This is a genomic window from Gordonia sp. CPCC 206044 (assembly GCF_048537895.1).
GTDB lineage: Bacteria > Actinomycetota > Actinomycetes > Mycobacteriales > Mycobacteriaceae > Gordonia.
This window is the reverse complement of sequence record NZ_JBCLVL010000007.1, coordinates 57,161-113,314: the sequence shown is the minus strand read 5'-3', so window position 1 is coordinate 113,314 and position 56,154 is coordinate 57,161. Positions and strand designations below refer to the sequence as shown.

Annotated in this window: 54 protein-coding genes and 1 pseudogene (2 of these 55 only partly in view); 28 read left to right on the top strand and 27 right to left on the bottom strand. The window is 66.3% G+C overall.

Annotated features, from left to right (window positions below; genetic code table 11):
* The 4 genes in view from AAFP35_RS12985 to AAFP35_RS12970 are tightly spaced (at most 34 nt apart) and all read right to left on the bottom strand, a layout consistent with a single transcriptional unit that may run on beyond the window.
* Positions 1-1,073: the 5' portion of an acyl-CoA dehydrogenase family protein gene (locus tag AAFP35_RS12985; protein ID WP_419222045.1), read on the bottom strand. It extends 133 nt beyond the left edge of the window; only the first 1,073 of its 1,206 coding nucleotides appear in the window; the start codon lies at positions 1,071-1,073; the stop codon falls past the left edge of the window.
* Complete coding sequence (locus AAFP35_RS12980; RefSeq protein ID WP_419222044.1) at positions 1,070-2,755, bottom strand: class I adenylate-forming enzyme family protein; 1,686 nt, start codon at positions 2,753-2,755, stop codon at positions 1,070-1,072. The genes AAFP35_RS12985 and AAFP35_RS12980 overlap by 4 nt, the downstream gene beginning before the upstream one ends.
* A 30-nt stretch (positions 2,756-2,785) precedes the next feature.
* Complete coding sequence (locus AAFP35_RS12975) at positions 2,786-3,535, bottom strand: SDR family NAD(P)-dependent oxidoreductase (protein WP_419222043.1); 750 nt, start codon at positions 3,533-3,535, stop codon at positions 2,786-2,788.
* A 34-nt stretch (positions 3,536-3,569) separates the two neighbouring features.
* Positions 3,570-4,364 carry an enoyl-CoA hydratase-related protein gene (locus AAFP35_RS12970; protein ID WP_419222042.1) on the bottom strand — a complete coding sequence of 265 codons (795 nt, stop codon included), beginning with the start codon at positions 4,362-4,364 and terminating at the stop codon, positions 3,570-3,572.
* A gap of 1,961 nt (positions 4,365-6,325) precedes the next feature.
* Here AAFP35_RS12970 and AAFP35_RS12965 point away from each other — a divergent pair.
* Positions 6,326-6,859 carry a hypothetical protein gene (locus AAFP35_RS12965; protein ID WP_419222041.1) on the top strand — a complete coding sequence of 178 codons (534 nt, stop codon included), beginning with the start codon at positions 6,326-6,328 and terminating at the stop codon, positions 6,857-6,859.
* Positions 6,860-7,042: 183 nt separating this feature from the next.
* On the opposite strand, the gene AAFP35_RS12960 is transcribed toward AAFP35_RS12965, so the two are convergent.
* Entirely contained in the window at positions 7,043-8,044 is a 1,002-nt protein-coding gene (locus tag AAFP35_RS12960; RefSeq protein WP_419222040.1) for a YeiH family protein, read from the bottom strand.
* A 101-nt stretch (positions 8,045-8,145) separates the two neighbouring features.
* Between AAFP35_RS12960 and AAFP35_RS12955 the strand changes: the two genes are divergently transcribed.
* Positions 8,146-9,048 carry a LysR family transcriptional regulator gene (locus AAFP35_RS12955; protein WP_419222039.1) on the top strand — a complete coding sequence of 301 codons (903 nt, stop codon included), beginning with the start codon at positions 8,146-8,148 and terminating at the stop codon, positions 9,046-9,048.
* Positions 9,049-9,050: 2 nt separating this feature from the next.
* Here AAFP35_RS12955 and AAFP35_RS12950 read toward each other — a convergent pair whose 3' ends face one another.
* A complete protein-coding gene (locus AAFP35_RS12950; protein WP_419222038.1) occupies positions 9,051-9,299 on the bottom strand; it encodes a DUF2530 domain-containing protein in 249 nt (82 codons plus the stop codon).
* Between the two features lie 157 nt (positions 9,300-9,456).
* Here AAFP35_RS12950 and AAFP35_RS12945 point away from each other — a divergent pair, with 157 nt between their 5' ends.
* Entirely contained in the window at positions 9,457-10,908 is a 1,452-nt protein-coding gene (locus AAFP35_RS12945; RefSeq protein WP_419222037.1) for an NCS2 family permease, read from the top strand.
* Between the two features lie 116 nt (positions 10,909-11,024).
* Positions 11,025-11,450 (top strand): MarR family transcriptional regulator, encoded by a 426-nt coding sequence (locus tag AAFP35_RS12940; RefSeq protein WP_419222250.1) that lies wholly within the window; start codon positions 11,025-11,027, stop codon positions 11,448-11,450.
* Here the strand turns inward: AAFP35_RS12940 and AAFP35_RS12935 are convergent.
* The gene (locus tag AAFP35_RS12935) at positions 11,447-12,691 is read right to left on the bottom strand and encodes a GNAT family N-acetyltransferase (RefSeq protein ID WP_419222036.1); all 1,245 of its coding nucleotides are present in this window, start codon (positions 12,689-12,691) and stop codon (positions 11,447-11,449) included. The two genes, AAFP35_RS12940 and AAFP35_RS12935, sit on opposite strands and share 4 nt — an antisense overlap.
* Positions 12,692-12,773: 82 nt before the next feature.
* On the opposite strand from AAFP35_RS12935, the gene AAFP35_RS12930 reads away from it, so the two are divergent.
* Together AAFP35_RS12930 and AAFP35_RS12925 are read left to right on the top strand one after the other, a co-directional pair.
* Positions 12,774-13,709 carry a TrmH family RNA methyltransferase gene (locus AAFP35_RS12930; RefSeq protein WP_419222035.1) on the top strand — a complete coding sequence of 312 codons (936 nt, stop codon included), beginning with the start codon at positions 12,774-12,776 and terminating at the stop codon, positions 13,707-13,709.
* Positions 13,706-14,002, top strand: a complete 297-nt coding sequence (locus tag AAFP35_RS12925; RefSeq protein WP_419222034.1) for a DUF2537 domain-containing protein — start codon at positions 13,706-13,708, stop codon at positions 14,000-14,002. Before AAFP35_RS12930 ends, AAFP35_RS12925 begins: the two co-directional genes overlap by 4 nt.
* A 21-nt stretch (positions 14,003-14,023) precedes the next feature.
* Here the strand turns inward: AAFP35_RS12925 and AAFP35_RS12920 are convergent, their stop codons facing one another.
* The 3 genes from AAFP35_RS12920 to serC all read right to left on the bottom strand — a co-directional run bounded on the left by AAFP35_RS12920 (position 14,024) and on the right by serC (position 17,211).
* The gene (locus AAFP35_RS12920) at positions 14,024-14,806 is read right to left on the bottom strand and encodes a DUF6928 family protein (RefSeq protein WP_419222033.1); all 783 of its coding nucleotides are present in this window, start codon (positions 14,804-14,806) and stop codon (positions 14,024-14,026) included.
* Positions 14,807-14,812: 6 nt separating this feature from the next.
* Positions 14,813-15,805, bottom strand: a complete 993-nt coding sequence (gene sepH, locus AAFP35_RS12915) for a septation protein SepH (protein WP_419222032.1) — start codon at positions 15,803-15,805, stop codon at positions 14,813-14,815.
* Between the two features lie 260 nt (positions 15,806-16,065).
* Complete coding sequence (gene serC, locus AAFP35_RS12910; RefSeq protein WP_419222031.1) at positions 16,066-17,211, bottom strand: phosphoserine transaminase; 1,146 nt, start codon at positions 17,209-17,211, stop codon at positions 16,066-16,068.
* A 183-nt stretch (positions 17,212-17,394) separates the two neighbouring features.
* Here serC and AAFP35_RS12905 point away from each other — a divergent pair, with 183 nt between their 5' ends.
* The 3 genes from AAFP35_RS12905 to AAFP35_RS12895 are packed head-to-tail and all read left to right on the top strand — an operon-like array spanning position 17,395 to position 20,589.
* Positions 17,395-18,057, top strand: a complete 663-nt coding sequence (locus AAFP35_RS12905) for a TetR family transcriptional regulator (protein WP_419222030.1) — start codon at positions 17,395-17,397, stop codon at positions 18,055-18,057.
* A complete protein-coding gene (locus tag AAFP35_RS12900; protein WP_419222029.1) occupies positions 18,041-18,961 on the top strand; it encodes an ATP-binding cassette domain-containing protein in 921 nt (306 codons plus the stop codon). The genes AAFP35_RS12905 and AAFP35_RS12900 overlap by 17 nt, the downstream gene beginning before the upstream one ends.
* Positions 18,958-20,589 (top strand): ABC transporter permease, encoded by a 1,632-nt coding sequence (locus AAFP35_RS12895; protein ID WP_419222028.1) that lies wholly within the window; start codon positions 18,958-18,960, stop codon positions 20,587-20,589. Before AAFP35_RS12900 ends, AAFP35_RS12895 begins: the two co-directional genes overlap by 4 nt.
* Here AAFP35_RS12895 and AAFP35_RS12890 read toward each other — a convergent pair.
* Both AAFP35_RS12890 and AAFP35_RS12885 read right to left on the bottom strand, forming a co-directional pair.
* Positions 20,582-20,833, bottom strand: coding sequence for a hypothetical protein (locus AAFP35_RS12890; protein ID WP_419222027.1), 252 nt, complete (start codon positions 20,831-20,833; stop codon positions 20,582-20,584). The two genes, AAFP35_RS12895 and AAFP35_RS12890, sit on opposite strands and share 8 nt — an antisense overlap.
* A gap of 77 nt (positions 20,834-20,910) precedes the next feature.
* The gene (locus tag AAFP35_RS12885; protein WP_419222026.1) at positions 20,911-22,041 is read right to left on the bottom strand and encodes a citrate synthase 2; all 1,131 of its coding nucleotides are present in this window, start codon (positions 22,039-22,041) and stop codon (positions 20,911-20,913) included.
* A gap of 152 nt (positions 22,042-22,193) precedes the next feature.
* On the opposite strand from AAFP35_RS12885, the gene pdxH reads away from it, so the two are divergent.
* The 3 genes from pdxH to AAFP35_RS12870 all read left to right on the top strand — a co-directional run bounded on the left by pdxH (position 22,194) and on the right by AAFP35_RS12870 (position 25,584).
* Positions 22,194-22,889: a pyridoxamine 5'-phosphate oxidase gene (gene pdxH, locus AAFP35_RS12880; protein ID WP_419222249.1), complete on the top strand. Its 696-nt coding sequence runs from the start codon at positions 22,194-22,196 to the stop codon at positions 22,887-22,889.
* A 283-nt stretch (positions 22,890-23,172) separates the two neighbouring features.
* Entirely contained in the window at positions 23,173-24,441 is a 1,269-nt protein-coding gene (locus tag AAFP35_RS12875; protein ID WP_419222025.1) for an MFS transporter, read from the top strand.
* Positions 24,442-24,498: 57 nt separating this feature from the next.
* On the top strand, positions 24,499-25,584 hold the full coding sequence (locus tag AAFP35_RS12870; protein ID WP_419222024.1) for an isopenicillin N synthase family dioxygenase: 1,086 nt from the start codon (positions 24,499-24,501) through the stop codon (positions 25,582-25,584).
* A gap of 13 nt (positions 25,585-25,597) precedes the next feature.
* Here AAFP35_RS12870 and AAFP35_RS12865 read toward each other — a convergent pair whose 3' ends face one another.
* From AAFP35_RS12865 to AAFP35_RS12855, 3 genes are all read right to left on the bottom strand, one after another.
* On the bottom strand, positions 25,598-26,635 hold the full coding sequence (locus AAFP35_RS12865; protein ID WP_419222023.1) for an oxygenase MpaB family protein: 1,038 nt from the start codon (positions 26,633-26,635) through the stop codon (positions 25,598-25,600).
* 73 nt (positions 26,636-26,708) lie between these two features.
* Positions 26,709-27,581, bottom strand: coding sequence for a biotin-dependent carboxyltransferase family protein (locus AAFP35_RS12860; protein ID WP_419222022.1), 873 nt, complete (start codon positions 27,579-27,581; stop codon positions 26,709-26,711).
* Positions 27,578-28,243, bottom strand: a complete 666-nt coding sequence (locus AAFP35_RS12855) for a 5-oxoprolinase subunit B family protein (protein ID WP_419222021.1) — start codon at positions 28,241-28,243, stop codon at positions 27,578-27,580. Before AAFP35_RS12855 ends, AAFP35_RS12860 begins: the two co-directional genes overlap by 4 nt.
* 61 nt (positions 28,244-28,304) lie before the next feature.
* Between AAFP35_RS12855 and AAFP35_RS12850 the strand changes: the two genes are divergently transcribed.
* The 4 genes from AAFP35_RS12850 (at position 28,305) to AAFP35_RS12835 (ending at position 32,415) form a co-directional block, all read left to right on the top strand.
* Positions 28,305-29,249, top strand: coding sequence for a carbohydrate kinase family protein (locus AAFP35_RS12850; protein ID WP_419222020.1), 945 nt, complete (start codon positions 28,305-28,307; stop codon positions 29,247-29,249).
* Positions 29,250-29,318: 69 nt separating this feature from the next.
* Positions 29,319-30,641 (top strand): citrate synthase, encoded by a 1,323-nt coding sequence (locus AAFP35_RS12845; RefSeq protein ID WP_419222019.1) that lies wholly within the window; start codon positions 29,319-29,321, stop codon positions 30,639-30,641.
* Between the two features lie 49 nt (positions 30,642-30,690).
* Positions 30,691-31,059 (top strand): FKBP-type peptidyl-prolyl cis-trans isomerase, encoded by a 369-nt coding sequence (locus AAFP35_RS12840; protein ID WP_419222018.1) that lies wholly within the window; start codon positions 30,691-30,693, stop codon positions 31,057-31,059.
* A 21-nt stretch (positions 31,060-31,080) separates the two neighbouring features.
* Positions 31,081-32,415: a cryptochrome/photolyase family protein gene (locus tag AAFP35_RS12835; protein ID WP_419222017.1), complete on the top strand. Its 1,335-nt coding sequence runs from the start codon at positions 31,081-31,083 to the stop codon at positions 32,413-32,415.
* Between the two features lie 60 nt (positions 32,416-32,475).
* On the opposite strand, the gene AAFP35_RS12830 is transcribed toward AAFP35_RS12835, so the two are convergent.
* The 5 genes from AAFP35_RS12830 to AAFP35_RS12810 all read right to left on the bottom strand — a co-directional run bounded on the left by AAFP35_RS12830 (position 32,476) and on the right by AAFP35_RS12810 (position 36,865).
* Positions 32,476-33,681 carry an ABC transporter permease gene (locus AAFP35_RS12830; RefSeq protein ID WP_419222016.1) on the bottom strand — a complete coding sequence of 402 codons (1,206 nt, stop codon included), beginning with the start codon at positions 33,679-33,681 and terminating at the stop codon, positions 32,476-32,478.
* On the bottom strand, positions 33,678-34,580 hold the full coding sequence (locus AAFP35_RS12825) for an ABC transporter ATP-binding protein (protein WP_419222015.1): 903 nt from the start codon (positions 34,578-34,580) through the stop codon (positions 33,678-33,680). The genes AAFP35_RS12830 and AAFP35_RS12825 overlap by 4 nt, the downstream gene beginning before the upstream one ends.
* Positions 34,580-35,167, bottom strand: a complete 588-nt coding sequence (locus tag AAFP35_RS12820; protein ID WP_419222014.1) for a hypothetical protein — start codon at positions 35,165-35,167, stop codon at positions 34,580-34,582. Before AAFP35_RS12820 ends, AAFP35_RS12825 begins: the two co-directional genes overlap by 1 nt.
* Positions 35,164-35,478: a helix-turn-helix transcriptional regulator gene (locus tag AAFP35_RS12815; protein WP_419222013.1), complete on the bottom strand. Its 315-nt coding sequence runs from the start codon at positions 35,476-35,478 to the stop codon at positions 35,164-35,166. Before AAFP35_RS12815 ends, AAFP35_RS12820 begins: the two co-directional genes overlap by 4 nt.
* 229 nt (positions 35,479-35,707) lie before the next feature.
* Positions 35,708-36,865 (bottom strand): NAD(P)-binding domain-containing protein, encoded by a 1,158-nt coding sequence (locus AAFP35_RS12810; RefSeq protein ID WP_419222012.1) that lies wholly within the window; start codon positions 36,863-36,865, stop codon positions 35,708-35,710.
* Positions 36,866-36,920: 55 nt separating this feature from the next.
* Here AAFP35_RS12810 and AAFP35_RS12805 point away from each other — a divergent pair, with 55 nt between their 5' ends.
* Complete coding sequence (locus AAFP35_RS12805; protein ID WP_419222011.1) at positions 36,921-37,652, top strand: enoyl-CoA hydratase; 732 nt, start codon at positions 36,921-36,923, stop codon at positions 37,650-37,652.
* 157 nt (positions 37,653-37,809) lie between these two features.
* On the top strand, positions 37,810-39,543 hold the full coding sequence (locus tag AAFP35_RS12800; protein ID WP_419222010.1) for a purine-cytosine permease family protein: 1,734 nt from the start codon (positions 37,810-37,812) through the stop codon (positions 39,541-39,543).
* 55 nt (positions 39,544-39,598) lie between these two features.
* Here AAFP35_RS12800 and AAFP35_RS12795 read toward each other — a convergent pair whose 3' ends face one another.
* Positions 39,599-40,213 carry a TetR/AcrR family transcriptional regulator gene (locus AAFP35_RS12795; RefSeq protein WP_419222009.1) on the bottom strand — a complete coding sequence of 205 codons (615 nt, stop codon included), beginning with the start codon at positions 40,211-40,213 and terminating at the stop codon, positions 39,599-39,601.
* A gap of 207 nt (positions 40,214-40,420) precedes the next feature.
* Between AAFP35_RS12795 and AAFP35_RS12790 the strand changes: the two genes are divergently transcribed.
* From AAFP35_RS12790 to AAFP35_RS12780, 3 genes are read left to right on the top strand one after another with little or no spacing between them, the layout of a single operon-like run.
* Entirely contained in the window at positions 40,421-41,599 is a 1,179-nt protein-coding gene (locus AAFP35_RS12790) for an MBL fold metallo-hydrolase (RefSeq protein ID WP_419222008.1), read from the top strand.
* Positions 41,596-44,607, top strand: coding sequence for an HAD-IC family P-type ATPase (locus AAFP35_RS12785; protein WP_419222007.1), 3,012 nt, complete (start codon positions 41,596-41,598; stop codon positions 44,605-44,607). Before AAFP35_RS12790 ends, AAFP35_RS12785 begins: the two co-directional genes overlap by 4 nt.
* A gap of 10 nt (positions 44,608-44,617) precedes the next feature.
* A complete protein-coding gene (locus AAFP35_RS12780; RefSeq protein WP_419222006.1) occupies positions 44,618-44,878 on the top strand; it encodes an antitoxin in 261 nt (86 codons plus the stop codon).
* A gap of 4 nt (positions 44,879-44,882) precedes the next feature.
* On the opposite strand, the pseudogene AAFP35_RS12775 reads toward AAFP35_RS12780, so the two are convergent.
* Positions 44,883-45,476 (bottom strand): annotated as a pseudogene (locus AAFP35_RS12775) (DNA-3-methyladenine glycosylase); the annotation flags it as partial.
* Here AAFP35_RS12775 and AAFP35_RS12770 point away from each other — a divergent pair.
* Both AAFP35_RS12770 and AAFP35_RS12765 read left to right on the top strand, forming a co-directional pair.
* Positions 45,454-45,891, top strand: coding sequence for an SRPBCC family protein (locus AAFP35_RS12770; protein ID WP_419222005.1), 438 nt, complete (start codon positions 45,454-45,456; stop codon positions 45,889-45,891). The pseudogene AAFP35_RS12775 and the gene AAFP35_RS12770 sit on opposite strands and share 23 nt — an antisense overlap.
* A 24-nt stretch (positions 45,892-45,915) precedes the next feature.
* Entirely contained in the window at positions 45,916-47,718 is a 1,803-nt protein-coding gene (locus AAFP35_RS12765; protein WP_419222004.1) for a substrate-binding domain-containing protein, read from the top strand.
* Between the two features lie 13 nt (positions 47,719-47,731).
* On the opposite strand, the gene AAFP35_RS12760 is transcribed toward AAFP35_RS12765, so the two are convergent.
* Positions 47,732-48,625, bottom strand: coding sequence for a LysR substrate-binding domain-containing protein (locus tag AAFP35_RS12760; RefSeq protein WP_419222003.1), 894 nt, complete (start codon positions 48,623-48,625; stop codon positions 47,732-47,734).
* 76 nt (positions 48,626-48,701) lie between these two features.
* Between AAFP35_RS12760 and AAFP35_RS12755 the strand changes: the two genes are divergently transcribed.
* The 5 genes from AAFP35_RS12755 to AAFP35_RS12735 all read left to right on the top strand — a co-directional run bounded on the left by AAFP35_RS12755 (position 48,702) and on the right by AAFP35_RS12735 (position 52,665).
* A complete protein-coding gene (locus AAFP35_RS12755; RefSeq protein WP_419222002.1) occupies positions 48,702-49,925 on the top strand; it encodes an acetyl-CoA C-acetyltransferase in 1,224 nt (407 codons plus the stop codon).
* The gene (pcaD, locus tag AAFP35_RS12750) at positions 49,922-50,692 is read left to right on the top strand and encodes a 3-oxoadipate enol-lactonase (protein WP_419222001.1); all 771 of its coding nucleotides are present in this window, start codon (positions 49,922-49,924) and stop codon (positions 50,690-50,692) included. Before AAFP35_RS12755 ends, pcaD begins: the two co-directional genes overlap by 4 nt.
* Positions 50,689-51,486: a CoA transferase subunit A gene (locus AAFP35_RS12745; RefSeq protein ID WP_419222000.1), complete on the top strand. Its 798-nt coding sequence runs from the start codon at positions 50,689-50,691 to the stop codon at positions 51,484-51,486. Before pcaD ends, AAFP35_RS12745 begins: the two co-directional genes overlap by 4 nt.
* Positions 51,483-52,124: a 3-oxoacid CoA-transferase subunit B gene (locus AAFP35_RS12740; protein WP_419221999.1), complete on the top strand. Its 642-nt coding sequence runs from the start codon at positions 51,483-51,485 to the stop codon at positions 52,122-52,124. The genes AAFP35_RS12745 and AAFP35_RS12740 overlap by 4 nt, the downstream gene beginning before the upstream one ends.
* A 250-nt stretch (positions 52,125-52,374) precedes the next feature.
* Positions 52,375-52,665, top strand: a complete 291-nt coding sequence (locus tag AAFP35_RS12735) for a GIY-YIG nuclease family protein (protein WP_419221998.1) — start codon at positions 52,375-52,377, stop codon at positions 52,663-52,665.
* Between the two features lie 120 nt (positions 52,666-52,785).
* On the opposite strand, the gene AAFP35_RS12730 is transcribed toward AAFP35_RS12735, so the two are convergent.
* The 4 genes from AAFP35_RS12730 to benC form a co-directional block, all read right to left on the bottom strand.
* Positions 52,786-55,446, bottom strand: coding sequence for a LuxR C-terminal-related transcriptional regulator (locus tag AAFP35_RS12730; protein WP_419221997.1), 2,661 nt, complete (start codon positions 55,444-55,446; stop codon positions 52,786-52,788).
* Between the two features lie 98 nt (positions 55,447-55,544).
* Positions 55,545-55,751 (bottom strand): cold-shock protein, encoded by a 207-nt coding sequence (locus AAFP35_RS12725; protein WP_419221996.1) that lies wholly within the window; start codon positions 55,749-55,751, stop codon positions 55,545-55,547.
* A 101-nt stretch (positions 55,752-55,852) separates the two neighbouring features.
* Complete coding sequence (locus tag AAFP35_RS12720) at positions 55,853-55,981, bottom strand: hypothetical protein (protein WP_419221995.1); 129 nt, start codon at positions 55,979-55,981, stop codon at positions 55,853-55,855.
* 149 nt (positions 55,982-56,130) lie between these two features.
* A protein-coding gene (benC, locus tag AAFP35_RS12715; RefSeq protein WP_419221994.1) for a benzoate 1,2-dioxygenase electron transfer component BenC crosses the window boundary here: on the bottom strand, positions 56,131-56,154 show its end. The gene runs 2,754 nt beyond the window's last position; 24 of the gene's 2,778 nt are visible here — the last part of the coding sequence; the start codon falls outside the window, past its right edge; the stop codon is at positions 56,131-56,133.

Here is a 56,154-nt window from a genome sequence, read left to right as displayed (position 1 = left end):
TTGCCGCCCAGGATCGTTCGGGCAGTACGGCAGATCTCGATGGCTTCGCGTGTGTTGTTGAGCTTGCCGAAGCTGACCTGATCCGGTCGCAGTCCGACGGTGTCTTTCAGCCGGCCCAGGTGGTAAGCGAGCAGATTGGCCTTCTGCAATTCGACCGCCATGTCGGCGATCTTCTCCTGCGTGATCTGGAAACCGGCGAGTGGCCTACCGAACTGGGTGCGTTGCTTGGAGTACTCGACGGCGGATTCCCACGCGGAGCGCGCGGCACCCACGGCGCCCCACAGGATTCCGTAGCGGGCCTCGCTCAGGCTCGACAGCGGGGCCTTGATCCCGGTGCCCTTGGTGAGGTCGTCGGTGCCGGGCATCACTGCGTCGGCGGGCAGGCGGACGTTGTCCAGGACGATCTCGCCGGTCGTCGAAGCGCGAAGGGACAGTTTGTGTTTGATCTCCGGCGTGCTCACGCCCGGTGTGTCGGTGGGCACGATGAAGCCGCGCACACCATCGTCGGTCTTGGCCCAGACGACGGCGACGTGGGCGATGGGGGAGTTGGTGATCCACATCTTGCGGCCGTCGAGCACCCAATCCGTGCCGTCCCGACGGGCGCGGGTCGTCATCGACGCCGGATCGCTGCCGGCATCGGGTTCGGTGAGGCCGAAGCAGCCGATCGTGGTGCCCTGCGCCATCGACGGCAGCCAGTGCTGCTTCTGTTCCTCGCTGCCGTTGTTGTAGATGGAGAACATCGCCAGCGATCCCTGGACCGACACCATTGACCGGATCCCCGAGTCGCAGGCCTCGAGTTCGAGGCAGGCCAGACCGTAGTGCACGGCGCTCGACCCGCCACAGCCGTAGCCGTGCAGATGCATGCCGAGGACGCCGAGATCGCCGAATTGCTTCATCAGCTCGCGCGCGATGGGGATACCACCGTCCTCGAACCACTCGGCGATGTGTGGGGTCACGTTATCGGCGAGGAAACGACGGACCGTGTCGCGTACCGCGAGCTCGTCGTCGGAGTAGCCGAGATCGATGTCGAGAGGGTCGAGTGCGGAGAACTTCGGGGCCGCGTTGGTACTCATCGGGTCGCTCCAGTGGTCGGTGCGGTGGCGGGGGAGGGGGTGGCGAACTCGCCCGCGGACATCTCGACCGCCGCGGATTCGGTTGCCTTGTAATGCAATTTCTTACCCGTCGCTGAGACAGGCAACGTCTCGATGAACCGGTAGGCGCGCGGTCGCTTGAACTGCGAGAGCATCGGATGCGTCCGGCAGTACTCGTCGAGTTCCTCGGCGGTGGGCGAGGCGCCCTCGGCGGCCACGACATAGGCGACGACGAGCTGCCCCCAACGATCATCCGGGACCCCGACGACCAATGAGTCGGCGACCGCGGGATGGCCGTTGAGTGCCTCCTCGACCTGGACGGGGTGGACGTTCTCGCCGCCGGAGATCAACATGTCGTCCTTGCGGCCGACGATGGTGACGAACTCGTCGGCGTCCCAGGTGGCCAGATCACCGATGTGCAGCCAGCTCCCGTTGTACTTGGCCTTCTCCTGAAGCGGCGAATCGTAGTAGGTGGCCGCGCACTTGGGCGATCGGACGATGACCTCGCCGACTTCGCCGCCGTCTCGGGCGACGACCTCGTCGGCACTCGCGAGATGGCCGTCGTCGTGCACCTTGACGACGCGGACGTCGTCGTCGATGCACGCCCGACCTGCCGTGCCCGCGTGGTCGGGCAGATCGGTGGGACGCAGGAAGGTGTTCCAGAATCCCTCGGTGCTGCCGTAACCGTTGAAGATCCGTGGGGTGAGCACCTGTTGATACCGCAGTGCCGCTTCACGTTCGAGCGGCGCGCCCATGGTCACGATGCCGTTGAGGCTGGACAGGTCCCGCGGGCGCTGTTCCTGTGCGTTGGCGAGCATCGCGAGGTTGGTGGGTGCGCCGATCAGGAAGGTGAGACGGTAACGCTGCACCCAATCGAGGGTCTGTTCCGGATCGAAGGTTCGCATCGGTACCAGCGAGGAGCCCAGGTAGAACGTCGGATTCGGCCCGGCGCAATACAATCCACCTCGGTGGAACCACGGTGTCATGTTCAGCGTGCGGTCCTCTGGGGACAGCGGGAAATGCATGATCACGTCGTGCGCGGAGAAGATCTCGATGGCGCTGTTCATCGGCACGGCCTTCGGCATGCCGGTGGTACCGGAGGTGTAGAGCCGCGACGTCTCGTCGTAGATCGAACGATCGACGAGCGGCGGGTGCGGCTCGACCTCGGTCAGCGTCGCGAACCGCAGCGACACCGGACCGTCGATGAGTTCACCCGGCCCCACCCCGATGAGCACGTCGGGGGTGTGCTCGGCCCGGGCGATGGCGTCGGCGACCACCGAGGCCAGCTCTGTCTCGTACACGAAGACCTTCGGCCTGCTGACGTCGAGGATGACCGCGGTCTCCCCGGCGGCCAGCCGGAAGTTGACCGGCGACCCGACCGCACCGGTGGCCTGGGTCGCCAGGTACAGCTGGGCGAACTCGGGACCGTTGAGGAGTTGGTAGGCCACCACGTCCCCGGGTGCGACGCCCAGATCGGTGAGCGATGTCGCGACCCGGTCGACCGTGTCGCCCAGCTGTCCGTAGGTCCACTCGGCGTCGGAGAGCGGATCGATCATCGCCACCCGGTCGGCATACCGATGGACGTTGCGGCGGAAGCCGTTCAGGTAGGTGAACTCCTGCTCGAAGAAGTTTCGATACTGATGAGCGTCGTACACGTAGGTCATGTCCACATCTCCGGTCAGCGGGGCGGCCGGTCAGCCGGCCATGGTGAGTCCGCCGCTGACGCTGATCACCTGACCGGTGATGAACGACGCCGCGGGCGAGGCGAAGAACAGAACGGGCGCGGCCACCTCGTCGGGACGGGCCAGCCGACGGAACGGGATGGCCTTGACGAGCGCTTCCTGCAGCTTCTCGGACTGGGAACGGAACAGTGGCGTGTCGGTGGGGCCGGGGCACACCGCGTTGACCGTGATCTGGTGGCGTGCCATCTCGCGGGCCAGCGACTTCGACAAAGCGATGACCCCGCCCTTGGCTCCCGCGTAGATGCTCTCGCCCGAGCTGCCGACCCGGCCCGCGTCGGAGGCGAGGTTGATGACGCGTCCGCCCTGCCAGTCGTCGGCCTTCGATGCCTCGACCATGCCGGGCAGGAACGCGCTGGCCATGTGCACCGGACCGAGGTAGTTGATCGCCACCACCTTTTCCGCGAATTCGGTTGTCGCGTTGAGGAACTGGTCGGTTCGATCCCAGCCGGCGGCGTTGACGAGGATGTCGGGTACGCCGACCTCGGAGTTGACGGCGTCGCGCAGAGCGTCGACCTTGCCCCGATCGGCGACGTCGACGCTCATCGGGACGATCTTCGGATTGCCGTCAGCGGTCTGCTTGGCGGCGTCGAGATTCAGATCCGCGGCGACGACGGTGGTGCTCTGCGCCGCGAAGGCCTCGGCGATGGCCTTGCCGATACCCGATCCTGCGCCGGTGACGACGGCGATGCTGTTGGTGCTCATGGTGGTTCCCTCTGTGGCGTGGTGGTCGGCAGACTCAGATGGCGGCGTACTTGTTGAACTCGGGGGCGCGCTTCTCGGCGAACGCATTGGCACCCTCGAGTCCCTCCTCGGTGTGGTGGGTGAACAGGTCAAGCGCGCTCATCGCCATGTTGGACAGGCCGGCCTGGTGGTCGGTGTCGGCGTTGAAGCTCTGCTTGAGGAACCGGATGGCGGTCGGGGACTTCTCTGCGATCTCGGCGGCGACCTTCTTGGCCTCGTCGAGCAGATCTGCAGCCGGTACCACCCAGTTGACCAGGCCCCACTGTTGTGCGGTCTCGGCGTCGTACTGGCGGCAGAGGTACCAGATCTCCCGCGCCCGCTTCTCGCCGACGATGCGGGCGAGGAATGCCGAGCCGAAGCCGGCATCGAAGGAGCCGACCTTGGGGCCGGACTGACCGAAGCGGGCGGTGTCGGCGGCGATGGTCAGGTCACACATGACGTGCAACACGTGGCCGCCGCCGATGGCCAGGCCGTTGACCGCGGCGATCACCGGCTTGGGGATGTCGCGGATGGTCTTGTGCAGGTTGCCGATCTCGAACATTCCGCTCTCGGAAGGGCCGTAGTCGCCGGTCTCCGCGCGCTGCTTGACGTCGCCGCCGGTGCAGAAGGCCTTCTCCCCGGCGCCGGTGAGGATGACGGCCTGCACGCTCTTGTCGGCCCAGGCGCGGCGGAACGCGTTGATCATCTCCTCGACCGTCTTGGCCCGGAAAGCGTTGTAGCGCTGCGGACGGTTCATCGTGATGATCGCGGTCGGTCCTTCGACGGTGTAGTCGATGTCCTCGTAACCCATGTGTCCATCTCCTTTGATCGATGCGGTGTGTGACCGCGCTTTCATAGTGAATGAACGTACATTCACTCGGCGTGGCGTGTCAAGGGTCACAGCGAGCCTTGTCAGCGGCTATCGGTTCCCTGCAAAGCAGTGTCTGTCGCGGTTCACTGGTCGCGACTCGTCTCGCGTCTAGGGATAACGGACTCGCAGCTGGCCCCGAGGAGGTGGCGGAACCAGGGTGTCGACCGGACGTCATGTGAATGGAGGTGGCATCGGAGCGCGGTCGACCCGTGCTGACAGGTGTGGCAGACGTACGCAGGCCAGCCCGGCGAGATGTCAGGTAGGACCCGATGGGTGCCCTTCACCCGAAAGCTCGGCGACCCCGGCGAAATCGCGAAGCGTTCGGCTGTCGGTGCTTCAGCCTGGTGACCAGCTTGGATGTTTCTTCGGCGTCAAGGGATGTCGTCAATACCCGTCCAAGGGCTGCACCTTCGTACCGAAGTGTGCCTCTCGAGCGAAACCGAGTGGGATTTGCCGAGTGCCATTCTCCTCCGCGTCACCGACGCCCATCCGCAGACTGCCGGCGCTGGCACAGCGTTCTGTCGACTGGACAGTGCTGTTGCATCGCTGTCGTGACGATGGGTGGATGAGATGCAATTCGCTTCATTGCGTCGATGCAGTGCGACGCGCGTCGTTTTCCGTTGTGTGCGCAGACCAGGCCATCCGATCCGGCGAGTGACTCGCCATGCGGCATTGGTGATCTCATATCGATGAGCGCGGCAAGCTTTTTGAGGGTTCTCAGGTCGAGGCGCTTTGAGCGTTGCCTTTGTCCACGGTAAGTGGGCTTGTCTGGCAATGGATTCAGCCACAGGTGCCGGTGCCCGAGTCGAACGCACGATGCAAATCACTCACCGGATCTATGGGACGCGGATGGTCAATTGAGCGGCTGGTGGTCGCGACTACGGGACTTGCTAACATCCCACGGGTCGGTGGGATGTCGTGAGGCGGCAATGATTCTGGGGGGTCACGTGAAATCTTTGCGAAGTTTGTTGCTGGTGCTACTGGTGGCGATTGCTTTGGTCGTCGCGCCGAGCTTGTCGGGTGCCCACGCTGGAGCCGCCCCCAACCCCTGCGCAGCGCAGGAATCCCACGTCCACGGCGTGTGGCGTCAGATCGATCAACATAACGCTCGGAGACCGTACGTCAACGTCAGAAACTCGAGTGCAGTCAACGCGTATGACGCGGAAGCGGACCAACTCGCGGCGGCACAAACTTACGCGATCAATGCAGTCGCGCAATGCTATCGAGTTAACAACATTCAGAAGCCGCGGCCCCAAGAGCGCGCGACCCAGCCGCCGGGCCAGCATTCAGAGCCTCGACACCCTCGGGTGCCAGCACCGTCACCAACGAACCCAACGCCGACGTACCCGAAGCCCGCCCGAATCACGCCGGCGGAGAATCCCGCTATCAAAGGTGACATTCTCTACAACCGAGGTACGGCTGGATCCCGAACAACCACCTTCAAAGATGGGGGCAGCACGACGTACAGTCCGCTGAATGGCCGTGCCGCGACGGGACAGAGTTCCTTCGTCACGCGCGACATGTTCAGAGGCGGCGGAAGTCGTGTCCCTCGGGGGCTGAACCCGCCCGGATGGGACCCCCGCCGCGCCTGGGGTGCGGGAGGCCGCTATTTGCCGAATCAGCTTCAGCGGCTGCACCTCAAGCCTTTCGAAGCTGGCGGTCCCGGTACAGATGCTCGCAATATTGTAACGGGAACGAAGAGCGCCAACGACGCAATGCAGCGCGTCGAGGAAAGGGTTGGGTCGGCCGCGAGACGTGGAGAAGCGGTCTGGTACAACGTGACTCCGATCTACCGGAATGGTTATAGCCGGCCGCCCACGGAGATCGTTGTCGGGGCGCTAGGAGTCCGCGGCGGAGTCGCAGAATTCCAAGTCATCCCAAATATCCCGTAGCCTGTGGCTATGTCGATCGAGACGCTCGCATCGCTGGTGACACCCCCGAAGGCTGTCCCCACCTACGATTTTGGGTACATCGAGTCTGCACTTGGATTCCTGCTGCCCGATGACTACAAGCAGCTGATGACAGTCTATGGCGGTGGCACGTTTGGCGGTTATCTGAACATCATGGAACCTACCGTCGATAGCCTTGTCGAGAGCGGGCGACACCTGCAGGCGTCCCTGACGTACCGTCGAGACTTGTTCGGCGACGCGCAATGGACATACCCTGACGGTTCATCGGCGCCGGTCATCATCGATGATGCTGACCCAGTTCCCTTCTTCGGCTGGGGTGGGGCCATGAACGATGAGTCGGGATACTGGCACATGCGTGGCGGGGATCCGAACGAATGGGCCGTGGCCGTCATTGCGGACGGTGTCAACGACTACGATCCTCGTGGTCTGGTCGCTTACCTCACCCACGTCATCAAGGGAGAGTTCCCGACCGACGTGTTTTCGGCCGAGTATCGGCTGACGGCAACTTTCAGCGCCTACTGCTAGTGTGTGCCCCCCATCTTCACATAGGCGACGGCTGCTCCGTCGGTGGGAATTCCATCTCCAAAGACCGAGGTTGGCTGGCCAAACGATGTCGCTTCATGGCACGAGAGTCGATTCTTGGCGTCGAATCCTCGGCCGGGTCGGGCAGGGTCATGCCGACCACCGATAGATCCGTGGGGAGCACCGTCAGAGCGCCAGCACCCCGACGAAAGCGATCGTGGCGACCCAGACCGTCGAGATGAGCGCGAGAACGACGGGACGGATGCCGACCTTGCGGATCGTGGCGACGTGCACGCCGGCGCCGAGAGCGAACATCGCGGCGGTCAACAGGGCGGTCTGCACGAGTTTCGCATCCGCGAGTACGAAGTCCGGGACCGCGCCCGTGGAGCGCAACGCCACGCACGCCAGAAACGCGAGCACGAACAGCGGGATGAGTGGCGGACGCGTCACGTCGGTGCGCGTGTCGGCCCGGCGTTGACGCACGCTGAGCACAGCCATCACCGGGGCGAGCATCAACACGCGGGCGAGTTTGACGACCACCGCAACCGCCAGGGCCCCGCCCCCGATCGCACCGCCCGCTGCGACCACCTGGGCGACCTCGTGGATGGAGCCACCCGCCCACAGGCCGGCTTGCGTGTCGGAAAGGCCTGTCGCCGTTGCTAACAGAGGTATCACGGGGATCATCGCGGTGCCGAAGACGACGACCAGCGCGACCGCGGTGACGACCTCTTCCTCGTCGGCATCGACGACACCGTCGACTGCGGCGACCGCGGCCGCGCCGCAGATCGAGAACCCGCAGGCGATGAGGAGGCGCTGTGTCCAGCTCAGTCCCAACCGTGCTCCCGCGTACATGGTCCCGACGATGCCGAGTCCGACGATCGCGATCACCATCACGATCACGCCCCAACCGAGGGCGAGGATGTCACCGAGCATCAGTTGTAGGCCGAGCAGGGCGATGCCGATGCGCAACAGCCGTTTGGCGGAGAACTGCACACCCGGTCGAACCCGTGCCGGAAGCGCCACCGTGTTCGCGACGACCGCGCCGGCGACGATGGCGATCAGCAACGGGCTGACGGTCGGCATGAGTCGGTTGATCCCGATGGCGACCGCGGTGCCGACCGCACACAGGGCCAGGCCGGGAAGGAGTTCGGCCGTCCCGAGGGTCGGTGTCCGATGCCTGATGCTCATGCTCACAGCCTCGCCCGGACGGGCACGTGCCGGTAGACGCCAATTCGGCATCACTCCATATCAGACTGATATGGCAAACGAGAATCTCATATGCTTTTGCCATGAGACGGAGCCGCCTCGACCTGATGACCCTGGAACTGCTGGTGGGTGTCGACGAGCACGGTGGCGTCGGTGCGGCGAGTCGCGCGGCCGGTGTCGCACAACCCAACGCCAGCCGCGCTCTGCGGCAACTCGAGCGTGACCTGGGCATCGTCTTGCTCGAACGTCGCGCCACCGGATCCACGCTGAGCGCCAACGGCACCGTCGTCGCGCACTGGGCCCGGCGCGTGCTCGCCGATGCGGATCAGTTGCTCGACGTGGCGGAGGGGCTGCGATCCGAGCGGTCCGCGCAATTGACCGTCGGGGCGAGCATCACCGTCGCCGAGCATCTGATGCCGCGATGGTTGGGCGGTTTCCGTGCCCTTCACCCGGATGTGCAGATTCAGCTGCAGGTGCACAACTCGGCGCAGGTGTTCGACCTCGTGGTCGCACAGTCCTGTGATGTCGGTTTCGTGGAGTCACCGACGATCCCGAACACGCTGCGCAGCACCACCGTGGCGCGTGATCGTCTGGTGGTCGTCGTCTCGCCGACACACCCGTGGGCCCGGCGGCGCAGGCCATTGACGGTGGCGCAGGTCGCGGCCACCCCGCTGATTCTCCGCGAACCGGGCTCGGGTACCCGAACGACGCTCGACCTGGCGCTGGCCGAGTACGAGCGGGCGGCGCCGCTGCTCGAGTTGGGAAGTGCCGCGGCGATTCGCAGCAGTGTGCTCGACGGGGTGGGGCCCGCGGTCATGAGCACCCTCGCGGTGGCCGACCAGTTACGGACCGGGGAATTGAAGATCGTCGAGGTCGACGGGTGGGATCTACCGCGGGCGTTACGGGCGGTGTGGCGTCCGCAGGACGCGGGTGACGGTCCTGCGCGGGATCTCATCCGCATGATCCGCCGCCAGCCCGGCGACTGATCTCAATCCAGGCCTTGCTGCGCGGTCCGATCACCACGCCGGACCGCAGAGCGCTGCACCAGGACGATGGTGGTGCCCAGCACGCCGACGGCGAGGCCGACCAGACAGACGGCCAGCGTGCGGTCGCCACCCCAACCGCTGATCCACACGGTGATCGTGGCGACCAACCAGGCGACCATCCCGACGACGATCACGGGTTCCGGGAGCCGCAAAGCTCGGGGGAGTTCCGGTATGTCGGATGCGTCGACCATGCTCACAGAGTAACTTTCCACTGTGCCAACCGATCCGTCGCACGAGCATACGAACCCGTCGACGGCGCCCACAGAGTCATCGACGGCGCCCGAGACCCCGCCGACAGCAACCGATAATCCGCCGACAGCAACCGACGACGCGTCGACGGCAACCGAGATGTCATCGAGGGCGCCGTCCGGGCCACTCGATCGCTTCTTCAAGATCGGGGTGCGTGGGTCGACGGTCGGGCGTGAGATCCGCGGCGGACTGGTCACCTTCTTCACGATGGCCTACATCGTGGTGCTCAACCCGATCGTGATCGGCGGCATCCCGGGCGGTGAGAAGAACGCGGACGTGCTGGGCAACGTGCTGCCGCTGGCCCAGGTCGCGGCGGTCACCGCTCTCGTCGCGGGCGTCATGTCGATCATCTTCGGTCTGGTCGCCAACTACCCGTTCGCCATCGCCACCGGTCTCGGCATCAACAGCCTGCTGGCCGTGACGATCGTCCCGGAGGTCACCTGGCCGGAGGCCATGGGGCTCGTGGTGATCGACGGCATCATCATCGTCCTACTCGCCGTCACCGGGTTCCGGACGGCGGTCTTCAACGCCGTCCCCGCCGAGCTGAAGGCCGCGATCGCGGCGGGCATCGGTGCGTTCATCGCATTCGTGGGCATGGTCGATGCCGGATTCGTCCGCCGCGTACCCGACGCTGCCGGCACCACGGTCCCGGTTCAGCTGGGTACCGACAACTCGATCGACACCATCCCGACGCTCATCTTCGTCATCGGTGTGCTGTTGATGGGTGTGCTGGTGATCCGCAAGGTGCCCGGCGGTCTGTTGATCGGCATCATCATCACCACCGTGCTGTCGATCATTCTCGAGTCGATCTGGGATCTCGGGTCGGGGGCGAGCAACCCCGACGGGTGGAGCCTGTCGGTGCCTGACCTACCCGATGCGTTCGGTGGTCTGCCCGATCTCGGCCTCGTCGGCGACGTCGATCTCTTCGGCGCGTTCAGCCGGATCGGTGTGCTGGCCGCGTCGGCGTTCGTCTTCACCCTGGTCCTGTCGAATTTCTTCGACGCGATGGGCACGATGACCGGTCTCGGCAAGGAGGGCAATCTCGTCGACGAGAAAGGCAATCTGCCCGGCATCGGACGGGCCCTCGTGGTGGAGGGCTCCGGCGCCATCGCCGGTGGTGTCGCCTCCTCGTCGTCGAACACGGTCTTCGTCGAATCGGCATCGGGTATCGCCGAAGGGGCACGGACGGGTCTGGCCAACGTGGTCACCGGCGTGTTGTTCCTGGTCGCGATGTTCCTGACCCCGCTGTACGAGATCGTTCCGCTCGAGGCGGTCGCCCCCGCGCTGGTGGTGGTCGGGGCGATGATGATCGGCCAGGTTCGGTCGATCGACTTCACGCGATTCGACTACGCGCTCCCGGCCTTCCTCACCATCGTGGCGATGCCGTTCACCTATTCGATCGCCAACGGCATCGGCGTCGGATTCATCAGCTGGGTCGTGATGGCAACGGCCGCAGGCAAAGCGCGCACCGTACATCCGCTGCTGTGGATCGTCGCGGCGGTGTTCGTCGCCTACTTTGCGCGCGGACCGATCTCGGATCTCTTCGGCTGACCGGTTCGGGACCTTGGTCCCTACTTCGGCTGATTAGCGAGATGAAATAACGTTATCGTATTGAGAAATCGAAACTCTGAATTACGCTGACAAACGTGGACTCAGCAGTCTCAGATATGGCTCTCACCGGCGAGTTGTCACTCGCCATCGTTCGACTCGCGCGCCGACTACGCGGTCGACGAACGAGCAAGGTCGTCTCGCTCACCCAACTCTCCGCGTTGTCGACCTTGCATCACGAGGGGCCCATGACACCCGGCGCTCTGGCGCTCGCCGAGCGAGTCCAGCCGCCGTCGATGACCCGGGTGATCGCATCGTTGTCGGACCTGGGCATGGTTCGCCGCGAACCCCATCCCACCGACGGACGGCAGGCGATCGTGACGTTGGCGCCGCGCGGCAGCGAGGTCATCAACGCCGAACTCGAAGCCCGCGAGGAATGGCTGAGCGCGCGACTCGAGGAACTGTCCATCGACGATCGAGACACGCTTGCGGCGGCCGTGCCGATCATCAAGAAGATCATCATCGGCGGCCCGGACGACCGCTAGAAGAACGTCCCGGCATACGGGGCGGTCACGGTTGCGAATGCGCGGTCGACCGCTTCGAGGGTGTCGGGGCCGTCGGTCCACAGGCGTCCGGCCGCGGCAAAAGTACGAGCGGGGATGGCGCCGAGGAAGATCGAACCCAACACTGAAATATCGAGTCGCACAGTAGGTTTCTGGTCGGACTGAGTCACCGTGGCGGTGCCGTCGGCGATGCGGACACCGAAGACCCCGCCGCGCCCCCGGAAGTGGTCGGTGACCTCGATGACGGCGTCGAGCGCAGCGTCGTAACGCCGCGACTGCAGCGCGCGCGGCACGTCCAGAATCCGAAGCCACATCTTGTCGGCCACCCCGGTGACCGCCATCGCACGGTGATCGGTCAGCTTCGCGGGCAGCGGATCATCGACGGGGATCGACGCGGTGACACGTGGCAGCAGATCCAGCCCCACCAGGACCCGCCACAGGTCGGTGTGTGCTTCGTCGGTGACCGCGATGACCTCTTCGACAGCGGCGTGCGACGGATCGGTCGAGGTGTCGATGCGGTAGGACGCGTACCCGTCGGCGTGCAGCAGATAGTGCAGACCGCTGCTCTGCGAGGGCCGTTGAGTCGGACGGTCGGCCAGGATGGGGTCCCACCACGTCGCCGGCCGAGCAAGCGCTCCCGGGCGAGTCCGTGCCCAACGCGCGTGCAGTTCCGGTACGCGGCGGGCGATCTCCTCGGCGGTGCCGTAGTTGACCGGTGAGGAATGATGATCGGCGCGGCGGCGCATCTTGGCGGCCGCCAGATCCAGGGCGACCTCCCGTGCGAAACAGGTGGGGCCGAAGCCGAAACGCTCGTAGATGGTCGCCTCGCTGGCCGTGAGGATCGCGAAGGTGTGACCACCGGCCTCCCAGCGGTCGAAGAGTTCGGAGATCATCGTGCGCAGGATGCCTCGACGGCGATGGGTCGCGGCAACCGAGACCCACGACAACCCCGCAGCCGGCAGCTGCTCACCCCCCGGCACGGTCATCGTCATCTGATAGAACATCGCCACGCCCACCAGCGGGTTCCCGACGATGCCGCGTGGATCGCGTACCACCACCACATCGGTGTCGGCGACCTTGGCCCGCATCTCCGACTGCTCGTCGTCGGTGAGGGGATTGGTCATCAAGAACGCGCGCGCGTCGGCGGCGAAGATCTCCGGCCAGTCCACATCGGTGGCGTGGGAAACGGTGAGCGCGGACGGCTCGGTCTGCGAATTACTCACCCGTCAACCGTTGCACAGTCCGCTCGGCAGGCTGTACCCAACCCCGAAAACTCCGGGATGATGCGCTTGGCAGACTGGCGAGGTGGCCAGCATCAGCGTCGACGTCATCGACATCCACGACCCCGACGATCCGCGGGTCGACGACTTCCGCGACCTCAACTCCGTCGACCGTCGTCCCGATCTTCCCGCACTTCCCGGTGGCCGTGTGGGCAAAGGCCTCGTGATAGCCGAAGGTGTTCTGGTGGCGCAGCGGATGATCGCGTCGCGGTTCACCCCGCACGCCTTCCTCGGTGTCGACAAGCGACTCGCCGAACTCACCGTCGACGACGACACGACGACTCCGGGTATTCGGCCCGCTCGCTCCGCTGCTGAAGATGGGCCCGCTCGCTCCGCTGCCGGCGCTGCCCCCGAGGCCGCTCCCGGCGCCCGGATCCCGTTCTATCGCGCCACCGCGGACGTGATGGCCCAGGTCGTTGGCTTCCACCTCAACCGTGGTGTGCTCGCGGCCGCACGCCGTCCCACGGCGCTCGACCTCACCGACGTCGTGGCCGGATCACGGACCATCGCCGTTCTCGAAGGCGTCAACGACCACGAGAACATCGGCAGCATCTTCCGCAACGCCGCCGGGCTGGGTGTCGATGCGGTGCTGTTCGGGGCCGGATGCGCCGATCCGCTGTACCGCCGCTGCGTCCGCGTCTCCATGGGCCATGCCCTGCTGGTGCCGTTCACCCGGTTCGAGAACTGGCCGAACGACCTCGGCGTGCTGCGCGACAACGGGTTCCGGCTCGTGTCTCTCACCCCGACCGAAGAGGCCGTCCCGCTGTCGGAGGCGGTCGAATCGGAGAAGGTCGCTTTCCTCGTCGGTGCCGAGGGGCCCGGCCTGTCCGAAACGGCCATGCGCGCCACCGATGTTCGGGCCCGCATCCCGATGAGTCGCGGCACCGATTCGCTCAACGTCGCCACGGCGGCGGCCATCGCGTTCTATGAGCGCGCCCGATCGGGCACCATGGAACGATGACGGCGGACACCGACGGACACACCACCGAACCCACACCGTGGGGGCTCGGACTGATCGTCACCACGTCTGCGGCGTTGTTCGCGACGTTCCTGCTGGTCGGGGTGTACGAGCTGATCGGTGGTGTGCTGAGTTGGCTGGGATTGATCGCGGTCCTGGTGGTCTGCGTCGGCCTGGGCTGGACCCTGTGGGACCTGCGTGAACGGCCCGTGTGGCGCTGGGTGGTCTGGGGTGCGGTGATCGGTTTGCTCGCCGGATTCGGATCGTCGGTCGCGTTGTTCGCGCTGGGGCGATGACCTCGATCGGATCGTCGGAGATCAGAATCCGAAGTAGCGCGCGACGCGGTTCTTTCGTCGCACCGGCGTGTGCCCGTTCGATTCCGCCTGCGTGACGTCGTCGGGTGCCGTGGGTCGGGCCTGGCTGAGTTCCCGGTATCGGGTCCAATCCTCCTCGCCGGGAACGTAATCCGCGGGATGGATGGCGAATGCGGTGACCGGGATGCGCGCCGGGTCGTGGTCGGTCTCGGCGAGCGGTGGAGTGAACCGGAATCCGAGCCACTCCCGATTCGACTGTTCAGCGAGTTCCTGTGGATGGAACGGCAGGGCCATCATCTCCGGGACCACACCGGGTGCGTATCGCAGTGGATGATCTCCGGCCCAGAACGGTCTCTCGAACGCAAAGGGGAGACCTGTGTCCTCGACGATCGTCACCGGGTCGGCAGCGAATGATCGTCGCAGACTGCCGTTTTCCCATTGTGCGAACACACCGAGGCCCTTGTCGGGGTCGGTGTAGAGCAGCGTGGTCGCGCGGCTACGCCGAATCGACGCGATCGTCCGGGTGAGATTGGACGGTTCCGAGGTGGCGAACAGTGAGCAGCTCAGCACGGCCAAGCCTCCGTAGCTACCCGCATACACATGGGGATCCTGCGCGCCCGCAGCCGATGCCAGGTCGGTGTCGGTGAGGGGAACCAGGACGTGGTTGCGATACAGGGGATCGGCGAGCTGTTGCGCCGAGGCGACGTCGTTGGCAGGTCCGCTGCGTAGGAGTCCGACGGGATCCTCGACATCGATGAACCAGAGTGTGACCGCGCGGGACGACACGGTCGGTCAGCTGTTGCCGTTGCTGCGGACGCCGAGCAGAACATCCTCCCACGCGGGTACGGCCGGCTTGCGCGACCGGCGGCGTTTGGGGGCCGGAGCCGAATTCTGCTCGTCGCCGGCGCTCTCGCCGGACGCGGTGGTCGCGGCGGGAGCGGATTCTTCGACGTCATCGGAGGAATCGTCGCCGTTCGCGGGGGACGACCACGTGTCATCGGGCCCGAAGTCGAGGGCCGCTGTGCCGTGTTCGTCGTAGGCAGGAGTCGTCGACTCGCTGCGGGAGCGCTGGGCATCGATCAACCGGTCGGCGTCGAGGGTGACCTCGTCGTGGTCGTCGGCGCCGTGGGTGACCTCGGCCGCAGGCTCGGCGTGGCGCTGCAGGTCGGGGGTGGCGACCGGCGTCAGCCGCCGACGCGGTGCGATCGTCTCCGGATGGGTCATCTCGTCGGCGAGATCGTCGAGCGGATCGGCGGTGCCGCCGTGGGAGCCGGGCTGGAAGCGCCAATGCGCATGGTTCTCGGTGCGACCGACCTGCCATCCGACCTGGACGATCCAGTAGCCGTCGTCGCCCTTCCAGGCGTCCCACTCGACTTCCTGCTGGTTCTGGCCGAGGGCCACCAGTGCCTGGTGGACGACCTCACCGAGTCGCGACTCCGACGGGCCGTCCTCGCGGATGGGGTGGGCCATCGAGGCCATCTCGGTTGCGCGCGTGCGCTCGAGAAGGACCGGATGGGCGAATCGTTCGATCTTGTCTTCCGGGACGCCGGCGATCGCCGCGACCTCCGAGACCGTTGCGCCTGCCCGGATGCGGGCCTGGATTTCCCGTGGACGTAGTGAGCTTTCCATTTCGATCTCGATCTGCCCCAATCGTGAGATGTCACCGCGAGCCGCGGCGCGGAGACGCTCATCGGCTGCGATCCGGTACTTCTCACCCGACTCGGAGTCCTGGCAGATGACATGGGTGCCGTCGGCTTCGACACCGACGACGCGAAGCTCACGCATCTGCTCCTCCTCCAGTGACCACGAGTGCGGGCATTGCGGTCAGGTTAGACCACAGTGCGCCGATCGGGTTGTGGGACACGCGGCAAAACCGCAGATCAGCTAGGTTGTGGCGGGTGCGACCCGAGGGTCGCCTGCGTCCGAAGTGGCGCATGTGACCACGGTACGTGATCCTATGTGGTCGCGGAGCGGGATCGCCGCTCGGAGTGCCGACCACGGTCGGGGGTCGGACGCCCAGCGCCGACCACCCGTCCGGGGTGTGATCAGAGCTTGCCGACGACGTGGTCGATGCACTGCGTCAGCTTGGTGACGTCCTCGGGCTCGATGGCCGGGAACATGCCGATGCGCAGCTGGTTGCGGCCCAGCTTGCGGTACGGCTCGGTGTCCACGACACCGTTGGCGCGCAGCGTCTTGGCAACCGCTGCGGCATCCACGTCGTCGTCGAAATCGATGGTGCCGACGACCTGGCTGCGCTGTGCCGGATCGGCGACGAACGGAGTCGCGAACTCGCTCGTCTCGGCCCAGCTGTACAGCCGGTCGCTGGAATCCTTGGTGCGCGAGACGCACCAGTCGAGACCGCCCTGGCCGAGCATCCACTGGATCTGGTTGTCCAGCAGCAACAGCGACGCGACCGCGGGGGTGTTGTAGGTCTGGTTCTTGCTGCTGTTGTCTACGGCAGTGGGCAGCGAGAGGAACTCCGGGCACCAGCGGTCGGTCTCGGCGATCTGAGCGATGCGGGCCAGTGCGCGCGGGCTCATGAGGGCGATCCAGATGCCGCCGTCGGAGGCGAAACACTTCTGCGGTGCGAAGTAGTAGACGTCGGCGTCGGCGACGTTGACCGGAAGGCCGCTGGCGCCCGACGTCGCGTCGATCGCAACGAGCGCGTCGTCGGCGCCGGTGGGGCGGGTGACCGGCACCGAGACGCCGGTCGAGGTCTCGTTCTGCGCCCAGCCGATGAGATCGATGCCGCCGAAGTCGTCGGCGGTCAGTGCGGCCGGGTCGGGTGCCGTGCCGGGGTCGGTGGAGATCACCGCGGGGGCGTCGAGGAAGGGAGCCTTCTTGGTGACGGTGGCGAACTTCGACGAGAACTCGCCGTAGGTCAGGTGCAGTGAACGCTGCTTGACCAGTCCGAAGGCAGCGGCATCCCAGAACGCGGTGGTGCCGCCGTTGGACAGAACCACCTCGTATCCGTCCGGCAGGGAGAACAAGTCGGTCAGGCCTGCGCGGATCGACCCGACGACGTTCTTCACCGGGGCCTGACGATGGCTGGTGCCGAACACCGATGCTCCGGTGTCCACGAGGGACTGCAGTTGCTCCGGTCGCACCTTGGACGGACCGCACCCGAAGCGGCCGTCCGACGGCAGGAGGTCGGCGGGAATCGTGATCGGTGCGGTGGCGGTGTCACTCATGGGTTCGATTCTAGGGCTGTGGCGGCGGACACCCTGGTCGTGGGCCCTGTTCGGTGTTCGTGACCGACATCGGTGCCGTCCCGCGACCGAGAGGGGGACGTCGCCCTCGGGTCCTGGCGGGGGAGGTTCTGCGCGGCACCCGAATCCTTGACCACGGCTGAACATGCGTTTAATGTATTGAACATGCGTTCAGCGTCAGACGATCGCACCACGCGGGCCCGCCTGCGCGACACCGCGATCGAGGTCTTTGCGCGCGATGGGTTCGCCGCCACGGTCCGAACCATCGCGGAGGCGGCCGATGTGAGTCCGGGGTTGGTGATCCACCACTTCGGCAGCAAGGAGAAGTTGCGGGCGGAATGCGACGAGCTCGTGTTGCGCCGCACCCGGGAGGCGAACCGGACGAGCCTCGAAACGCGTCCGGGGGCACAGTCTTTCGCAGGTATCGTCACCAAACTCGACAATCTCGACGACGACGGACCACGCATGGTCTATCTCATCCGCAGCCTGCAGGCCGGGGGGCCGATGGCGCGCGAACTGCTCGAGCACCTCGCCGTCGACGCCGAGGCAACCTTCCGGGCCGGCGTCGCCGACGGAACCATCCGTGCCTCGCGCGACGAGACCGCACGCGCGCGCTACATGGTCGCGCAGTCGTTGGGCGCGCTGCTCGTCGACGTGGTGATGCATCCGCCTGACGACTGGTCCGACGCGGGGGCGATCCTGCGGTCCTACACCGACCGGGTCGTGGTACCGGCGACCGAGGTCGCCGTCCACGGCGTGATGGCCGACGAAGGCCTGCTCGACGCAGTGCTGACCTATCGGGAGGAACACGATGGCACACACGGATGACCTCGTCATCGAGGCCGAAGGACTGGTGAAGACATTCGGATCCTTCCGCGCTCTCGACGGCCTCGACCTCTCGGTCGGACGCGGTGAGATCGCGGGCTTCCTCGGACCGAACGGGGCGGGTAAGTCGACGACGATCCGCATCCTGTTGGGCATGTATCGCCGCGAAGGAGGGCATGCCGCGGTCTTCGGGGCGGACCCGGCGGTCGATGCGGTCGCCATCCACCGGCGACTGGCCTACGTGCCCGGGGATGTGAACCTGTGGCCGCAGTTGTCCGGGGGCGAGTGCATCGATCTGCTGCTCTCGCTACGCGGGGTGCGTCGCGAGTCCGCCACGCGCAAGGCCGAACTCATCGAGCGTTTCGATCTCGATCCCACCAAGAAAGCGGCGACCTATTCGAAAGGCAACCGGCAGAAGGTCGCCTTGGTCGCCGCGCTCGCCGCCGACTGCGAACTGCTGATCCTCGACGAGCCGACGTCGGGACTCGATCCGTTGATGACACGACAGTTCACCGAGTGCGTGCGTGAGGTGGCGGCCACCGGATCCGCGGTGCTGATGTCGAGCCACATTCTCGCCGAGGTCGAGGAACTCTGCGAGTCGGTCACCATCATCCGCGCCGGCAAGACGGTGCAGTCGGGCCCACTCGCCGAACTCCGTCACCTGCGTCGCTCGCGCGTGACCGCCACCATCGCCGGTGGCGGAGCCGACCTCGGGACCGTCGACGGGGTTCACGACTTCGACTCCACCGGCGACAGCGTGACGTTCACCGTCGACGACGCCGGGCTCGCCGGGGTGACGCGAGCACTGGCCGGCCACGATGTCCAGGCGTTGGCGGTCGAGCCGCCCAGCCTCGAGGAACTGTTCCTGCACGCCTACGGTGACGAGGAAGCGAGTGTCGCGCCATGACCGCCACACTCACCGCAGCACCGACGACGCGCACCACCGACCAGTTCGCGCAGACCTGGCGCCTGGTCGGGCTGATGGCACGACGGGAACGGATCATCGGGCTCGTCACCCTGGTGCTGTTCATCGCCATCAACGCCGCCACGGCTGCGCAGATCGCCGCGAGCTACTCGACTCCTGCCCAGCGGCAACTTCTCTTGAACGGCCCGGGATCGAATGCGGCGTTCCGCTTCCTGCTCGGTCCGTTGCAGAACCTGGAATCGACAGCCGCACTGACGGTCTGGCGAGCCGGGCTGTTCATGGTCGCCGCGCTCGGCGTGTGCGCGGTACTCATGGTCGTTCGGCATACCCGCGCCGAAGAGGAACTGGGTCGGTACGAACTGGTGCGCTCCTGCGCCACCGGACCGCTTGCGTCACTGGCCGCCGCCGCGATCGTCGCCAGCGGATTCTGTGTCGTCGTCGCACTGGGCATGTCGCTCATGCTGTTTCCCCTCGGAGGCACCGCATCCGGGGTGTTCTCGGTGTTCGCGCAGTACGCGACGACCGGACTGGCCGCCGTCGGTGCCGCATTGGTCACCGCTCAGGTCGCCAAGACCTCGCACATCGCCAACCTGACCGCAAGCGCCGTGGTCCTGATCGGCTACCTGTTGCGCGGGGTCGCCGACTCGATCGACGGATGGTCGTGGCTGCGCTGGGTGAGTCCGATGGGATGGGCCGAGGCGATCGACCCCTTCGGTGCCGACAATCTGTGGCCGGCTGTGGCGTCGTTGGCGGTGTTCGCCTGCGGCGCGGTCACCGCAGGTGTGGTGGTGATGCATCGCGACCTCGGGGCCGGACTGATCGAACCGAGGCCCGGGCCGTCGTCGAGCGCTCGCCTGGGATCCGTTGGCGCGGTGGCCTGGCGGACCACGAGGTCGCTGCTGGCGTCGTGGGTGGTCGGCATCGGGGTCTACGCGTTGATCGTGGGTTTCATGCAGCCGTCGGTGAACGAACTCGCCGAGGGCAACGAGCAGGTCACCAAGGTGCTGCAACAATCCGGGCTGGGTGGCGACCTGAGCCTGCTGTTCGTGATCACGATGGTCGCGTTCCTCGCGGTCGCGGCCAGCGCGTGGCCGGTCAATCTCGCGGAGCGGTTACGCACCGAGGAGGCCGGTGGTCGCACGGAGACGCTGCTGGGAACACCGTTGTCGCGCAGTCGGTTCTATCTCGTCCACGTGGTCCTCGCGTGGCTCGGGGTGGCGCTGGCGATGATGGTTGCGGCAACCGCATTGACCGTGGGAGACGGGATCGCCGGTGGCGGATGGTCCGAATCGGCGCGTCACAGCTTCGCCGCCGCGGGCGCGCAGATCCCGGCGGCCCTCGTCGTCGGGTCGATCGGGCTGGCGCTGTACGGGGTGCGGCCGGCGCTCGCTCATGTGGGATGGCTGATCGTGATCGCCGCACTGCTGCTGGGTCCGCTCGCCGGCATGTTCGGGCTGCCTCAGTGGGTCCACGATCTCTCGCCGTTCACGCACAGCCCGCAGGTGCCGGTGGCGTCCATGCAGTGGACTCCGATCGTCGTGATGGTTGCCGTCGCAGCGGTGTTCGTCGGAATCGGCTGGGCCGCGTTCCGTCGTCGCGACATCACCTGACCCACAGCACCCGTCCGCCGACAGCAACCCGTTTCCCGCTGACAGCAACCGGTTTCGCGTCGACAGCAACCGGTTTCCTGCCGAGAGCAACCCGAATCTCGCTGACAGCAACCGGTATGTCGCCGAGAGCAACCCGAATCTCGCCGACAGCAACCGGTATGTCGCCGAGAGCAACCCGAATCTCGCCGACAGCAACCCGAATCTCGCCGATGGCAACCCGTTTCCTGCCGACAGCAACCGGCACGTCGCCGACAGCAACCGGCCAATCGCTGACAGCAGCCCGTAGCCCGTCGAGACGATCTCGTGGGAGTGACCGGATGGTCAGAGGCCAGGGGCTGCCTTGACGTCACCCCAACCGTCGACGTCCTCGGGTCGACGCGGACCCGGGCCCGTGTAGATGGCAGCGGGGCGAACGAGTTTGCCGAGTCGCTTCTGTTCCAGAATGTGCGCACACCAGCCTGCGGTCCGACCGCAGGTGAACATCGCAGGCATCATGTGCGTCGGAACCTCGGCATAGTCGAGGATCACGGCCGCCCAGAATTCCACGTTGGTCTCGATGGCCCGGTCGGGGCGTCGTTCACGCAACTCGGTCAGAGCGGCCTGCTCGAGTGCGGCGGCCACCTCGAAACGGGGCACACCCAGTTCCTGCGCGGTCCTGCGCAGAACGCGGGCCCGCGGGTCCTCGGCGCGATACACCCGATGCCCGAAGCCCATCAACTTCTCTTTACGGTCCAGCACACCTCTGACGAGTCCGCGTGCGTCGCCGGTACGTTCGACCTCCTCGATCATCGGCAGCACGCGGGCGGGTGCGCCACCATGCAACGGTCCCGACATCGCGCCGATGGCCCCCGACAACGACGCGGCCACATCGGCACCGGTCGACGCGATCACCCGTGCGGTGAAGGTGGAGGCGTTCATGCCGTGCTCGGCGGCGCTCACCCAGTAGGCGTCGATGGCCTTGATGTGGTTCGGATCGGGGTCGCCCTTCCAGCGGGTCATGAAACGGGCGGTCACGGTGTCGCACTCGTCGATGATGTTCTGCGGGACGGCGGGCTGGTGGATACCGCGTGCCGACTGTGCGACGTACGACAGCGCCATCACCGACGCGCGGGCGAGATTGGCGCGGGCGGTGGCGTCGTCGATGTCGAGCAGCGGCTGGTAGCCCCAGATCGGTGCGAGCATGGCCAGCCCGGCCTGCACGTCGACGCGGACGTCGCCTGTGTGGATCGGCAGCGGGAAGGGTTCGGCCGGAGGGAGTCCGTCACCGAATCGTCCGTCCACGAGCAGCGCCCACACATCGGCGAAGGTGACGTTGTTCTCCACCAGGTCCTCGATGTCGACCCCGCGGTAGCGCAGGTTGCCGCCGTCCTTGTCCGGCTCGGCGATCTCCGTGGTGAAGGCGACAACACCTTCGAGGCCGGGGACGAAATCATCGGGAACTGAGTTGGACATCGAGACCACCTAACGTCGACACTGCGTCGTGTTGGATCACAAACCGGACCTCTAAGGACCTTAAAACACGAGCCTGAGGCCTCATCCCGGAGAGTAACAAGGCTGTGCGGAGTAGCCTCAGGAAAGTGGCCGAACCGATAGATCTGCCGAACATGCGTGTCGGCTACGGCGGAGGAATCCCACCCAATTACGGGGAGGGGGATCGCGCCGCCGGTGCCGACGGTGTCCGGGAGAATCTCGACCCCACCTGGCTGCGCGGCGATCCTCCGTGGCTGGAGTTGTTCGACGTGTGGATGACCGAGGCGGTCGATGCACGCATCCCGGAACCGAATGCGATGGTCCTCGGTACCGTCGACGCCGACGGGCGACCCGCCACACGCACGGTGCTGTGCAAGGGAGCCGAGGCGTCGGGTGTCGTGTTCTACACCGGGTACGAATCCGACAAAGGGCACGATCTGGCCGCCAATCCCTTTGCTGCCCTCACCTTCCCGTGGATCGCGCTCGAACGGCAGGTGCATTTCCGCGGTCCGATCGTGCACGTCACGATGGAGGAGACCCAGGAGTACTGGAACATGCGTCCGCGCGGATCCCAACTGTCGGCGTACGCGTCCGCGCAATCCGATCCGATCGGCAGTCGCGCCGAACTCGAGGCCAAGGCCGCCGAGGTCGCGGCGAGGTTCGGTGGTTTCGACGACGGGGACGAGGTGCCGGTCCCGTCGACGTGGGGCGGCTATCGGTTGGTGCCCGAGGTGGTGGAGTTCTGGCAGGGGAGGGCGAATCGTCTGCACAATCGCGTGCGTGCGACCAAGTTCTCCGACGGCTGGCGACTGGAGCGCTTGCAGCCGTAGGGGAGTGGGCCGGGAGCGATGACGGTGGACCGACGTCCGAATCGTATGGGGCAGAGGTGAGTTCGCCGCCGTCGACTCGTGCAACGATCTACCTCTTCGACGTGATCGGCACCCTCGGTCGTGCCGGTCAGGCCAGCGGTACTGGGTGCGACCCCATCGGACCTCAGCCCGTGCCAACCGCGGACCTTCCACGCAAACGCGAACGTAGCAACGTCCGCGGCCACGTGGAGGTTCCGCGGTTGCCATGACGGGAGCGATCGAGCGTCACCTTTACACTCTCTGGGTGCCTCGCCTCCTCGCCGATACCGCGCCGTTGCGCAACATACCGTTCCGGCGGCTGTGGTTGGCGAACATCGTCACCGTCATCGGGGCACAGCTCACGGTGGTCGCGGTGCCCGCACAGATCTACGAGATCACCGGCAGCTCCGCGTATGTGGGGCTGACGGGTGTGTTCGGTCTGGTGCCGCTGGTCGTGTTCGGTCTGTGGGGCGGTGCGATGGCCGACGTCATCGACCGCCGCACTCTGCTGATCATCACCTCGATCGGGCTCATCGTCTGCAGCGCCCTGTTCTGGATCCAGTCGGCATCGGGTGTCCGAAATGTCTGGATCATCCTGTCGCTCTTCGCTCTTCAGCAGGGCTTCTTCGCGGTCAATCAGCCGACACGCAGCGCGATCCTGCCGCGTCTGCTGCCGGATCGTCAGTTGCCGGCAGCGCTGTCGTTGAACATGACCGTCATGCAGGCCGGTGCCATCGCGGGTCCGCTGATCGGCGGCGCCCTGATTCCGGTGCTCGGCTATTCGCTGCTCTACTTCCTGGACACCGTGTTCCTGGTGCCGACGTTGATCGCGGTCGTCATGCTGCCCGCAATGCGGCCCGACACCGACGGCGAACGCAGGGTCGCAGGATTGCGATCGGTCATCGACGGATTGAAATACCTGGCCGGCCACAAGATCTTGATGGCATCGTTTCTCGTCGACCTCATCGCGATGATCTTCGGGATGCCCCGAGCGCTCTTTCCCCAGATGGCCCACGAGAACTTCGGTGGCCCGCCCAGCGGCGGCATCGCGTTCGCCCTGCTGTTCATCGCGATCTCGGCGGGCGCGGTCGTCGGTGGTGTGTTCTCCGGCTGGGTCAGTCATGTGCAACGTCAAGGTCTGGCGGTCATCGTCTGCGTCATCGTGTGGGGTGTGGCGATAGCCGGTGTCGGTGTTGCCGTGGGGATGGCCGGCGGCACCGCACTGCCCATGCTGCCGATCGCACTGGTCCTGCTGATGATCGGCGGCGCGGCGGACATGGCCTCGGCAGCGTTTCGTCAGTCGATTCTCCTCGCGGCGGCCACCGACGACGTGCGAGGTCGTCTGCAGGGCGTGTTCACCGTGGTTGTCGCCGGAGGCCCCCGCATCGCCGACGTGGTGCACGGCGCCGCTGCCGCATCGATCGGTGTCGCGGTCACGACGACGGCGGGCGGTATCGGCGTGGTGATCTTCACCGTCATTGCGGCGCTGGCAATTCCGGCATTCGTCGCTTATCGGGTCGGCCAGCACGCCTGAGGCGCGCGATCGGCCCGCTTCGCCGCTGATCAGCGAGGTCGGCCATTCGGTGCGACGATGGACGCCATGAGTGCGCCGGCCGACGAACACACAGGCACGTTTGCCGTGCCGGTCATCGACATCACCCCGTACACCCGCAACGGGACGGCCGCCGAACGCGCGGTGGTGGCCACCATGATCGACGACGCCGCAGGCACGGTCGGTTTCATGCAGATCGTCGGGCACCAGATCCCGTCCGCGGTCATCGACGAGTTCACCGCCGTCCTGGACGACTTCTTCGCGCTCAGCCTCGATCAGAAGAAGTCGTATCGCACGCCTCCGCAGATCAACAGAGGCTATGCTCCGCCCAAGTCGGAGTCGCTGTCGTTGAGCCTGGGCGTCGAGTCGGCGACGCGGATGAACGACTTCTTCGAGGCGTTCAACATCGGTGCCGAGGCCGCCGACTATCCGGGAGTGGATCTACCGGACGACCACTATGCGGCCAACACATGGCCCGCGGTCGACCACTTCCAAGCGGCGGTCTCCGCCTACTTCGCCGAGGCGCGACGGGTCGCACACACTCTGACCCGGATCTTCGCCGACGCCCTCGACCTTCCGCCCGACTTCTTCGACGGCTACACCGACCACTCGCTCGACGTGCTGCGGATGAACAACTACGCGTTGCCGCCCGGGGAGATCGAACTCGACGGTGAGCTGACCGGCATGGGTGAGCACACCGACTACGGCATCGTGACGGTGCTGTGGGCCGACCAGGTGCGCGGCCTGCAGGTGCTCGATCACCACGGCACGTGGCATGACGTGACACCCGAAGACGGTGCGCTGCTGATCAACCTCGGGGATCTGATGGCCCGCTGGACCAACGAGCGCTGGATGTCGACGCTGCACCGGGTCAAACCACCGGTTGTCGACGGTACCGTCGAGCGCCGACGATCAGCGGCCTTCTTCCACGACGGCAACATCGACGCCACCATCGCGACACTGCCGTCGTGCGTGGGAGCAGGAAGCCGGTACTCGCCGATCACAGTCGGCGAACACATCGGTGCCAAACTCGCGGGTTCACGTGCAGGACAGTCGAATCCGTACGCTCGACGCGAACGTGACCGCGTTCGTCAGGCGATGCGGCGAGGTATCGGGCAGCAGTAGCGTCCGGGTCGCCTCAGTCGGAGACGAGGCCCGGGTAGGTGGCCCTCCGGGCGGCGTGCACCGGGCAGTAGTGCATCGGGTTGTCGCGCTCGGCCCCCGAGGGCATGTTGCGCTCGGGCGTTTCCACCAACGGTGCGTCTGCGGTGACGCGGCCGTTGACTCGATCCCACGCATCGCGCGGACGTGGATGGCGCAGAAAACGTTTCGGCAACAGGCGATGCATCACCAGATTGACGCCGCGGCCGAGGAGCCGGAACAACCGCTCATCGCGCTCAGACCACGGCAGGCTCAGGATCTCCCGGACCGACTCGTCGTAGAAGCCGGTGGTCAGCCACGTGAAGAATCGTTGATTGTTCTCGGCCATGAACCGGAACCAGAACCATTCCGGGATGAAGGAGAGGAACGGTGGCGGCGGCAGCTTGCTGATGTCGAGGACCGTGCGTACCGCGGGATGGTCACGAAGAACGTTGTGACACATGTAATCCCAGTACTCGAGGAAGTCCTCGTAGGTGTCGGGGACCGGGCGCATGGACACGCCGTACTGCGCGTACCAATTCTTGGATTCGGAGAACAGTTGACGCTTCTGGGCTTCGGACAGCCACGGTCCGAAGCGCTCGCAGAGGCGCACGTTGCCGTACCAGAACGTGGCGTGCGCCCAATAGAAGACGTCGGGATCGAGTGCGTGGTACCGCGACCCGTCCTCCATGCGTCCCTTGATGTCGCGGTGGTAGTCGCGGACCTCGTGCCCGGTCGCGGCTCCGGGTTTGACGCTGTCGAACACCACACCGCTGATCGGGTAGAGCGAGCGCATCAGGCGTTGCCAGCGCTCGCCGAAGAAGTCCGAGTGCTCCCACACGGCGGCGCCGAGTTTGGGATGCATGTTCTGCATCGACCCGGCCCACAGTCCCTGGAACATGCCGGTCCAGGTGCCCCAGATCTGCCAGGTCAGCGAGTCCGGGCCCAGTGGCGGATAGTCCTCGGGACGCCGGGACGGCGACTCGGCGGGCTCGTCGGTGGACACGTCCGCAGAATTCGCCAGCACCTCGGTCATGAGACGAAAGTCTAAGTTCGTCTCAGTGGGCTGTCAAAGGTTTCCGTCGCGGCGGTCGCGATCCACCGGCGGGTCATCGCAGGCGGAAGCGGATTCGTTGCCCGGCGACGAACTGGGCCGCACGGTCGATGGCGGCCGGTGTCAGGACAGCGACGACGGGATATCCGCCGGTCACCGGGTGGTCGGCGAGAAAGATGACCGGGCGACCACTCGGCGGCACCTGCACCGCACCGTGCGGGATGCCCTCCGACGCGAGTTCCGCGTTCTCCGGTCCGTGGACCACGAGCGGGGCGGCATCGCCGTCGGGACGATCGAGGCGGACACCGACGCGATTGCTCTGGGCGCTCACCTCCCAGATCCCCGCCCCGAGGTTGTCTGGTGACAACACGTGGTCTCGGCGCGGGCCGGCCGCGGCGTCGAGGATGACGACCTCCTGCGCGGCGAAGCCGACAGGTGCGGTCGAGGCCGCAGGCCACTCACCCTCCTCATGGCCGACAGGGAGGGTGACGCCGGCTCGCAGAGGGTCCGGTCCGAGGTCGGACAGGGTGTCCGTGGACCGCGACCCCAGCGTCGGCGGAACGTCGAGGCCGCCACGCACCGCAACGTAGTTCCGGCAGCCGACCGACGGGACGTCGACGGAGATCTCGGCGCCGTCGGGAACGGTCAGGGCGGCGTGAGCGCCCGCAGGCGCCCCCTCGACCAGGACCTCTGTCGGCGCCCCGGTGACAGCGACGACCAGCGTTCCGTGCGCGCGAATCCGCAAGCGGCCCAACGTCGTCTCGATCACCGCCGCCGACTCGGGGTTCCCGACGAGCCGGTTCGCGAGTGTCAACGACCCCCGATCGGCGCCACCGGATCGGGGGACACCCAGGTGTGCGTAACCCGGACGGCCGAGATCCTGGACGGTTGCCAGGGGGCCCGGATCCATCACGGTGATCGCCTTCACGACGGCACCGCATCGGTCGTCACGACGAATCGGACCAGCGCCCCTGGTTCGAGAACGGCCGGGGGAGTGGCACTGTCGTCCCACATCTGCATCGTGGTGTGCCCCAGGAGGTGCCATCCGCCGGGACTCTCGCGCGGATAGACCGCGCTGTATCCCGCGGCGATCGCCACCGAACCGTCGGGGACACGGTGCCGGGATTCGTGGCGTCTCCCGATGTCCTGGAACGGGTGATCCGGGGCCTTGTGCGGTACGAGGTACCCGAAGCCGGGTGCGAAACCCATGAACTGCACACGCCACACGGTCTCGGAGTGGATGCGGATCACCTCGTCGGCGGCGACGCCGAGTTGCGTGGCCACGTCGGCGAGGTCCGGACCGTCGTAGACGACCGGGATCTCGACCGCCGTCCCGGTACCGGCGTGCGCCGACATCTCGTGCGCCGTTCGAAGCGTGCGATGCACGCCGAGTACGTCGATGCCGCTCCCGGACTCGGCCTGCACCAAAACGGTGTGTTCGCTGGGGATCACATCGGTGACGGAGGGAAGTGCCCCGGACTGCACGGCATGGCGCAGAGCCGCGGTTGCCTCGTCGACGGCACTGCCCGGCGACGGCTCCGTCGCGAAATCGAGCAACACCGCATCGGGACCGGCGGGCAACTCTCGCATGTGCACAACCTACGTGTGGACGGCCCGTCGGGTGGCAGGATGTTCGGCACAGGAGGTGACGATGCGCGAGATCGTGGTCTGTGGTGAGGCACTCGTCGACGTCGTGCAGACAACGTCGACGCGACCGGCCACGGGGCGACTGGCGCCGCTGCAACCGGCGCTGGGTGGAGGTCCGTTCAACGTCGCGGTCACGCTCGGGCGACTGGGCAGTGCGGTGTCGATGTGCACGGCCGTCTCCACCGACGACTACGGCGACGCGATCGTGACCGCACTGCAATACAGCGGTGTCGGGACCACGCTGATCCAGCGACGTGACGAACCGACCTCGCTGGCGCTCGCCACCGTCGGCGACGATTCGGCCGCACACTATTCGTTCTATGTCGAGGGCACAGCCGACCGGCTGGTCGCCGATCCGGGTTCGTTCCCCTCGACGGTGGCCGCGGTCTGCTTCGGCACCTTGTCGATGGTGTTGGAACCCGGCGCGACTGCGTATGAGCGGATTCTGCGGCGTAGTCATCAGGAGGGGCGTCTGGTGGTGGTCGATCCGAACATCCGTGCCGCGGTGATCGCCGATCATGACGCGTACCGGCGGCGTCTCGCCTCCTGGATGAGTGCCGTCGACGTCGTCAAACTCTCCGACGAAGATGCGGTCTGGTTGGCGGCCGGTCCTGCCGGGACGACGCCCGCGGACTGGTTGGCGGCTGGTGTCTCCGCGGTCATCACAACAGCCGGACCGCAGGGCATCACGGTCACCACCCGGAGTGGATCCGTCACGGTTCCCGCAACAAAAGCCCAGGTGGTGGACACTATCGGGGCTGGTGACAGCGTCATGGGGGGTGTCATACATCACCTCGACCGGATCGGCGCACTTTCGCCGTCCGCGGCCGCCGAAATGAGCCTGGAAGACTGGAGTGCGACTGCGGAATACGCAGGTCAAGTAGCTGCCATCACGGTGTCTCGGCAAGGGGCGGACCCTCCGTGGGCGAGCGAGCTGGCAAGCGACTAGGTTGATAACCAACAGAGTCCTCACCCGGATCTGCATTGAACAAACTCTCACCTGAGTAAAGGGGTTCGTGTGTCCGCTGAAACAGTCCCAGCTGACCAAACGTCCGATACCGCCTCAGCGACGTTCGTCTACCCCGGTGGTCAGCTGGAGCTCCCCATCCTGAAGGCCACCGAGGGAGCTGACTCCGTCGGCCTGGGGAAGTTCCTGGCCGAGACCGGGCTGACGACCTTCGACGGTGGATTCGTGAACACGGCGTCGACGAAGTCGGCCATCACCTACATCGACGGCGACGCCGGCATCCTGCGCTATCGCGGCATCCCGATCGAGCAGTTGGCCGAGAAGTCGACGTTCATCGAGGTCAGCTATCTCCTGATCTACGGAGAGCTCCCCACCCCGGCGCAGCTCGAGGACTTCACCGACAAGATCCGTCGGCACACCTTGCTGCACGAGGACCTCAAGCGCTTCTTCGACGGCTTCCCGCGCAACGCACACCCGATGCCGGTGCTCTCGTCCGCGGTCAACGCGCTGTCGGCCTACTACCAGGACTCGCTGGACCCGAAGGATCCCGAGCAGGTCGAACTGTCCACCATCCGACTGCTCGCCAAGCTGCCGACGATCGCGGCCTACGCCTACAAGAAGTCGGCGGGTCAGCCGTTCCTCTACCCGGACAACTCGCTCAGCCTCGTCGAGAACTTCCTGAGGATGACCTTCGGCTTCCCGGCGGAGCCCTACGAGGTCAACCCAGAGGTCGCCAAGGCGCTCGACATGCTGTTCATCCTGCATGCCGACCACGAGCAGAACTGCTCCACCTCCACGGTGCGCCTGGTGGGGTCGTCGCAGGCCAACCTGTTCACCTCGGTCTCCGGTGGCATCAACGCCCTGTGGGGACCGCTGCACGGTGGCGCCAACCAGGCGGTTCTCGAGATGCTCGAGGACATCAAGAACTCCGGCGGCGACACCAAGGCCTTCATGAACAAGGTCAAGAACAAAGAAGACGGTGTGAAGCTCATGGGCTTCGGTCACCGCGTCTACAAGAACTACGATCCGCGCGCGGCGATCGTCAAGAAGACCGCCGACACGATCTTGGATTCGCTTGGCGTGCACGATGATCTGCTCGACATCGCCAAGGGCCTGGAAGAGGTCGCGCTCAGCGACGACTACTTCATCGAGCGCAAGCTGTACCCGAACGTCGACTTCTACACCGGCGTGATCTACCGGGCGATGGGCTTCCCGACCCGCATGTTCACGGTTCTGTTCGCCCTCGGCCGGCTGCCCGGCTGGATTGCGCACTGGCGTGAGATGCACGACGACCCGAGTGGCAAGATCGGCCGCCCGCGTCAGCTCTACACCGGCTACACCGAACGTGATTACGTGGCCATGGGACAGCGCTGACGCCCTGCCCTGACCACCTCGTCCCGACACGACTCAAAGGAGAGTCCCGTTGACCAGCGCTGAGAAGCCCGAAGTCGAATTCCCGGAAGGTCCCGCTCCCACCGAGCTGGAGATCAAGGACATCATCGTCGGTGACGGTGACGAGGCCCAGCGCGGTGGCGTCGTGGACGTGCACTACGTCGGCGTCGAGTACGAGACCGGCGAGGAGTTCGACTCGTCCTGGGACCGCGGCCAGTCGGCGAACTTCCCGCTCGAGCGTCTGATCCCGGGCTGGCAGGAGGGTATCCCCGGCATGAAGGTCGGCGGACGCCGTCAGCTCACCGTGCCGCCGGAGCTCGCCTACGGACCCGCCGGTGCCGGTCATCGACTGTCGGGCAAGACCCTCGTGTTCGTCATCGACCTGCTGGGCGTCGGGTAGCCGACGACAGCGAGTGGCACGATGCCACACCGCCCCAGCACTCTGCTGTGGCTTCGACGCGATCTGCGTCTGAGCGATCTGCCGCCTGCTGCCGCCGCACAGGAGGCGGGCGGCGACATCCTTGTCTGCTTCGTCGTGGACCCGCGACTCGAGAAGTCGTCGGGTCCACGACGTTTGGCTTTTCTGTACGACTCGTTGCGAGATCTGGACGAGCAGTTGTCCGGTCGGCTGCTGGTCGTCCGCGGTGATCCCGCGGCGGAGATACCGCGACTCGCGTCTGCGATCGACGCGACCTCGGTACACGTGTCCGCCGACCACTCGCCCTACGGTCGCCGACGTGATGCAGCCGTAGAAACCGCCCTAGGTGACATCGCGTTGCGCGCCAAGGGATCTCCCTATCTCGTGTCACCCGGACGGATCCTCAAGGGCGACGGCGAGCCCTACCGGGTGTTCACTCCCTTCCACCGACAGTGGCGGGCCGCTCTTGATCGAAGGTCGACTGGAAGACAGGCGAGTGATCGACAGGCGAGGTCGCCGTTGAGATCGCGCGACGTGGTGAACCCAGGTGACCTGCGACGGTCCGGGCGGATTCGGATACCGCCTGCTCCCTGCGCACTGCCCATCGAGGCAGGCGAGAGGGCAGCGCGACGGCGCTGGTCGGAGTTCGTCGCGGACGGACTGGACCACTACGACGTCGACCGAGATCGGCCCGACCGTGACGCGAGCAGCCGGATGTCGGCATACCTCAAGTTCGGTAACATCCATCCACGCGCGATGCTCGCCGACCTCGGACGCTCGGCGGGCGCCCAGGCCTATCTGCGGGAGCTGGCATTCCGCGACTTCTATGCCGACGTCCTCTTCCATTGGCCGCAAAGCCGGTGGCGCAACTGGAATTCTGGTTTCGACGACATCGCCTTGGACACCGACGACGCAGCGCGGGAGCGGTTCGACGCATGGAAAGAAGGTCGCACGGGATTCCCGTTCGTCGATGCTGGCATGCGGGAGCTCGCCGAGACCGGATTCATGCACAACCGGCTTCGCATGGTCGTGTCGTCGTTCCTGGTCAAGGATCTACACCTGCCGTGGTGGTGGGGAGCCCGATGGTTCCTCGAGCAACTCGTCGACGGTGACATCGCGTCCAATCAGCACGGCTGGCAGTGGGCGGCGGGTACGGGAACCGATGCGGCACCGTACTTTCGGGTGTTCAACCCCGAGACGCAGGCCAAGAAGTTCGACCCGGACGGAGCCTATGTCCGCCGATGGGTGCCCGAGTACGGCTCCGATCGGTATCCGTCGCCCATCGTCGACCATCAGACCGAACGCGTCGAAGCGCTGCGTCGGTTCCGTTCGCTCTGAGACCGCAGGTTCGTTTGGCGTAGAGCATGTCTCGAGCGAAATCGGCGTGCCGCGTGGCGTTCAGCGTGCGAGAGTCAGTGCCTCCGTCCACTTCACGCGAGTGCCGGTGTGCAGGATCGACCGCTGGTAGATGCGCGCGGCGAGCCATGTCGCGACGGCGCACGCCAGGATCATCAGGGCGAAGGTCACGACCACCTGGAGGGCAGAGGTGTCCCCGGTCGCGATCCGGATGGGCATGAGTGCTGCGCTGAACGGTGGAATCCACGTCAGTGCCTCTATGAACGTGGAATCGAGAGCCTGGATGCCGAACACTCCCGAGTACATGACGCCCATGGCGAGGATGGTCAGCGGAGCCGAACTCGCGCCGAGTTCCTCTTGTCGCGATACCAGCGCTCCGGTGGCCGCATACAGGGTTGCGAAGAACAAGAACCCCAGCAGGAACCAGGCGATCACTGCGGCGAACATGCCGACCGCGGCGCCCGGAACGGTCAGGAGTCCCGTGATCTGGCCCGCTATCAGCGCAGTCGCACCGAGTACCAGCACCTGCCCCAGCGCGATCGCTCCGATGCCGATGATCTTGCCCCACAACAGATGCAGAGGTTTGATCGTGGCCAGCAACAGCTCGACCACCCGGGACGTCTTCTCCTCGACGACGCCGGCAGCGACCATCGATCCGCCCATCATGATCGCGGTGATCAGCAAGATCGTCCCCACGAGGGCGATCACGATCCGTTGCCCCTCATCGGGTTTGTCCGGAGTCGTCTGTTCGAGAGCCAGAGTGGCGCGCGGCAGGGTTGCGGTGTCGACACCGCGTTCGGCCAGAGCACGGTCGAGCCCGGTTTGGTCGACCGACGATCGCAGGACCCCGTCGAGGGTCGGGTCCAGCCCGCTCTCCGATATGGCTGTGTACTGGTTGGCCGACGGCCCGGGTACGAGTGCCGCATCGAGGTCTCCGTCGGCGACGCGGCTGCGGGCGTCGGCAGTGGTGGCGACGGGCACGACATCGACGTCGGTGCCGGTGGCGGTGCCGAAGTTCTCGATGGTGTGGGACAGCGATGATTCGGCGCCCACCACACCGATCCGTTTGGTGTCGTCTCCTCCGGTCAGGGCGGAGATCACGATCGCGCCGATCACGATGACGGCCATCAGCAGTCCGGTGCTGATCAGGAACGACCTGGTCTTGGCGCGGGTCACGATCTCACGTTCGGCGACCAGCCAGATCGAATGAGCTGCGCGGGTTTCGGTGGGCTGCGCGGTGTCGGTCATGCCGAGACCACCTCTCGGAACAGTTCGGTCAGGGACGGGGTGGAGGTCGCGAACCGATGCACCGGACCGGCGCGGAGTGCGGCGGCGAGGATTGCCTGATCGTCGGCCTGTGCGTCGATCCGCAGTGCGGTCCGGCCGATCGACGGGTCGTAGTCGGCAGACAGCACACCGGACAGGCCGTCGGCCCAGGGCTCGGCGGTCGACGGTCCGTCGATCTCGAGTGTGATGCCCTCGCGGGCGCGGAGATCGTCGACGCGGCCCTGGGCCCGCATCCGACCCCGGACGACGATCCCGACACGATCGCAGAGTCGCTGTACCAGCTCGAGCTGGTGCGACGAGAAGATCACCGGGATGCCCTCGGCGGCCTTCTCTTTCAGGACGTCACTCATCACGTCCACCGCAACCGGGTCGAGACCGGAGAACGGTTCGTCGAGCACGAGGACCGCGGGATCGTGGATGAGGGCAGCGGCGAGCTGCACGCGTTGCTGGTTGCCGAGGCTCAGGTCGGCGACGTCGTCGTCGACGCGGCTCTCCACGCCGAGACGAGACGTCCACCGCTGCATGCTCTCCTGCGCTGCGGCGGCGGACATGCCGTGCAGTCGGGCCAAGAAGATCAGCTGGTCGCCGACCTTCATCTTGGGATACAGCCCGCGTTCTTCTGGCATGTACCCGATTCGACGGCGCATGTGCAGGTCGATGGGGCGATCACCGAGGCACACCCGGCCGGAGTCGGCGCCGAGGACGCCGAGGATGATGCGCATCGTCGTCGACTTCCCGGCACCGTTACTGCCGACGAACCCGAAGATCTCGCCCGGGGTGACGTGAAAGGTCATGTCCTGCAGAGCCACCAGATCGCCATATCGTTTGTGCAGGCCGTCGATGACGAGCGGGTCGTTCATCACTCACTCCGTTCGTTGTGGTCGGTGACGTAGTCTTCCGGATCGGGGTCGGACATCCACCACGTGACCAGCATCGTCGGCACCTGGGCGGCGAAGACCATGAGGACGATCATGACGATGGCGGTTCCGTAGACGGCGCTGCCACTGACCTGATCGCGCATGCTCAGGACGATCAGGATGGCGTACGGGATGAACATCAGCGTGTAACACACGAAAAAACCGATCGAGCGTGCCGAATTGCGTTGCGCCAGTTGGATCTCGTCCAGGGCGGCCGGTGGGGTGTCGGCGATCGATCCCGTGACGATGCGCAGCAGGTACATGCAGACGCCGGTTGCTATGACGGAGGCGAAGAACAGTACGAAGAACCAGTTCGTGAAGAACGACATCACCGCGCCGATCAGGCCGATCGTCAGTGCGACGAGCTGTGCCACCACCAGCGTTCGATAGCCGCGGCGATTGCGCCAACCGGGCAACCGGCCGGCGTTCTTGGCGTTGAACTTCAGATGCTGTTCTGCGCGGTACTCGTCCACACGGCGCCAGAGCGACGGCGTCGCCTCTGGCGGGATCGCCGAGTTGGGGTCGCTCATCGTGCACCTCCGGGGTCTGATCGGTGGATCGTCGATTGGTCGTCCGGGGAAGGCCGCCCGTACAACTCGGCCGACATGGCGCCGAACTCGGTGCGGCTGAAGACCGCCTCCACGGGAAGGTCGAACACGGCACAGATCCGGAACGCCAGGTCGAGGCTCGGGTAGTTGTCGCCGCGCTCCAGCGCGCCGACGGATTGGACGTTGATCCCGACCGACTCGGCCAGCTGGGCCCGGGTCATTCTCCGCTCGGCGCGCAGGACGCCGATGCGGTTGTAGATCGGGAGCTTCTCGCCCCGTCGAACTGGACTCACCTAATCAAGTGTTGGGAAAACACAACAGTTTGTCAACCCGCCCCTACGTGACAGCAACCGATATCTCGCCGACAGCAACCGGATTTTCGCCGACAGCAACCACGCGGCCCCATCCCTCGCCTTACGATCGGCGATCCTCCGTTGCCGTCGCGAAGATCTCGGTTGCCGTCGCGAAGATATCGGTTGCTGTCGGCGGGGATGCGGTTGCTGTCGCGTGGGCGGCGTGCGGTCAGCGAGTGGGGTGGGTGGGTGCCGAAGGGGCGGGACGGGCCAGGATGTCGGCGACGTTGCGGGCGGCTTCGCGGCCCGCGCGATTGGCGCCGATCGTCGAGGCCGACGGTCCGTACCCGAGGAGTTGCACGCGTGGTTCGGCCGCCACCGTCGTGGTCAAACGGCCGGTCATCGTGATCCCGCCGCCGGGGCCTCGAAGATGCAGTGGGGCAAGGTGATCCAGCGCGCTTCGGAAGCCGGTGTTCCAGAAGATCACGTCGACGTCGAGGTGGTCGATTCCCTCGCTGCCCGCGACCGCACAATCCCAACAGACGCCGGTTTCGGTGATCCTGGTGAACATGGGGCGCCAGGAGAGGATGCCGTCGTCGAGGGCTGCGCGGATCGTTGGGGTGAGGGCGAGACCGGTCACCGACACCACCGAGGTCGGGGGCAGGCCGGCACGTACGCGTTCTTCGACGCGCGCGACCGCGGCGCGTCCTTTCCTCGGGTCGAAGGGCGTCGGGTCGAAGACGGGTTCGGTGCGCGAACACCAGAAGGTCTCGACGTCGGGCGCTCGCCGGGCGATCTCGATGAGCAGTTGGACGGCCGAGATTCCCGCGCCGACCACCAGGACCCGCTTCCCGGCGAACTCCTCCGGACCGGAGTAGTCGTGTGTGTGCAACTGTCGTCCGCGGAAGTCGCCGATCCCGGGGATGTGGGGGACGAACGGGCGTTCCCATGTCCCGGTGGCGTTGATGACTGTGAAGGTGTCGATCGTGCGGCCGTCGCCGAGTGTGGCGACGAAACCATCGTCGGCATATTCCACCGTGCGGACCGACACCGGCCGGTGGACACGAAGGTCGTACCGGTCCTCGTACGCGCCGAAATACTCGGGCACCACGGTGGACGCGGGAAAGACGCCGACCTCGCCGTCGAGTGCATCGGCGAGGCCGAATCCGGGCAGGTCGTGAATGCGGTTGGTGCCGTCGAGGGTCAGTGTCGGCCACCGGAACTGCCACGCTCCGCCGGGCCCGGGCGCGTGATCGAGCAGCTGATACCGATCGCCGAGCCCAAAACGCTGCAGGAAGTACGCCGCCGACAGCCCTGCCTGACCGCCGCCGATCACCAGCACATCGCACGCCGGGTCGACGTCGGGAGGCGAAAGGTGGGCCGTCACAACGGTCAGTCTGTCATCGCCGGAGGCCGTCGGGGGAGTGGGTAGGCTTCGCCCCATGATCCAGACGACTGCCACCGGAGCCGTGACCACCATCGAGCTCGATCGCCCGGACAAGCGCAACGCACTCGACGACGACATGGTGTCGGGGCTGTCGAAGGCCTTCACCGCGGCCGTCGACGCAGGTGCCCGCGCGATCGTGTTGACCGGCCGCGGGCCGGTGTTCTGTGCCGGTGCCGACCTGTCCGGACCCGTCTACGACAGGAGTTTCCTCGACACGCTGGTGGCCACTCTGCAGCAGATCGAGTCGACCCCGGTGCCCGTTATCGCGGCGCTGAACGGCTCGGCCCTGGGTGCGGGCCTGCAGCTGGCGATGGCGGCCGATCTGCGGGTCATGGCCCCGGACGCGCTGGCGGGGATCCCGGCGGCGAAGATCGGTGTGGCCGTGGACGAGTGGACGATCCGACGATTGGTCTCGCTGGTGGGGTCCGGGCAGGCGCGCGGCATGCTGATCGGCTGTGACCCGTTGACCGCCGACCGTGCGCACGCGCTGGGCTTCGCCAACCGCATCGGCGATCTCGCCGATGCGCAGCACTGGGCAGCGGCGATCGCCGATCTTGCGCCGCTCACGCTGGCCCACTACAAGCTGGTGCTCAACGGCGACGGTGCCCGTGACGAGCCGGCGCCCGACCATCTCGCCGCGATGATGCGGGCCTGGGAGAGCGACGATCTCGCCGAGGGCCGTGCAGCGCGTGTCGAGAAGCGCACGCCGAAGTTCGTCGGCCGGTAGAAAAACGGACAAAAGCGGCGCGATGGCGACCATCGCGCCGCAGTTTTCCTGACAGAAACATTTCGATCAACTGACCGAAACGGTTCCTTCCTAGCGTCGCCCGCAGGCGACATCCGCCTGAACGCTGAGCGTGCTGCCATGTCTCGCTAGGAGAAGAATGTCGAAAGAATCCGTCCAGGGTGAACTCGAGGAGTTCACCACCGAGATCGGTGAGATCGAGAACGCCGAACACAGCATCATCGCAACCGGCGCGGCTGCAGCCGCCGCCCGTGAATCGCTCGAGGACTACACCCTGCGGTTCGCGCCCCGTAGCTACCGCAAGTGGGGACCGGGCGTCGTCGCGATCTCCGCGCTCGGCGGGATCGCCTACCTCGCCGACTTCGCCATCGGCGCCAACATCGGCATCGCGAACGGCACGGGAAATGCCTTGCTGGGCATCGGGTTCTTCGCGATCGTCATCATTCTCACCGGCTATCCGCTGGCGTACTATGCCGCGCGCTACAACATCGACCTCGACCTCATCACGCGCGGAAGCGGTTTCGGCTACTACGGCTCGGTGCTCACCAACGTGATCTTCGCGTCGTTCACCTTCATCTTCTTCGCCCTCGAAGGCTCGATCATGGCGCAGGGACTCGAACTGGGGCTAGGTATCCCGTTGTGGATCGGCTACCTGGTGTCGTCGGTGTTGATCATCCCGTTGGTCATCTACGGCATGAACACCCTTGCCAAACTTCAGGTCTGGACGACTCCGCTGTGGTTGATCATGATGGTGCTGCCCTTCGCGTACCTCGTGTTCAGCCATCCGTCGGCGATCGGGGACTTCTTCGCCTTCGGTGGCGTCGACACGGCCACCGGCGAACCGCTGCACAAGGGAGTGAGCTTTGCCGGGACGATGCTCGCCGCAGGTGTCTGCCTGTCGCTGATCGCCCAGATCGCCGAGCAGATCGACTATCTGCGATTCATGCCGCCGCGCACACCGGAGAACTCCCGGAAGTGGTGGACCGCCATGCTGACCGCGGGGCCGGGCTGGGTCATCTTCGGTGCCATCAAGCAGATCGTCGGCCTGTTCCTCGCGGTGTATCTCATCGGACTCACCATGGAGAACGCAGGCATCGCGAATCAGCCGGTGCACCAGTTCGTCGAGATCTACGAGGACTTCCTGCCGCACTGGCTGGCCCTGACCCTCGCCGTCATCCTCGTGGTGATCAGCCAGATCAAGATCAACGTCACCAACGCGTATTCGGGGTCGCTGGCCTGGACCAACAGCTTCACCCGTGTCACCAAGACCTACCCAGGACGTCTGGTGTTCCTGGTGTTCAACGTCGTGATCGCCATCGTGTTGATGGAGGCCGACATGTTCAGCTTCCTCAACAACCTCCTCAACTTCTACGCGAACTGCGGTATCGCATGGATCGTCGCGGTCGCGTCCGACATCGCGATCAACAAGTATCTGCTGGGTATCTCGCCGAAGCAGCCGGAGTTCCGTCGCGGCATGCTGTATGCGGTCAATCCGGTCGGCTTCGTGTCGGTGATCGTGGCGGCCGGGGCGTCGATCCTGGTGTACTTCCACGTCTTCGGTGACGGTATTCAGCCCTATTCGCCTCTGGTGGCATTGGGTCTGGCGCTGATCCTGCCGCCGATCATCGCCGTCGCGACGAAGGGCAAGTACTACCTGCGTCGCACCGACGACGGCATCGACATCCCGATGTACGACGAACACGGCAACCCCACGGATGTCCGACTCACCTGCTGCGTCACCGGAATCGACTTCGAGCGGCCGGACATGATCGCTTCCGCGGTGCCCGCGCCGGATGGGAGCAAGCAATACATCAGCTCGCTCGCCCTGTCGTGTGACAAGACCGGCGAACACGTGCTGCCCGAACAGAAGTAATTCCGAACAGAAGTCGTTCTGCCGCAACCGGGTTCACCACTGGACCCGGTTGCGGTCAGTCCTCGGCGATATAGGTCATCAGCGCGTTGACGACGGCCTCGATGATCTTCTCGATCACCAGATCGTCAGCGGTGCTGAGATACGTGAGGGTGATCGTGTTGGTCGCCGCGATGATGATCGGGCTGAGGTCGGAGACGGGCTCCTTCCACCGCACACCGGCGCGCTCGGCGGCGGCCTCGAGGCCGATCCCGGCCACCTCGTAGAGCCGTTCGTACATCTGCTTGCCGACCTTCTGCAGCTCGGCGTGATTGTGGGCGTAGATGCCGAGTGAGATGGTCGCCTGCATCCGGCCCGGATCGGCCTTCAGGAGTGTGTAGAAGCCCGCCAGATGCGCATGGGCGTTCTGGCGCATCGCCGCGGTGCCGCCGCCCTCGACATGTCCCGCCATCGGCAGGATCGCCTCGAGCATCCGGTGGATGTCGCTGGGTACCGCGGTCTCCATGACCGCACACAACAGAGCGGTGCGACTGTCGAACGCGTAATGGAAGCTGGCCAACGGCATGTTCGCGTGTGCGCAGATTCGTCGCGTCGTCGCGCCCTCGACCCCGTGGTCGGCGATCACGCGGTATGCGGCCTCGATCAGCGCCGCGCGACGCTGTTCCACTGACATTCGTGCCACCGTGGCCCCACCCCCATGCGCACATGTGATCTGCACATGTGTGGTGAATCTTGCTCGCAGCACTGTATCAGTGCATATCGGGCCTGATGGGTGAGATCGTAGCTCTCGCCGTGCTCGACGGCTGCGCCGAGAGCGAACGCTCCCGACACGTGGCGAACCGGTCCGTTCGATCCCACGATGGTCATTAGTCTGGCAACCGTGACCTCGACGATCGGTAGGGCGGCAGGCCCCTGGGCCCGTGCCGCGACGTCCTTGACCGCCGCAGGCCTGTCGACGGTCGACACGGTGACAGCCGGGTTGGCGCGTGGCGGGTTGCCTTCGGCGCGCGCTCTGGGGGCTCGCAAGGACGAGATCGCCCGACGCACCTCCGGGTCGCCGCACCTGCGCGACGGCGTCTTCCACAACCATCAACCGATCGAGCCGGCCGTCGACGCCGATCTCGGCGTGCTCACCGACATGATTCGCCACCCCGGTCGTCCACACCACGCGATCCCGGTGTTGACCCCGCAGCTCGACGACGAACGCGCCGATCTGAGTGCAACCTGGCTGGGGCACGCCTCGGTGCTCGTGGACCTCGACGGCGTGCGGATCCTGACCGATCCGGTGTTCAGCCGACGTTGCTCGCCGTCGCAACGTGTGGGTCCTGCTCGGATGCATCGTCCACCCCTCGCGGTCGGTGCCCTGCCGTCGATCGATGTGGTGCTCATCAGCCACGATCACTACGACCATCTCGACATGGCCACGGTGGTCGAGCTTGCGCGTCGCCAGCCGGCAGCCCGATTCATCACGTCGTTGGGGGTCAGCGCCCACCTCGTCGCGTGGGGGATCGACCCGAACCGGATCCAGGAGGCCGACTGGTGGGGGACGTGCGCGGTGACCGTCGGCAGCACCGACCTCACCTTCACCTGTTGTCCGGCGCGTCATTTCTCCGGTCGCGCTCTCGTTCGTAACACCACCCAGTGGGCCAGCTGGTCGGTTCACGGGCCCGAGCATCGGCTGTTCTTCTCCGGCGACACCGGGTTCTGCGAACAGTTCGACGAGGTCGGGGCTCGCCTGGGACCGTTCGATCTGACCCTGATCGCCGTCGGCGCCTACGACCCGGTCTGGCCCGATGTCCACGTCAATCCGGAAGAGGCGGTGCGCGTGCATCGGATGCTGACCCGCGACCGCGGCCGGGATGCGGTCATGATCCCCATCCACTGGGGCACGTTCAACCTGGCCCGTCATCCGTGGGCCGAGCCCATCACCCGGTTGCTGCCGAGTGCCGCGGCCGAATCCGCCACCGTCGTGGTCCCGCCGCCGGGCGGCACCATCGATCTGCGGACGCGAACCGGGACCGGGACGCACAACCCGGCGTGGTGGGAGGCATCGGCGTGACCCAGACGTCGACGGACACCGCGGGCAATCCCGGCCTCACCGCCACCGAGGTCGCCCAGCGGGTGGCGGCGGGCCAGGTCAACGACCTGCCCGCACGCTCGGGACGAACAGTCCGGGACATCGTGCGCGCCAACGTGTTCACCCGGATCAACGCCATCCTGGGTGTGCTGTTCGTGATCGTCGCCTCCACCGGTTCGCTGATCAACGGCTTGTTCGGCCTGCTCATCATCGCCAACAGCGGGATCGGCATCATCCAGGAGATCCGCGCGAAGCAGACCCTGGACCGCCTCGCGATCGTCGGGCAGACCACCCCGATGGTGCGCCGCGACGGACAGGTGGTGGCGCTGGCGCCGGATCAGATCGTGCTCGACGACATCATCGAGATCGGCGCCGGCGACCAGGTGGTGGTCGACGGGGAGACGGTGGAATCCGTCGCTCTCGACGTCGACGAGTCGCTGCTCACCGGTGAGGCCGATCCGGTCGACAAGTCGCCCGGCGACAAGATCTTGTCCGGCAGCTTCGTGGTCGCCGGCTCGGGTGCCTACCGCGCGACCAAGGTGGGTGCCGACGCATACGCCGCCCAGCTGGCCGCCGAGGCGTCGAAGTTCACCCTGGTCGCCTCCGAACTGCGCTCCGGCATCGATCAGATCCTGCGGGTGATCACCTGGCTGCTCGTCCCCGCAGGCATCCTGACCATCGTCAACCAGTTGTTCATCAGCCGTAGCGGCCTCAAGTCGTCATTGCTCGGCATGGTCGCCGCGCTGGTGCCGATGGTCCCCGAGGGTCTGGTCCTGATGACCTCGATCGCCTTCGCGGTCGGTGTGGTCCGGCTCGGTCAACGCAAGTGTCTGGTCAACGAGCTGCCCGCGATCGAGGGGCTGGCCCGGGTCAACGTCGTCTGTGCAGACAAGACGGGCACCCTCACCGAGAACGGGATGCGACTGTCCGAACTGCGGCCGGTCGGCACCGCGGACGCGGAGCCGCCTGCTGCCGACGATGTGGCCGGTGGGTCGGAGAGGGCGACCCGCGCTGGTCGAGCTGTCGACGAGCGCAGCGAAGGGTCGGTTCGTGGTGTTGGTCGTGTAGGTGATGAGCGGGGCGCGGGGTCGGGTCGTGGTGCTGGTCGAGTTGTCGACGAGCGGGGCGCGGGGTCGGTTCGTGGTGCTGGTCGAGTTGTCGACGAGCGTGGTGAGGGAGCGGTTCCTGTTGCTGGTCGAGTAGTCGACGAGCGTGGTGAGGGAGCGGTTCCTGTTGCTGGTCGAGTAGTCGACGAGCGTGGTGAGGGAGCGGTTCCTGTTGCTGGTCGAGTAGTCGACGAGCGTGGTGAGGGAGCGGTTCCTGTTGCTGGTCGAGTAGTCGACGAGCGTGGTGAGGGAGCGGTTCCTGTTGCTGGTCGAGTAGTCGACGAGCGTGGTGAGGGAGCGGTTCCTGTTGCTGGTCGAGTAGTCGACGAGCGCAGCGAGGAGACGTATCGAGACCCAGGTGACCTGTCACGGGTCCTGGCGGCGTTGGCCGCACACGATCCGCGACCGAACGCGAGCATGCAGGCACTGGCCGAGGCCTACCCCGATCCGCCGGCGTGGTCGGTGTCGGCGGTGGAACCTTTCACCTCTGCGAAGAAGTGGAGCGGGATGTCGTTCCGCGACGACGTCACCGGTCTCGACCGTGGCAACTGGATCATCGGCGCTCCCGACGTGCTGCTCGACCCGGCCGGCGAGACCGCCTCCCTGGCAGGGGAACTGGGTTCGACGGGGCTGCGTATCCTGTTGCTGGCCCGCACCGACGTCCCCGTGGACACCGAGCCTGCGGCGGGTGCGATCGCTCCCGGGCAGGTGGTGCCGGTGGCGCTCGTCGTCCTCGAACAGCGGGTACGGCCGGACGCTCGCGACACGCTGGACTATTTTGCGAGCCAGCACGTCTCGGTCAAGGTCATCTCCGGCGACAACGCGCGGTCGGTCGGGGCGGTCGCCGCGTCGCTGGGCCTCGGATCGCCGGACACATCGGTCGACGCCCGCGAATTGCCCACCGACGAGACGGAACTCGCCGAGGTGGTCGACCAGGGTGTCACGTTCGGGCGGGTTCGGCCCGATCAGAAGCGTGCGATGGTCCATGCCCTGCAATCGAGTGGCAACACCGTCGCGATGACCGGCGACGGCGTGAACGACGTCCTCGCCCTCAAGGATGCGGATATCGGCGTGGCGATGGGATTGGGCAGTTCGGCGGCGCGATCGGTCGCGCAGATCGTGCTGTTGGACAACAAGTTCGCCACCTTGCCCTACGTCGTCGGCGAAGGCAGGCGCGTCATCGGCAATATCGAGCGCGTCTCCAATCTGTTCCTCACCAAGACCGTGTACGCGGTGTTGCTCGCCTTGGTCGTCGGCGTTGCGGGGATCTGCGGCAAGCTGTTCGGCTTCGACTCGCTGAGCTATCCGTTCCAGCCGATCCACGTGACGATCTCGGCCTGGTTCACCATCGGGATCCCGGCATTCGTCCTGTCTCTGGCGCCGAACAACGAGCGTGCCCGCCCGGGCTTCGTCCGGCGTGTGTTGTCGGAGGCGGTGCCCAACGGGCTGATCGTCGGCGTGGCCACCTTCGTCACCTATGTCATCGTCAATCCGGGCGGGGAAGGGGTGAGCATCGGATCGAGCGATTCGGTCGATCTGACCCCACATCAGACCCAGGCGGCGACGGCCACGCTGATCACGCTGATCGCCGTCGCGCTGTACGTGCTCGCGGTGGTGGCCCGGCCGTACACGTGGTGGAAGGTGCTTCTGATCGCGGTGTCCGTGCTCGCCTATGTGGTGATCTTCACCTGGTCGTGGACGCAGGATCTGTTCAAACTCGATTCGTCGAATCTGCAGATGATCTCGGTCGCCTTGATCTCGGCGGCGGTCGGCATCGTCGCGGTCGAGATCGCTTCGCGGGTCATCCCGCGGGTCATCGCCGCACGGACCGACGACTCGGAGCCGTCCGATTCGAGCCTGACGTCTGAGGCGGGCACCGCCTAGACTTTCGGGCATGGATCTCAAAGGATTGGTGGACAAGGCCAAGGCCGCGCTGAAGGGCAACCCGAGCCTCATCGAGAAGGGCGGCGACGCAGTCGACAAGGCGACCGGAGGCAAGTACTCCAGCCATGTGGGCAAGGCTCAGGACGCGGTCAGGAAGGCGGTCGGCGCCGAGGACGGTCAGGCCCCCGGACAGGCGGAGCAGACTCCCGAGCAGCCGAAGCAGACACCGCCGGGGCAGCCGAAACAGGATCCGCCGCAGCAGCCGCAGTAGCGGTGGCCTCGGCCCGGGCGTGTCGTCGGTAGGCGGACACGGTCGGGTCGTCGGTGACCCAGAACCGCCAGGGCACGTCGGCGGCCAGGCGGACCCCCACACGCGGTCCACTGCTGATCGCGTGTGGTCTCGTGCCCGCCGATCGGGAGAGGGTCACGGGCAGTCCGTCGTGCAGATCGGTGTCCAGATCGTCGATCGTGATCCCGAGAGCCCGGGTCAGGTTGCCGGGCCCCCGCGCAAGTGCCACATCGTCTTTCGCGGTCGGACGACGATGCCGCGCGACCTCGATGCCGTCGACGATCTCGCCGGCACGCAGTAGTACCGCCGAACCCTGTTCGGCGGGTCCGGTGACCACGTTCGCGCAGAAATGACCGTGAATCCGATAGACGTACAGTCGGCCCGGCGGGCCGTACATGATCTCCGAACGTGGGGTGCGACGGTAGGCGTGTGAGGCCGGATCGTGGCGGCCACCGTAGGCCTCGACCTCGGTGATCCGCAGGCTGACACCGTGCCCGACCAGCACTGTTCCGAGTAGGGCGCGGGCATGCTGGGCGACCGCGCTAGTCTCACTGACCATGGCCAAGACGAGCGACTCCATTGATGTGGATCTGTCTGTCGAAGATACCTGGGCGGCGGCGTCGGACCTGACGCGCTACGACGAGTGGCTCGTGCTGCACGACGGCTGGCGGTCGGCGGTGCCGAGTGCGGCCGAACTCGGTGAGGGGGTCGCGCTGGCCTCGGTCGTCAAGATCAAGGGGACGCGTATCCGGTTCGACTGGACGATCGAGCAGTATCGGCAGTTCGAGCAGGTCAAGCTGAAGGGCAGCGGCAAGGGCGGGGTGAAGGCCAAGCTCGATCTGGGCATTACGCCCACCGATGCAGGTTCCACTGTCACGTTCACGGTCGACCTCGGTGGTTTACCCTTGATCGGGCCGGCCGGCAAGGCGGCCGCGATGGCAGTATCCGGAGATCTGCGGAAGTCGCTCGCGACATTCCGCGAAGTCTTCGGCTGAAGAAAATAATGCAGGGGGGAAGCAATGGGGCGGCACAGCTCCGGCGCTGATCGTTCAGGTGCGCAGCGACCGGGCCAAGGGCCCGGGACCGGACCGACGGCAGCACAACGCGGACAGGCATCGTCGAGGACGGGGCCGATCGACCAGCCCGCGAGTGGTCCGGTCGCGACGCAGGCGCGCAACACCGACGACGGGTTCGGCTTCGAACACCGGCGGGCGTCGTCGGGTCGTCGGGCCACCTGGTTGTGGGGCCTCGCCGCCCTGATCGTCGTGGTCGCGCTGGTCACCGGTGTCGTGCTGTGGCGGACCGGTGCGGTCGGCTGCTCGTCACGGACCTCGGTGGCCGTCGCCTCCGACCCGTCGATGACCGGGGCGCTGCGCGACCTCGCGCAGAAGACCTCGGACGACTCCTGCTTCGACTTCGACGTGAACGGGGTCGCGGGCGCCGACGTGCCGGGACAGCTGACGCGCGGTGAGGCGGCACCGGATCTCTGGGTCGCCGATTCGCAGATCCAGGCCCGTCGCGTCACCACCCAGGTTCGACGGGACCTCAACCTGGTCTCGCCGTCGATCGCGTCGTCGCCGACCGTCGTGGCGGGAAAGTCCGTCCCCGAGTTGGGCAGCTGGGTCGACGTGATGAAGCTGCAGGATTTACGTACCGGCAGCCCGATCGACACCAGCACCGGTGACGCACCCATCGTCGGTGCTCTGGCCGACGTCAACAGCGGGGACCTCACCGAGAAGCAGTTCACCGAGGCGATGACGGTCCTCGCCGTCCAGCAGAACAATGCGCGTCTGGCCAATGACAACGAGGGAGTCCGACTCAATCTCGCCAACACCGCCGACGTACCGGTGGTGACCACCGAGCAGCAGTACCTCCTGTTCTCCCGGACCCATCCGGGAACCGAGCTCAAGGCGTCGGTGCCCGACGACGGCACCGTGATGCTCGACTACCCGATCGTCAACACCGCGTCGGCTGCCAAACGCGACAGCGCGGCGGAGGCAGGAAAGGCTCTCGTCGAACATCTGTCGTCCGACGAAGGGCGCGCTGCGCTGAATGAGGCGGGATACCGCGCCCCGGACGGGGCGCCGCTGCCCAATGGCGACGGTGTCGGCAAGGTGGAGCCGCTCGGGCTCAAGGACCCGTCACAGGTCGACCGCGCGATCCGCCAGTGGCAGGTGCTCGGTGTGCCGATCCGGACTCTCGTCGTGCAGGACACCTCCGGCTCGATGGCCGCTGCCGCCGGCGACACGACTCGCGCCGGATTGCTGATCCAGGCGTCGATGACCGGACTCGGCCTGTTCCCGAACAACACCATGATCGGCGGTTGGGCGTTCGGTATCGACAAGGCGGGTGTCGGTCAGGACTGGAAGTGGATGTCGCCGATCAAACGGCTCGACGCCCCGGCGTCGGGTGACGACACCCACCGCGAGGAACTGGCCCGCGCGGTCCGTTCCGGCCTGTCGCCGTCGCAGCTCGGTGGTGGCACCGGTCTCTACGACACCACCCTCGCGGCGTTCAAAGAGGTGCAGAACAGCTACGACCCGAACTATTCGAACTCGGTCATCATCATGACCGACGGGCAGAACGAGGACGCGAACAGCATCACCCTCGACCAGCTCCTCGCCGATCTGAAGGATCTCGAGGATCCGGCCCGTCCGGTGCTGGTGCTCACCATCGGCATCTCCGACGACGCGGACACCGAGGCGCTCAAGGAGATCGCCGACACCACCGGTGGCACCACCTACGTCGCGAAGACACCGGCGGACATCCGGACGGTGTTCGTCGACGCCATCCAGGCCCGTGTCGCGGCCGCCGGGCGCTGAGTCGCAGCACGGGTCAGCCTTCGGCTGCGGCCACCCGCCGCAACACCGTGAGCACCTGTTCGATCATCGGTGACGGTTCGGTGGCCAGCCGTGCAACGGCGAGTTCGACCTCCGGGTCGTCGGGGAGCAGCGGCCGATAGGTGACACCGGCGACGCCGAGTGCTGCGGTCGGTTCGGGCACGATCGCCACCCCCAATCCCGCGGCGACCAGGGTGACCAGCGTCGAGGTCTCCTCGACCTCGTGCCGGATCTGCGGTACGAAACCCGCTGTCGCACAGATCGCGGCGACGACGCCGCTCATCACCGAGCGTCCGTGGCCCGCATGCGCGATGAACTCCGCGTCGCGCAGATCGTCGATATGCACGGCGGTGCCCGCGGCATGTGGGTCCGCATCGGGCAGTGCGACGAACAGCCGGTCGCGGCGCACGGTCTCCACGACGATGTCGGAGCCGCCGACGGGCGGTCGGAGCAATGCGAGATCGATCTGGCCGGAGACGAGTGCCGAGATCTGGGCGGGAGCGAGCATCTCGCCGCGAACACTCACGTCCAGACCGGGTAGCTCGGTGCGCAGCGCACGCACCAGCCGGGGGAGCAGTGAGTACGTCGCCGACCCCACACATCCGATCGACAGTGCGCCCTGACGTCCCTCGGCGATGCGCTGCGCCTGTGCGCCGGCCACCTCGACGGCATCGAGGATCGCCCCGACCCGCTCGAGATATGCGGCGCCTGCCGGGGTCAGCTCCACCCGGCGCGTGGACCGGGTGAACAGCGTGACCCCCAGCTCGTCCTCGAGTTGGCGGATCTGCTGCGACAGTGGGGGCTGGGCGATGTGCAGCCGCTCGGCGGCGCGGCCGAAATGCAGTTCTTCGGCGACCGCACGGAAATATCGCAAGTGACGAAGTTCCACGATTAAGACTCTAGACGTCTTACTGAGCCGCATATGGATACTTCTCAATATCGTCGGCCGTTCCTATCGTGGAGTCATGAGCACTGGAGCCGACGTCGTCATCTGTTCACCATTGCGAACTCCGGTAGGGCGCATGGGCGGGGCTCTGGCCTCCCTCAAGGTCACCGACCTCGCCACCGGACTGCTGCGCGAACTCGTCGCTCGAACAGGTCTCGGCGAGGGTGACATCGACGACGTCATCCTCGGGCAGGGCTACGCCAACGGCGAATCACCCGCGATCGGTCGGATGGCCGCGCTCGACGCCGGACTCGGTGTCGGGGTGCCCGGCACTCAAGTGGATCGTCGATGTGGTTCGGGACTGCAGGCGGTACTCAACGGTGCCGCGCAGGTCGCCTCCGGAGGAGCGCGTCTCGTCGTCGCGGGCGGTGCGGAGTCGATGTCGAACGTCGAGCACTACGCACTCGGACTGCGCACCGGTGTCCGACAGGGCGGTGTGGAACTCATGGATCGCCTCGACCGTGGCCGTCTCACCGCCGGTGGTGACTCACACCCGGTGCCGGGCGGAATGATCGAGACCGCGGAGAACCTGCGTGAGAAGTACGGGATCAGTCGCGCCGCGCAGGACGAATTGTCGGTGCGGTCGCATCAGCGCGCCGTGGCCGCACACGAGGCGGGCAAGTTCGCCGACGAACTCGTGCCCGTCACGGTGCCCGGCCGACGCGGCAAACCCGACGTGCAGGTCGACCGCGACGAACACCCCCGAGCCGACATCTCGGCGGAATCACTTGCCGCGCTGCGACCGATCCGGCGCAAGATCGATCCCGAGGCCACCGTCACCGCAGGCAACGCATCCGGTCAGAACGACGGTGCGGCCATGTGCATCGTGACCACGCGGTCGGAAGCGGAACGCCGCGGACTGGACCCGTTGTTGGCGCTCACATCGTGGGCCGTCACCGGCGTCGAGCCCGAGATCATGGGCATCGGGCCGGTCAGTGCGACCGCTGCAGCACTCGATCGGGCCGGGTTGACCCTCGACGAGATCGACCTCATCGAATTGAACGAGGCATTCGCCGCGCAAGCACTCGCGGTACTGGCCGAATGGAAGATCGACGCCACCGACGAACGGCTGAACCCCAACGGTTCCGGCATCTCGCTGGGCCATCCGATCGGCGCGACCGGCGCCCGCATCCTCGCGACCGCCGCGTACGAAGCGCGTCGTCGAGACGCGCGGTACGTCGTGGAGACGATGTGCATCGGCGGGGGACAAGGGCTGGCAGCGGTTTTCGAGGGCGTCAAGTGAGCGCCGTCGAGGTCGAGGCGGTCGTCAGCGGTCGTCCCGACGGTCCCGCAGTGGTCCTGTCGAACTCGCTCGGCTCGACCTACCAGATGTGGGACGCCCAACTCGCCGCGCTCGAGACCGGCTTTCGCGTGGTCCGGTACAACACCCGCGGACACGGCGGATCCCCGGTTCCCCAGGGGCCGTACACGATAGACGACCTCGCCGACGACGTCATCGCGTTGCTCGATCGCCTCGACATCCCGCGCGCACATGTCGTCGGGCTCTCGCTCGGCGGGGCCACCGCACTGCGTTTGGCCGTGCGCAACCCCGATCGCGTGGCCAACCTCGGATTGCTGTGCACAGCAGCGTTTTTCCCGCCGCCTTCGGCGTGGACCGATCGCGCGGCTACGGTGCGCGCCGACGGTACCGGAGCGGTCGCCGAGGCCGTCGTGCAGCGTTGGTTCACCTCGGAACACCTCGAGCAGAATCCGGAATCACGCACCTACCACGAGAAGATGGTGGCAGCCACCCCGGCAGAGGGCTATGCATCGTGCTGCGAGGTGCTCGCGACGATGGACCAACGTGGCGATCTCGCAACGATCACCGCGCCCACCCTCGCGATCGCAGGCGCCGACGATCCCGCGACCCCACCCGCCCGGCTGGCAGAGATCGCAGACGGCGTGCCGAACGGGCGACTGATGGTGGTGCCGCAGTCGGCGCACCTGGCCAATGCCGAACAGCCGCAGATCATCACGCCCGCACTCATCGAACATCTGGAGCAAGCATGAGCATCGACAAAGTCGTCGGATCCGCGGCCGAGGCGGTCGCCGACATTCCTGACGGGGCAAGCCTCGCCGTCGGCGGATTCGGACTCGCGGGTATCCCGTGGTTCCTCATCGAAGCGTTGCTGGAGCAGGGCGCCGGTGATCTCACCATCGTGTCCAACAACTGCGGCGTGGACGGCGCAGGTCTGGGACTGCTGCTGGAGGCGCGCAAGATCAACAAGGTGATCGCCTCCTACATCGGCGAGAACAAGGAGTTCGGGCGGCAGTTCCTGGCCGGCGAGGTCACCGTGGAGCTCACCCCGCAGGGCACGCTCGCCGAGCGAATGCGGGCCGGCGGCAGCGGGATCGGAGGCTTCTACACACCGACCGGTGTCGGCACACTGGTCGCCGAAGGTGGATTGCCCTGGCGGTACAACCCCGACGGCAGCGTCGCGCTCGCGTCCCCACCCAAGGAGGTCCGCACGTTTAACGGGAAGGAGATGGTCCTCGAGGAGGCCATCGTCACCGATTACGCGCTGATCCGAGCCGCCGTTGTCGACACCGCGGGCAACTGCGTGTTCCACGCGGCCGCACGAAACTTCAACCCACCCGCCGCGATGTCGGGCCGCACCACGATCGTCGAGGCGGAGGAGGTCGTCGAGGTCGGCGAGCTCGGCCCCGACGAGATCCACCTGCCCGGCATCTTCGTCAAACGCATCATCGAACTCACCCCGGAACAGGCCTCCCGCAAGGAGATCGAGCAGCGTACGACTCGCCCGCGGCCCGGCCAGACCGATTCCCAGGAGGAACTGTCATGACCTGGACCCGCAACGAGATGGCCGCGCGTGCCGCCCGTGAACTCACCCCCGGCGACTATGTGAACCTCGGCATCGGTCTGCCGACCAAGATCCCCGACCACCTGCCGGATGACTCGGGCATCATGCTGCATGCCGAGAACGGCATCCTCGGCGTCGGACCCTACCCGTACGACGACGAGGTGGACCCCGACCTGATCAACGCAGGCAAGCAGACGGTCACCGTGTTGCCCGGCGCCGCGTACTTCGACTCCGCCACCAGCTTCGCGATGATCCGTGGTGGTCACGTCGACGTCGCGGTGCTCGGCGGCATGCAGGTGGCAGGCAACGGTGACCTGGCGAACTGGATGGTCCCCGGTGCGATGGTCAAGGGCATCGGCGGCGCCATGGACCTGGTCAACGGAGCCGGCCAGGTCATCGTCCTGATGGAACACAGCACCAAGAAGGGCGAGCCGAAACTCCTGGCGGAGTGCGCACTTCCGATCACCGGCCTGGGTGTGGTCAGCAGGGTCATCACCGACCTCGGTGTCTTCGATGTCAACGGTTCGGGCTTCGACGCCGTCGAACTCGCCCCGGGCGTCGATCTCGCTACCGTCGAGGAGCGTACCGGCGCGCCCGTCGTGGACAAGACCACCGCCTGAGGTTGCGGCTTCCCTCTGGACGAGTAGCCCGAGGCGTGTCCGGTGGTGGGGTTGCCCGGCGCGTGCCCCCGCTGGTCGAGTTGCCCGAGCCGTGCCCGGTGGTGGGTTGCGTGGGTGTTTGCCCTCGCTGGTCGAGTGTGTCCCGCTGGTCGAGTAGCCCGAGGCGCTAGCCGAGGGCGTATCGAGACCAAGGGAACCAGCCTGTGGACAACCCTCCGGCGCCCCGTCGAATCTGCGTCATAGTGAGTCCATGCCCGGCTACCTCTACATTCTCGAATGCGCCGACGGGAGCTTGTATGTCGGTAGCACCAGAGACATCGACAGGCGGGTCGACCAACACAACAGCGGTCGAGGTGCGCAGTACACAAGCCGCCGTCTGCCGGTGCGGTTGGTCTACTGCCTTCCGTGTGAGTCAGTCGCAGAAGCGTATGCGCTCGAGAAGCGTGTGCACAGTTGGTCGCGTGCCAAACGCCTGGCTTTGATCGACGGGACGTTCGAGGATCTGCCGGAGTTGGCGCGCAAGCGGTTTCGGCGGCGGTGACCCTTGTTCTCGATACGCCCTCGGCTAGCGCCTCGGGCTACTCGAACAGCGGGGAAGTGCTTGCGCTACTCGAACAGCGGGGGGCTACTCGAACAGCGGGGGCTACTCGACCGGCGGAGCTCAGCGGCGGGAGGCGGCGAGTTCGGAGCGCGAACGCAGGCCGAGCTTCGCGTAGATGCGGGTCAGGTGATACTGCACCGTTTTCGGGGAGATGAACAGTTCGGCGGCGACCTCGCGGTTCGACAGCCCTCGTGCGACGAGGGCGGTGACGGCCTCCTCCTGCGGGGTGAGGTCCACACTGTCCCGGTCGGAGCGCGCGGCGTTGATCCCGCCGGCCTTGAGTTCGCGGTCGCACCGCTCGACATAGGTGGTGGCGCCGAGGGACAGGTAGATGTCGCGCGCCGTACCGATCACCGCGTCGGCCGCTCGTCGTTTCCCCGCGCGGCGCAGGGTCTGACCGTAGGCGAAGTTGACCCGAGCGACGTCGTAGCGCAACGGGAGGCCGTCGAGGAGTTCGAGGGCTTCGTCGAAAGTTCTTCTGGCCAGGTGAATCTCACCGGTCGCACCCAGGTATCGGCCCCGAGCGTATTTGATGCGCGCCGATGCAGACCGACTGCCACGTTCGTCGACGCGTCGCTCGTAGTCGCGTAGGAGTGTGTCCGCAGTCTCCAGCTGGCCGTCGATCACCAGGGCATTGGCCAGCACGTCCACCCAGGGCCACCAGCCCGGCTCGGTCAACGCGGGCACCTCGTCGGCCATGTGTCGCAACGGTTCCAGCGTGCGGCGAACCTTTCCGTAGTCGGCGGCCGCCTCGGCGATCTGGGCACGCGCCAACAGTTCCGGAATCCGCATGATCTCGTAGTCGCCGATGCCGGTGGCCGAGTCGGCGACGGAGCGTTGCGCCTCATCCCAGTTGCCGCGCAGGGAATGGACCTGTGTGGCCGTCCAGTTCAACAAGGGGGTCGCGAGCTCGATGCCGCTGGTACGGGCGAGGGCACGGCCTTGATCGACACTACGGAGTGCGGGTTCCCAGTCCCCGGTGAGGAACTGGACGCGAGCAAGCCAGCCCAGGGCCCACAACGAGATCCGGGTCGAGCCGCCCAGGTTCGCCATCGACACCGCCGTCTCGAGATTGGTGCGGGCGGCGTCGACGTCGTCGAGGCCCAGCTGCAACCAGCCGCGGCCCATCGTGGCACGCTGCGCCTGGGCGCCGAATTTGATCCTCTCGGTCAGGGATTCGTACTCCGACACCGCTTCTGCCGGTCGTCCCGACCATGCCAACCCCAATCCGCGGATGACCGCCGCCTCGACACCAGCCGGGGATTGGCTGCCTGCCATCGCGATCGCACGGTCGGCCCACTCGACGAGTTCGGTGCCCTGACATCGCACCAGGTTGTGCAGAACGTAGCGTTGTGCGATGAGCGCCGCGGTCTCCGGTTCGCGATCGAAGTTGACGATCGACCACGCGCGATCGAGGCGGACGCGGGCCTCCGACGACCGGCCGCGCAGGATCGCCAGGTATGCCAGAGTGGCGTTGCGCAAAGGTGTTTCGCGAAGACTCTCGACGAGCGGGACGAGAGCACCGGCGCCGACACAGTCGCCGGCGGCGAGCAACGCATCGGCCGCGCGTGTCACCCGGACGTCACGACGAACCGGGTCGGCGGTGAGACGGCCGGCCTGCCGGTAGAGGCGAGCTGCTTCGGCCCAGGCGCCGTCGGCACCACGTTGCCGTGCAAGCCGGTCGAGATCATCGGCGAGTTGCGGATCTGCGGTCGGTGTGGCGGCCACCCGATGGTGCAGCCGCTGCGCCGGATCGGTGACGAGCTCGGCGGCACGACGGTGTGCGTCGCCGACCGCGCGCATCCCCATCGTCGCCAGCACGGCGGCGCGAGTCAGCGGTCCGGCCAGCCGTGGATGCGCGTCCGCCGGCGTCAGACCGGCCGGGTCGGTCAGCAACCCGCCGCCGAGCGCGTCGTCGAGGGCGGCGAGCGGGTCGTCGACCCCGGCGAGGGCGACGGCGGTGTCCAGTGGCTCGGTGTCGTCGAGCACCGCGAGGGCTTCGGTCAGCGCGCGGGCGGGTGGAGAGTACGCGGCCAGCCGCTCGCGCACGTCCTCGACGATGTACGACGGTGCAGGCAGATCATGGCCGGTACTCGACCAGAGCGCCGACGGCACCTCGTCGAAGAGGGCGAGGATGGCGCGCGGGTTGCCTGCGGTGTGACGGGTCAGGAGACCGACCATGGTCGGATGCAGCACCAGCCCGCGCCGGGCGGCGAGGTCGGCCACCGCGCTACCGGCCAGCCCGGAGAGCTCCATCTCGGCGGCGGGCAGCCGTGCGAGGGTCGTCTCCGGGGTGGTGACCGCAGCGATGATGAGAGTCCGCGCATTGCGATGCGTTCGGGTCAGGCTGATCAGTGACCGGATGGACTCCGGATCGGCATGTTCGGCGTCGTCGACGACGATGAGTGTCGGTTCCTGATCGTCGAGCGCCGCCGTCAAGGCGGTCGATTCCCGATCGCCGGTAGTTGAGACGTCGTGAACCAGTTGGCGCAGAACGCCGCCCGAATCGTCTGTTTCCCAGGGCGCCGACTGCGCCCACAGCGTGCGGTGTGAGCCGTGCAGATCGCGGTGCCTGCGTGTCAGCCGAGACAGAACGGTGGTCTTCCCGATGCCGGGATCGCCTCGCATGATGAGGATCTCGGGTCCGGTGACGGCCGCGGCACGGGAGAGGAGCTCGTCAATCTCACGTTCTCGCCCAATGCATTCCGGCGCGCCGATCATGTGCTCATCCTACGGCGGGTCGCCCGTGGTTCGGCCCCGACGACAAAACGCCGCACGAGACGAGTCTCGTGCGGCGTTCGAAGTGCGGTGCGAGTGCTTTACAGCGCTGTCACCGAGGTTGCCTGGGGTCCCTTGGGGCCCTGCTCGACCTCGAACGAGACGCGCTGCTGTTCCTCGAGGCTGCGGTAGCCGCTGCCCTGGATCGCGGAGTAGTGGACGAAGACGTCCCCACCGGTGCTGTCATCGGGAGCGATGAAGCCGAAGCCCTTTTCGCTGTTGAACCACTTGACGGTTCCTTGAGCCATGATGCTGTGTACTTCTCTCTATATGCACGCGGTGTTCGTGTGAATACCGCCGGTAGATCATGGCAGAAAGTCCACAGAAAAGCAAAAGCACCGATCGCGGATTATGGTTCGTCGGTGATCTCTGATTCGGCCGAGAAAGTCAATTCGACGGCGAGGTCGGCGATTTCCGGTGCGACAGCATGGTTTTCCTGCGTGAGGGGATGCGAGAAAAGACCTTCGAAATCCATCATCAAATGACCTCGAATCAGGGGCGAAAAGTTCAGTGGCGCACCAGCGGTGACGTGATCTCACGGGTCGGATCCCGAGCCGGGTCGAGCCGTTGTCGTCGACCGTAACACGCCCCGGCGCCGATCGAGAGCATCCGGCGGCGTTCGGTGGGTCAGCCCAGATCCCCGCCTGCCAC

What these genes read in the sequence shown, in the direction of transcription:
- AAFP35_RS12805 (WP_419222011.1), top strand. Translation starts at nt 36,921, where the DNA reads ATGATCCAGACGACTGCCACCGGAGCCGTGACCACCATCGAGCTCGAT.
- AAFP35_RS12965 (WP_419222041.1), top strand. Translation starts at nt 6,326, where the DNA reads ATGTCGATCGAGACGCTCGCATCGCTGGTGACACCCCCGAAGGCTGTC.
- AAFP35_RS12870 (WP_419222024.1), top strand. Translation starts at nt 24,499, where the DNA reads ATGGACGCCATGAGTGCGCCGGCCGACGAACACACAGGCACGTTTGCC.
- AAFP35_RS12980 (WP_419222044.1), bottom strand. Translation starts at nt 2,755, where the DNA reads ATGACCTACGTGTACGACGCTCATCAGTATCGAAACTTCTTCGAGCAG.
- AAFP35_RS12970 (WP_419222042.1), bottom strand. Translation starts at nt 4,364, where the DNA reads ATGGGTTACGAGGACATCGACTACACCGTCGAAGGACCGACCGCGATC.
- AAFP35_RS12885 (WP_419222026.1), bottom strand. Translation starts at nt 22,041, where the DNA reads ATGTCCAACTCAGTTCCCGATGATTTCGTCCCCGGCCTCGAAGGTGTT.
- AAFP35_RS12960 (WP_419222040.1), bottom strand. Translation starts at nt 8,044, where the DNA reads ATGAGCATCAGGCATCGGACACCGACCCTCGGGACGGCCGAACTCCTT.
- serC (WP_419222031.1), bottom strand. Translation starts at nt 17,211, where the DNA reads ATGAGTGACACCGCCACCGCACCGATCACGATTCCCGCCGACCTCCTG.
- AAFP35_RS12800 (WP_419222010.1), top strand. Translation starts at nt 37,810, where the DNA reads ATGTCGAAAGAATCCGTCCAGGGTGAACTCGAGGAGTTCACCACCGAG.
- AAFP35_RS12765 (WP_419222004.1), top strand. Translation starts at nt 45,916, where the DNA reads ATGGGGCGGCACAGCTCCGGCGCTGATCGTTCAGGTGCGCAGCGACCG.
- sepH (WP_419222032.1), bottom strand. Translation starts at nt 15,805, where the DNA reads ATGCGTGAGCTTCGCGTCGTCGGTGTCGAAGCCGACGGCACCCATGTC.
- AAFP35_RS12855 (WP_419222021.1), bottom strand. Translation starts at nt 28,243, where the DNA reads ATGCGAGAGTTGCCCGCCGGTCCCGATGCGGTGTTGCTCGATTTCGCG.
- AAFP35_RS12830 (WP_419222016.1), bottom strand. Translation starts at nt 33,681, where the DNA reads ATGACCGACACCGCGCAGCCCACCGAAACCCGCGCAGCTCATTCGATC.
- AAFP35_RS12820 (WP_419222014.1), bottom strand. Translation starts at nt 35,167, where the DNA reads ATGAGCGACCCCAACTCGGCGATCCCGCCAGAGGCGACGCCGTCGCTC.
- AAFP35_RS12735 (WP_419221998.1), top strand. Translation starts at nt 52,375, where the DNA reads ATGCCCGGCTACCTCTACATTCTCGAATGCGCCGACGGGAGCTTGTAT.
- AAFP35_RS12720 (WP_419221995.1), bottom strand. Translation starts at nt 55,981, where the DNA reads ATGATGGATTTCGAAGGTCTTTTCTCGCATCCCCTCACGCAGGAAAAC.
- AAFP35_RS12825 (WP_419222015.1), bottom strand. Translation starts at nt 34,580, where the DNA reads ATGAACGACCCGCTCGTCATCGACGGCCTGCACAAACGATATGGCGAT.
- AAFP35_RS12755 (WP_419222002.1), top strand. Translation starts at nt 48,702, where the DNA reads ATGAGCACTGGAGCCGACGTCGTCATCTGTTCACCATTGCGAACTCCG.
- AAFP35_RS12905 (WP_419222030.1), top strand. Translation starts at nt 17,395, where the DNA reads ATGCGTTCAGCGTCAGACGATCGCACCACGCGGGCCCGCCTGCGCGAC.
- AAFP35_RS12955 (WP_419222039.1), top strand. Translation starts at nt 8,146, where the DNA reads ATGAGACGGAGCCGCCTCGACCTGATGACCCTGGAACTGCTGGTGGGT.
- AAFP35_RS12850 (WP_419222020.1), top strand. Translation starts at nt 28,305, where the DNA reads ATGCGCGAGATCGTGGTCTGTGGTGAGGCACTCGTCGACGTCGTGCAG.
- pdxH (WP_419222249.1), top strand. Translation starts at nt 22,194, where the DNA reads ATGCGTGTCGGCTACGGCGGAGGAATCCCACCCAATTACGGGGAGGGG.
- AAFP35_RS12975 (WP_419222043.1), bottom strand. Translation starts at nt 3,535, where the DNA reads ATGAGCACCAACAGCATCGCCGTCGTCACCGGCGCAGGATCGGGTATC.
- AAFP35_RS12745 (WP_419222000.1), top strand. Translation starts at nt 50,689, where the DNA reads ATGAGCATCGACAAAGTCGTCGGATCCGCGGCCGAGGCGGTCGCCGAC.
- AAFP35_RS12730 (WP_419221997.1), bottom strand. Translation starts at nt 55,446, where the DNA reads ATGATCGGCGCGCCGGAATGCATTGGGCGAGAACGTGAGATTGACGAG.
- AAFP35_RS12795 (WP_419222009.1), bottom strand. Translation starts at nt 40,213, where the DNA reads ATGTCAGTGGAACAGCGTCGCGCGGCGCTGATCGAGGCCGCATACCGC.
- AAFP35_RS12945 (WP_419222037.1), top strand. Translation starts at nt 9,457, where the DNA reads ATGTCATCGAGGGCGCCGTCCGGGCCACTCGATCGCTTCTTCAAGATC.
- AAFP35_RS12940 (WP_419222250.1), top strand. Translation starts at nt 11,025, where the DNA reads ATGGCTCTCACCGGCGAGTTGTCACTCGCCATCGTTCGACTCGCGCGC.
- AAFP35_RS12725 (WP_419221996.1), bottom strand. Translation starts at nt 55,751, where the DNA reads ATGGCTCAAGGAACCGTCAAGTGGTTCAACAGCGAAAAGGGCTTCGGC.
- AAFP35_RS12865 (WP_419222023.1), bottom strand. Translation starts at nt 26,635, where the DNA reads ATGACCGAGGTGCTGGCGAATTCTGCGGACGTGTCCACCGACGAGCCC.
- AAFP35_RS12770 (WP_419222005.1), top strand. Translation starts at nt 45,454, where the DNA reads ATGGCCAAGACGAGCGACTCCATTGATGTGGATCTGTCTGTCGAAGAT.
- AAFP35_RS12900 (WP_419222029.1), top strand. Translation starts at nt 18,041, where the DNA reads ATGGCACACACGGATGACCTCGTCATCGAGGCCGAAGGACTGGTGAAG.
- AAFP35_RS12925 (WP_419222034.1), top strand. Translation starts at nt 13,706, where the DNA reads ATGACGGCGGACACCGACGGACACACCACCGAACCCACACCGTGGGGG.
- AAFP35_RS12835 (WP_419222017.1), top strand. Translation starts at nt 31,081, where the DNA reads ATGCCACACCGCCCCAGCACTCTGCTGTGGCTTCGACGCGATCTGCGT.
- AAFP35_RS12950 (WP_419222038.1), bottom strand. Translation starts at nt 9,299, where the DNA reads ATGGTCGACGCATCCGACATACCGGAACTCCCCCGAGCTTTGCGGCTC.
- AAFP35_RS12780 (WP_419222006.1), top strand. Translation starts at nt 44,618, where the DNA reads ATGGATCTCAAAGGATTGGTGGACAAGGCCAAGGCCGCGCTGAAGGGC.
- AAFP35_RS12740 (WP_419221999.1), top strand. Translation starts at nt 51,483, where the DNA reads ATGACCTGGACCCGCAACGAGATGGCCGCGCGTGCCGCCCGTGAACTC.
- AAFP35_RS12895 (WP_419222028.1), top strand. Translation starts at nt 18,958, where the DNA reads ATGACCGCCACACTCACCGCAGCACCGACGACGCGCACCACCGACCAG.